Annotated in this window: 25 protein-coding genes; 16 read left to right on the top strand and 9 right to left on the bottom strand. The window is 61.9% G+C overall.

What is annotated here, in order from left to right:
- Positions 1-142 precede the first annotated feature (142 nt).
- Entirely contained in the window at positions 143-1,762 is a 1,620-nt protein-coding gene (locus ACIP8I_RS03150) for a PvdJ/PvdD/PvdP-like protein (protein WP_400758612.1), read from the bottom strand.
- 319 nt (positions 1,763-2,081) lie between these two features.
- Here ACIP8I_RS03150 and pvdM point away from each other — a divergent pair, with 319 nt between their 5' ends.
- The 5 genes from pvdM to ACIP8I_RS03125 all read left to right on the top strand — a co-directional run bounded on the left by pvdM (position 2,082) and on the right by ACIP8I_RS03125 (position 10,052).
- Positions 2,082-3,452, top strand: a complete 1,371-nt coding sequence (gene pvdM / locus ACIP8I_RS03145) for a pyoverdine-tailoring dipeptidase-like protein PvdM (RefSeq protein WP_400758610.1) — start codon at positions 2,082-2,084, stop codon at positions 3,450-3,452.
- Positions 3,449-4,729: an aminotransferase class V-fold PLP-dependent enzyme gene (locus ACIP8I_RS03140; RefSeq protein ID WP_400758609.1), complete on the top strand. Its 1,281-nt coding sequence runs from the start codon at positions 3,449-3,451 to the stop codon at positions 4,727-4,729. The genes pvdM and ACIP8I_RS03140 overlap by 4 nt, the downstream gene beginning before the upstream one ends.
- A gap of 38 nt (positions 4,730-4,767) precedes the next feature.
- A complete protein-coding gene (locus ACIP8I_RS03135) occupies positions 4,768-5,676 on the top strand; it encodes a formylglycine-generating enzyme family protein (protein WP_400758607.1) in 909 nt (302 codons plus the stop codon).
- A gap of 146 nt (positions 5,677-5,822) precedes the next feature.
- Complete coding sequence (locus tag ACIP8I_RS03130) at positions 5,823-7,472, top strand: cyclic peptide export ABC transporter (RefSeq protein ID WP_400758605.1); 1,650 nt, start codon at positions 5,823-5,825, stop codon at positions 7,470-7,472.
- Between the two features lie 117 nt (positions 7,473-7,589).
- A complete protein-coding gene (locus tag ACIP8I_RS03125; protein ID WP_367084001.1) occupies positions 7,590-10,052 on the top strand; it encodes a TonB-dependent siderophore receptor in 2,463 nt (820 codons plus the stop codon).
- Positions 10,053-11,011: 959 nt separating this feature from the next.
- Here the strand turns inward: ACIP8I_RS03125 and ACIP8I_RS03120 are convergent.
- From ACIP8I_RS03120 to ACIP8I_RS03105, 4 genes are all read right to left on the bottom strand, one after another.
- Positions 11,012-11,971, bottom strand: a complete 960-nt coding sequence (locus tag ACIP8I_RS03120; protein WP_400758603.1) for an alpha/beta hydrolase — start codon at positions 11,969-11,971, stop codon at positions 11,012-11,014.
- Positions 11,972-12,038: 67 nt separating this feature from the next.
- On the bottom strand, positions 12,039-27,035 hold the full coding sequence (locus tag ACIP8I_RS03115; protein ID WP_400758601.1) for a non-ribosomal peptide synthase/polyketide synthase: 14,997 nt from the start codon (positions 27,033-27,035) through the stop codon (positions 12,039-12,041).
- Positions 27,035-39,355, bottom strand: coding sequence for a non-ribosomal peptide synthase/polyketide synthase (locus tag ACIP8I_RS03110; RefSeq protein WP_400758599.1), 12,321 nt, complete (start codon positions 39,353-39,355; stop codon positions 27,035-27,037). The genes ACIP8I_RS03115 and ACIP8I_RS03110 overlap by 1 nt, the downstream gene beginning before the upstream one ends.
- A gap of 229 nt (positions 39,356-39,584) precedes the next feature.
- A complete protein-coding gene (locus ACIP8I_RS03105) occupies positions 39,585-40,319 on the bottom strand; it encodes a thioesterase II family protein (RefSeq protein WP_400758597.1) in 735 nt (244 codons plus the stop codon).
- Positions 40,320-40,451: 132 nt separating this feature from the next.
- Between ACIP8I_RS03105 and ACIP8I_RS03100 the strand changes: the two genes are divergently transcribed.
- Positions 40,452-41,585, top strand: a complete 1,134-nt coding sequence (locus tag ACIP8I_RS03100; RefSeq protein WP_400758595.1) for a cupin-like domain-containing protein — start codon at positions 40,452-40,454, stop codon at positions 41,583-41,585.
- 179 nt (positions 41,586-41,764) lie between these two features.
- On the opposite strand, the gene ACIP8I_RS03095 is transcribed toward ACIP8I_RS03100, so the two are convergent.
- On the bottom strand, positions 41,765-42,937 hold the full coding sequence (locus tag ACIP8I_RS03095) for an MFS transporter (RefSeq protein WP_367083996.1): 1,173 nt from the start codon (positions 42,935-42,937) through the stop codon (positions 41,765-41,767).
- Positions 42,938-43,179: 242 nt separating this feature from the next.
- On the opposite strand from ACIP8I_RS03095, the gene ACIP8I_RS03090 reads away from it, so the two are divergent.
- From ACIP8I_RS03090 to ACIP8I_RS03075, 4 genes are all read left to right on the top strand, one after another.
- Positions 43,180-43,980: a glucose 1-dehydrogenase gene (locus ACIP8I_RS03090; RefSeq protein WP_400758593.1), complete on the top strand. Its 801-nt coding sequence runs from the start codon at positions 43,180-43,182 to the stop codon at positions 43,978-43,980.
- Positions 43,973-45,799: a glycoside hydrolase family 15 protein gene (locus tag ACIP8I_RS03085; protein WP_400758591.1), complete on the top strand. Its 1,827-nt coding sequence runs from the start codon at positions 43,973-43,975 to the stop codon at positions 45,797-45,799. Before ACIP8I_RS03090 ends, ACIP8I_RS03085 begins: the two co-directional genes overlap by 8 nt.
- 390 nt (positions 45,800-46,189) lie before the next feature.
- A complete protein-coding gene (locus tag ACIP8I_RS03080) occupies positions 46,190-46,579 on the top strand; it encodes a hypothetical protein (protein WP_400758589.1) in 390 nt (129 codons plus the stop codon).
- 172 nt (positions 46,580-46,751) lie between these two features.
- Positions 46,752-47,645 carry an alpha/beta hydrolase gene (locus ACIP8I_RS03075; protein WP_367083992.1) on the top strand — a complete coding sequence of 298 codons (894 nt, stop codon included), beginning with the start codon at positions 46,752-46,754 and terminating at the stop codon, positions 47,643-47,645.
- Here the strand turns inward: ACIP8I_RS03075 and ACIP8I_RS03070 are convergent.
- Positions 47,614-48,597 (bottom strand): GlxA family transcriptional regulator, encoded by a 984-nt coding sequence (locus ACIP8I_RS03070; RefSeq protein ID WP_400758587.1) that lies wholly within the window; start codon positions 48,595-48,597, stop codon positions 47,614-47,616. The genes ACIP8I_RS03075 and ACIP8I_RS03070 overlap by 32 nt on opposite strands.
- Positions 48,598-48,685: 88 nt before the next feature.
- On the opposite strand from ACIP8I_RS03070, the gene inhA reads away from it, so the two are divergent.
- The 3 genes from inhA to ACIP8I_RS03055 all read left to right on the top strand — a co-directional run bounded on the left by inhA (position 48,686) and on the right by ACIP8I_RS03055 (position 52,038).
- Entirely contained in the window at positions 48,686-49,372 is a 687-nt protein-coding gene (gene inhA, locus ACIP8I_RS03065) for an isonitrile hydratase (RefSeq protein WP_400758585.1), read from the top strand.
- 206 nt (positions 49,373-49,578) lie between these two features.
- Positions 49,579-50,370 (top strand): lysostaphin resistance A-like protein, encoded by a 792-nt coding sequence (locus ACIP8I_RS03060; protein ID WP_400758583.1) that lies wholly within the window; start codon positions 49,579-49,581, stop codon positions 50,368-50,370.
- A gap of 102 nt (positions 50,371-50,472) precedes the next feature.
- The gene (locus ACIP8I_RS03055) at positions 50,473-52,038 is read left to right on the top strand and encodes a methyl-accepting chemotaxis protein (RefSeq protein WP_400758582.1); all 1,566 of its coding nucleotides are present in this window, start codon (positions 50,473-50,475) and stop codon (positions 52,036-52,038) included.
- 76 nt (positions 52,039-52,114) lie between these two features.
- Here the strand turns inward: ACIP8I_RS03055 and ACIP8I_RS03050 are convergent, their stop codons facing one another.
- A complete protein-coding gene (locus ACIP8I_RS03050) occupies positions 52,115-52,474 on the bottom strand; it encodes a DUF6124 family protein (protein ID WP_400758580.1) in 360 nt (119 codons plus the stop codon).
- A gap of 470 nt (positions 52,475-52,944) precedes the next feature.
- On the opposite strand from ACIP8I_RS03050, the gene ACIP8I_RS03045 reads away from it, so the two are divergent.
- Positions 52,945-53,145: a hypothetical protein gene (locus ACIP8I_RS03045; protein ID WP_400758578.1), complete on the top strand. Its 201-nt coding sequence runs from the start codon at positions 52,945-52,947 to the stop codon at positions 53,143-53,145.
- Positions 53,146-54,050: 905 nt separating this feature from the next.
- Entirely contained in the window at positions 54,051-55,595 is a 1,545-nt protein-coding gene (locus ACIP8I_RS03040) for an endonuclease NucS domain-containing protein (RefSeq protein ID WP_400758576.1), read from the top strand.
- A 579-nt stretch (positions 55,596-56,174) separates the two neighbouring features.
- Here the strand turns inward: ACIP8I_RS03040 and ACIP8I_RS03035 are convergent.
- Positions 56,175-56,852, bottom strand: coding sequence for an alpha/beta family hydrolase (locus ACIP8I_RS03035; RefSeq protein WP_400758574.1), 678 nt, complete (start codon positions 56,850-56,852; stop codon positions 56,175-56,177).
- Positions 56,853-56,947: 95 nt separating this feature from the next.
- Here ACIP8I_RS03035 and ACIP8I_RS03030 point away from each other — a divergent pair.
- Positions 56,948-57,671: cbb3-type cytochrome c oxidase subunit I (locus ACIP8I_RS03030; protein WP_400758572.1), on the top strand; the 724-nt coding region annotated here is incomplete at its 3' end.

The raw sequence follows: 57,671 nt of genomic DNA, 5'->3' as shown, positions 1-57,671 counted from the left end.
ACTCCCGACATCAACGTTGCCTGACCCAATGCTATCGCTGGCAAGCCAGCTCCCACATTGATTGACGGTGTTGCCGCTATCTCGGGCTGACACCTGAACCTGTGGGAGCGAGCCTGCTCGCGAATGATCGATGACGCAGCCCTCAAGCCGGGCTGGTTTTAGGCTTCAGATTGCGCGCATACCAAGGCCGTTGCGGCACGCGGCGGAACAGGCCGGCGAGTTTTTCCTCGTCGGTGATGAAGGTAATGCGCAGCGCCAGCTTCATGGTTTCCGGATCCATCTCCACCGTCTTGCCCATCTGCAATCCCGGCGTGGTGCTGCAGCCATGGGTGATCGGCCCGAGCCACGGGTCGTCGACTTCCACCCAGCGCCCCGGAGCAAACCATGGCACGCCATTGACCTGCAGCCGCGTGACTTCGCCCGGATGGAAACGCTCATGGGCGCGGAACCAGTCCTCGATGCGATCGTCGATCCAGCCATGGAAATGCCAGAACGTCGGGTTGACGTGTGAAGAAAACGGATCGCCAAGGAAGTCGTTTTCGGCGTTGTACCAGCGGGCAGCGAAGTCCGCCGGATCGCGGGCAAACGGTACCGGCTGACCATTGGACGGATCGCGCGGCACGGAGGCCCAGCGCATGTGCAGCCAGTCATGCAGGCCCAGTTCGACTTCGGAGCCGAACTGGCCGAGGGTGAGCCGGGCCAGATACGCCGGATCGCGATACTGCGACTCCCAGACCTGGAAGTTGCTTTCGTAGGTCTCGGCAGTCTTGATGTCGCTGACCCACTGGCTGAACTCGTCATCGCCCGCCGCCGTCCAGGTGGGCGGCAAGGCCGCGCCGTCGTGGTTGTCGAAATAGCGGGCGAAGCCGACGCGGTCGCGAATCAGCTCCGGCTGCGGCAGCGGGAAAAACGCCCACGACGGCAGATCCTGCATCGAGCGCGCCGTACCGAGCATGTGCCGGTGCATGAAGAAAAAGTCCACGCCCGAGCCATTGCGATCCTTGCGCGGGCCACGGGCATCGCGCTCCTTGTCGCGCGGGCCGGGCTGCCAGCCAATGCCGCGCAAGGCTTCGCGTTTGTCCTCGGGCAGTTTGTGCCACTTGTCCCGGGTCGCATGCCACAACTGGTGAAACAGGCGATGCTCGGGAGAGATCAACCACGCCAGCAACGTCGGGTTGAGCGGCGTGCGCTCGCGCGCTTCGGGAAACAGCCGTTTGACGGCGACGAAGCGGTTGTCCTGCGCCGGCAAGGCCAGCGCTCGATCCAGGCGCAAGGCCTTGCCGCTGAGCGTGCCACTGCCGGCATTGCCGAAGTCGGCCCAGACCTCATCGAGGATCATCTCCAGCTCATAGCTGATCTGGCCGTCGGCGCCGATCAGGCGCCAGCTCAGCTTCGCCGCATCGGCTTTCGCGAGGTCGCCCAGAATTCGATAACGCGGGGTTTCAGCGGAGCGCAGGCGCTCGGGCGTGTCGAGAAAACCGCACACGCCACGGCCCTTCTGGCCGATGTCGAGAAACACTTGCAGGCCCTTGGGCGGCAAGCCTTCGAGGCCGGCATCGGCACCTTCGAAACGGATATCCCACACCCCGCGCAACGCATTCGCCAGGCGCTGCCCGGCCATGTCCGCGACATCGAAAGACGCTTCGCCCGGGGTGATCGTCGGGTCCGGCTTCGTCCATTCACGATGCCCGAAATACGCCGCAGGCACGGCAGCGCCGGTCAGCGCCAGGCCCGCCATGAACCATCGTCGAGAAATCTTCATTGCCCTACCTGTGTCAGCCATGAAGCAGGCTTTATCCAAGCTAGAACGTTTGTTGCCCCGGCAAATTTAACGCGCCCGACGATGATGACCCGTGGCGAGGGGATTCATCCCCGATGAGTTGCGAAGCAACTCCCATCCGACGCTGGCGGCGACACCAGAAGGGACAGCGCTGGCAGGCTTTGCGAGCGCTTCGCACTCGATCGGGGATAAATCCCCTCGCCACAGCACCAGGCTTAAATTTTGTTGCCAACCACTCGTTCCTCCCAGATAGCGAAGGCCCCGCGCCTGCACCTCGATGGCGAACCTGACTGAGATGGCAATGACAAAACCACGTTCGAAAAAGGCTCTATTCATCGGCCTGCCGTTGGCTCTGGCGATCAGCGCCGGCGCAGGCTTTGCCGTGTGGCACCACTGGTTCAAGGACGACCTCGGCTACCCGGCCAAAGTCATGAAGCAGGCCGATGAGCTGCACGAACGCATGCTCTCTTTCGACAGCCATGTCAGCCTGACGCAAAATTTCGGCACCGATGGCCACGAAGCCGACAAGGACGGCGACGGCCAGTTCGACCTCGCCAAGGCCAACCGTGGGCGCCTGTCCGGCGCGGCCCTGACCATCTTCGGCTGGCCGGAAATGTGGAACGGCCCGAACGCCCCGCACAAGCCGACACCCGGCTTCGTCGACGAGGCGCGCAACCAGCAGGAAATCCGCTTCAAGATCATCTCCGGGATGGTTCGCGACTACCCCAATCAGGTCGCCATCGCCTACACCCCGGACGATTTCCGGCGCTTGCACGGCGAAGGCAAATTCGCGATTTTCATCAGCATGCTCAACGCCTATCCACTGGGCCACGACCTCAACCTGCTGGACTTGTGGACGGCGCGCGGCATGCGCATGTTCGGTTTCAGCTACATCGGCAACAACGACTGGGCGGATTCGTCGCGGCCGCTGCCATTCCTCAATGATTCGCCGGACGCCCTCGACGGCCTCTCGGATCTGGGCAAGCAAGCGGTCAAGCGCCTCAACGATCTGGGCGTGATCATCGACGTCTCGCAAATGTCGACCAAGGCCCTCGAGCAAGTCGCGCAACTGAGCCGCACGCCGCTGGTGGCCTCGCACTCGGCACCGCGCGCAATGGTCGACATTCCGCGCAACCTCAGCGACAAGGAAATGCAGCTGATCAAAAACAGCGGCGGCGTGGTGCAGATCGTCGCGTTCTCGCAGTACCTGCGTCCGCTCACCCAGCACACCCAGGACAAACTCAACGAGATGCGCAAGGACTTCGACCTGCCGCCGCTGCCGAACCTGGCGATGGCGTTGATGCCGGGCGACCCGATCATTGCGGCGTGGTCCGAGCAGAAGTTCGGCCAGTACGCCAGCCGCCTCTACGGCATCCTCGAAGAAGAACCGAAAGCCAGCCTCAAGGATCTGGGCGATGCCATCGATTACGCGGTGCGCAAGATCGGCATCGACCATGTCGGCATCAGCTCCGACTTCAACGAAGGTGGCGGCGTCAAAGGCTTCGAGAACGTCGGCGAAATCCGCAACGTCACCGCCGAGCTGATCTCACGCGGTTATTCCGAAGCGGACATCGCCAAGCTCTGGGGCGGCAACTTCCTGCGGGTCTGGGATCAGGTCGAGAAAGCCGCGAAACCGGCACTGGCCACTGCGCCGGGAACTGCCAAGCCATGAGCAATCGTCGTGAGTTCTTGAAGCAGGCGGGGATTCTCGCGGCGGCGTTGCCACTGGGCGCGAGCCTGCCGAATGTCGCCGGTGCCGCGAACGCCGCGCCCGTGACCGGCAACAAATGGACGCGGTTGCAGCAGTTGTTCGATCAGGATCCGGCGTATCTGCACTTCTCCAACTTCCTGATCACCTCGCACCCGAAACCGGTGCGCGAGGCGATTGAGCGGCACCGCGCCGCCCTCGACAACAATCCCGGACTGGCCATGGATTGGGACCTCGGCGTGATCGAACAACGCGAAGAGAACGTGCGGGTCTGGGCCGGTCGCTATCTGCAAGCCGACGCCAAACAGATCGCCCTGACTGGCAGCACCACCGAAGGTCTGACGACGATCTACGGCGGCGTGCACGTGCGCCCCGATCAGGAAATCCTCACCACCGAGCACGAGCACTACGCGACCCACACCATCCTTGCCTTGCGTAGCGAACGCGACGGCACCCGGGTGCGCAAGATTCGTCTGTTCAAGGATTCGTACAGCGCCAGCAAGGCAGAAATCCTTGCTGCCATCGACGGCGCCATCCGCCCCGAAACCCGGGTGCTGGGCATGTGCTGGGTGCATTCGGGCAGCGGCATGAAACTGCCCATCGGTGAAATCGGCGCCATCGTCGACCGGCACAACCGTGGTCGCAGCGACGCTGACCGCATCGTTTACGTGGTCGACGGGGTGCATGGCTTCGGCGTGGACAACCTGAACTTCGCGCAAATGAACTGCGACTTCTTCATCGCCGGCACCCACAAGTGGATGTTCGGTCCGCGTGGCACCGGCATCGTCTGCAGTCGCTTCGCTGAGGTCAGGTACGTCACCCCGATCATTCCGACGTTCTCTGAAGCCACGGCGTTTTCCACCACCATGACGCCCGGCGGCTATCACTCGTTCGAGCACCGCTGGGCGCTGGACGAAGCATTCAAATTGCATCTTGAGCTGGGCAAGGCCGAGGTCGAGGCGCGCATTCACGCGCTCAACAGCTACCTGAAACAACGCCTGCAGCAACGTCCGCAGATCGAACTGGTGACGCCACTGAGCCCCGAGCTGTCCGCCGGTTTCACCTTCTTCCGGGTCAAGGGCAAGGACAGCGACAAGATCGCCGCGCACTTGATGGCCAACCGTGTGGTGGCCGATGCCGTGCACCGTGACGTCGGCCCGGTGATCCGCACCGCACCGGGGCTGCTCAACGACGAAGAGCAAATCGACCGCTTGCTGGCCGTGCTCGACCAGGCCCTGTGAATCCGGGCGATCCCTTTTTCCTTTTAGCGAGACTCGCAATGAACAGTGAACCGCGTCGATTTTCCTTGAAGGCGCTGCCGGCGCTGATGCTCACCGCCCTCGCCGCCGGCCTGCTGCCGGGTGCCGCGCAGGCCGCCACCCCGCCTGCGCCGGGCAAGGTGTTCAAGGACTGCAAGGACTGCCCGGAAATGGTCGTGCTGCCCACCGGCACGTTCACCATGGGCACCCCGGAGGATGAGGTCGGCCGCGAGCCGGACGAAGGACCGCTGCACCCGGTGACGTTTGCCAAACCGCTGGCGATCAGCCGCTTCCAGATACTGCGCGGCGAGTGGGACGCCTACCTCAAGGACAGCGGCTACAAAATGCCCGACGGTGACGAACGCCCCGGTCGCGCGTGCAAGGCGGGCATCCCGGATTATCAGGGCAGCGACCCGCGCAAGCAGTACACCGACAAGCACCCGGCGGTGTGCATGGATTTCCCGGAGGTCGAAGCTTACGTGGCCTGGCTGTCGAAGAAGACCGGCCAGCAATACCGGCTGGTCAGCGAGTCGCTGCGTGAATACGCTGCCCGCGCCGGCAGCACCGGGCCGTTCCCCTTCCCGTTCGACGAAGGCAAGGAATACAGCATCGCCAAACACGCCAACACCTACGGCGCCGCCGATGGCTACAACTTCACCGCGCCGGCCGGCAGCTTTCCGGCCAACGCGTTCGGCGTCTACGACATGCACGGCAATATTTATGAGTGGACCGCCGATTGCTACAACGAGAATTACGTCGGCGCGCCAAGCGATGGCAGTGCCTGGCTGAGCGGCAAGTGCGAAGTGCGGCGCATCCGTGGCAACGACTGGGGCGAAGCGCCGGTGTTCTCGCGTTCGGGCAACCGCAACGCCACCTACACCGACACCCGTGGCGACTGGATCGGCTTCCGGGTCGCCCGTGATCTGTAACGCCATCGCCCGGCTAAATTAGCCGTCCTGCCAGTCGTTCTACAGGTGGGCGCGATCCTCCATGGCGCGCCCACCGCCCTCTACGTCATCCAGGCGAACCCACGCGCAGTGCCGGTGTTCGCCGCTCCTTCAAGCAGGGAACCTCCATGAGCAAACCAACACGCGGGGTGATCAATGAATTGTTCGCCCTGCTCAAACCCTTTCGACTGATCGTCAGCGTGTCGATCCTGCTTGGCATGGTCGGTGGCCTGAGCGTCACCGCGCTGCTGGCGACCATCAACAACGTGCTGCACGCCGAGGGCGCACTGACCAGCACGATGGTCGCGGTGTTCGCCGGCCTGTGCCTGCTGGCGCTGACCAGCTCGATCTTTTCCGATATCGGCACCAATTTCGTCGGCCAGCACATCATCGCCAGATTGCGCAAAGAGCTCGGCGAGAAAGTCCTCTCGGCGCCGATCGAGCAGATCGAGCGCTATCGCAGCCATCGGCTGATTCCGGTGCTGACCCACGACGTCGACACCATCAGCGACTTCGCTTTCGCCTTTGCGCCGCTGGCGATTTCCCTGACCGTGACCCTCGGTTGCATGGGCTACCTGGCGATGCTGTCGTGGCCGATGTTCCTGATGATGGCGGTGGCGATCCTGATCGGCACGGTCATTCAGTACATCGCGCGCGGGCGTGGCATGCAGGGATTCCTCAAGGCCCGCGACTACGAAGACGAGTTGCAAAAGCACTACCACGCGGTCGCCGAGGGCGCCAAGGAACTGCGCATCCACCGCCCGCGCCGGCATCGCATGTTCGTCTCGGGCATCGAAGGCACGGCCGACAAGATCTGCGACACGCAGGTGCGTTCGGTGAACATTTTCGTGGTCGCCAAGACTTTGGGGTCGATGCTGTTCTTCGTGGTCATCGGCCTGGCACTGGGCCTGCAATCGCTGTGGCCGAGCGCCGACAAAGCGGTGATGAGCGGCTTCGTGCTGGTGCTGCTGTACATGAAAGGGCCGCTGGAACACATCATCGGCACCCTGCCGATCGTCAGTCGCGCGCAGATCGCGTTCCGCCGGATCGCCGATCTGTCCGAGCAATTCTCCTCGCCCGAGCCGCACTTGCTGCTCAGCGATCAGGGCCACCAAAAGACCCCGGTGCACAGCCTGGAACTGACCGATGTCTCGTACAGCTTCCCGACGGTAGAAGGCGCCAAACCCTTCCGGCTGGGGCCGGTGAACCTGAAAATCGAACAGGGCGACATCATTTTCATCGTCGGCGAAAACGGCTGCGGCAAGACCACGCTGATCAAGTTGCTGCTGGGCCTGTACGCACCACAGCAAGGCGAAATCCGCCTCAACCAGCAGCTCGTCGATGCCGCTAACCGCGACGATTACCGCCAGTTGTTCACCACTATTTTCGCCGACTATTACCTGTTCGACGACGTGGTTCAGGGCGACACCCATATCCCGGAAGACGCCAACCAATACCTGGAGCGCCTGGAAATTGCGCACAAGGTCAGTGTGCGTGACGGCTCGTTCACCACCACCGACCTGTCCACCGGCCAACGCAAGCGTCTGGCCCTGATCAACGCCTGGCTGGAAGAGCGTCCGGTGCTGGTGTTCGATGAGTGGGCCGCCGATCAGGACCCGACCTTCCGGCGGATTTTCTACACCGAGCTGCTGCCGGACCTGAAGCGTCTGGGCAAGACCATCATCGTCATTTCCCACGACGATCGTTACTTCGATGTCGCCGACCAACTGGTGCGCATGAGCGCCGGCAAAGTGGTCACTGAGCTGCAACCCGCCTGACTGTGAAAAATTTGTAAAAAAAATGGCGTTGAGCTTTCCGGTTTTCGGAAGGCTCAACGTCTTACTAACAGTTAATAGAAATAGTTCTCAGTCAACACTTTGAAGAGTAGAAGAACAATGCCCGCACCGCACGGACTCCACCCGCTCGCCAAGGCTCTGCTGATCCGCCGCTCCTTCCGTTGCACCTTGCCCGCGTTCTGCGCCATGGCCCTGACTGTGCCGATGATCGGCCAGGCCCAGGCCGCCGCCGTGGCGATCAATATTCCTGCCCAGTCGCTGGGGAGCGCCTTGCAGGAATTCGGTCGCCAGACCAACCTCCAAGTGCTGTACAGCCCGGATGAAGTCAGCGGCCTGCGCAGCAGCGCGGTCAGTGGCAACCTGGAACCGACCGCCGCCATCGCGCAACTGCTGCAAGGCACCAACATCGCCTACAGCGTCGAAGGCAACAACGTCGCCTTGCGTTCGCGCAGCACCGGCGGTGCCAGCCTCGATCTGGCCCCGACCAGCATTTCCGCCACCGCCGAATCGGCCTGGGGCCCGGTCGACGGGATCGTCGCCAAGCGCAGCGCCACCGGTTCGAAGACCGATTCGTCGCTCAAGGAAATCCCGCAGACCATCAACGTCGTCACTCAAGACGAAATCAAGATGCGCGGCTCGAAGACCGTCACCGAAGCCCTGCAATACACCCCCGGCATGACCGGCGGCGGTTTCTCGGACCGGGTGAAGATCTTCGACGAACCGACGTCCCGTGGCTTCTCCCCTACTCCGCTGTACCTCGACGGCCTGCACATGCCTTACGGCGGCGGCAGCACCGGCGGTTCGCTGCAGATCGACCCGTACACCCTGGAGCGCGTCGAAGTGCTCAAAGGCCCGGCCTCGGTGCTGTACGGCCAGAACCAGCCTGGCGGTATCGTCAACATGGTCAGCAAGCGCCCGACCGCGACCCCGCTGCACGAAGTGAAGCTCGGTGGCGGCAGCTATGACCGCAAGTACGGTGCCTTCGACCTCGGCGGCCCGATCGATGATCAGGGCGAATTCCTCTACCGGCTGACCGGTGTGGTCAACGACAGCGGCTCGGCCATCGACTACGCCAGCCAGAACCGCATGCTGCTGGCGCCGAGCCTGACCTGGCTGCCCAACGACCAGACCACCATCACCGTGTTCGGGCAGTACCAGAAAGACCACGACGTACCGGAAGCCCAGGGCCTGCCGGCCAACGGCACGGTGCATCGTAGCCAGGCCGGGCGCATCAGCCGCAGCCTGTTCCTCGGCGAGCCGGACGTGAACAAGTACCACCGCGAGCAGTTCGTCGTCGGTTACGAGATCGCCCACGAACTCAACGACGTCTGGACCCTGAAACAGAATGCGCGTTACGCCGACGTCAACGACCAGTACGTGGCGCCGCTGCACGGTTATTCGTTCCCGACCAACCCGGTTACCGGCCTCAACGACGGCAGCTACCAGAGCCGTTATGCGGTGGACTGGTCGCAGCACAACAAAGTCTACGGCATCGATAACATCGCCCAGGCCAAGTTCCACACCGCCGACGTCGAGCACACCGTGCTGCTGGGTGTGGATTACTACCACTACAATTCGAAATTCCTCGGCCTGTACGACCGCACCGCTCCGGGTCTGGATCTGTACAACCCGGTGTATGGCAGCCAGATCAATTTCCGTCAGCCGTACAAATGGGACAACACCATCACCCAGACCGGCCTGTACGCTCAGGATCAACTGCGTTGGAACCAGTGGTTCCTGACCCTCGGCGGTCGGTATGACTTCGCCGAAACCGACAACAAGCAACCGCTGAGCGGCGGCCACAGCAACCAGAAAGACGAGAAGTTCACCGGTCGTGCCGGCCTCGGCTACGAGTTCGACAACGGCATCACGCCGTACGTCAGCTACGCCGAATCGTTCCTGCCGCAAACCGGTACCGACATGAGCGGCGGCGCTTTCGAACCGACCACCGGCAAGCAGTACGAAGTCGGCGTCAAGTACGAGCCGAAGGCCATCGATGGCTTCATCCAGCTGTCGGCGTACCAGATCGATCAGGACAACATGCTGACCAGCGACCTCGCCAACCCGGGCTTCAGCACCCAGAGCGGCTCCGTGCGTTCGCGCGGTATCGAGCTGGAAGGCAAGGTCAACGTCACCCGCAACCTGCGCGTGCTGGCGGCGGTGTCGCGTAACCAGACCAAGTGGGAAAAAGACAACGACGGTCGTGAAGGTCGCACCCTGGCCATGCGTCCACCGCTGACCGCTTCCGCGTGGGTCAACTACGACTTCGACATCTCCACCGCCCTCGCCGGCTTCGGCATGGGCCTGGGCGCCCGCTACGTGCGCAGCAGCTACGGTTCGGATTACGAGTCGGACTCGTTCCAGATTCCGTCCTACACCGTGTATGACGCCATGGTTTCCTACGATCTGGAGAAATCGCCGCTGCATGTTAAAGGCGTGAAACTGCAAGCCAACCTGCAGAACCTCACTGACGAGAAGTACGTTGCTGCGTGCAACGGCACCCTCGACTGCTATTACGGCGAAGGCCGGACCATGACTGCTGACGTGACCTACAACTGGTAATACGTTTAGCGCTCACTGAAACGCCGGCATTTGCTGGCGTTTTTTTTGGGGGGGCTGATTGGGGCTTGGCGGCCTTTGGGCCGACCAGGCTCTTGGGGTTTTGGGGGGATATCCGTTGCTGCGGTAACGGCCTCCTATGGTTCCGCCCTTACGGCGGGTCACTTTTTCCAAACACCGAAAAAGTAACCAAAAAGGCTTCCCCCGGCGTACGGCACTTCGCTGAGGCTCAGTGTTCCCTCGCTACGGTGTCCATCCGGGGGCATCGCCTACGGTTTGCTTCGCTGCACCTCCTCTCGATGTATGCGGCTTCGCCGCATGGCGCTGCGCGCCTAACCCCCGGATGGACACCTACGCTCGGCCTGCCGAAGGGGCAAAAGATCAAAAGCTAAAGCCACATCAAAAGCCAGATCAAGAGCCCCTCACCCTAGCCCTCTCCCGGAGGGAGAGGGAACTGATCGCGGTGTTTGGGAGAGGTACGCCGACGTGAAATACCGAGTCGAACACCAATTTTGAAAAGCCCAAAAATTGGCCCCCTCTCCCTCCGGGAGAGGGCTGGGCGGGCGGCGTTCCGATGAGGGGCAAGAGCACCACAAAACCAAAGCCGAATCCCGTGCTCTGCACCACTCAATAGGCCGAGTGTCAGCTCGCCTGCTTTTGATCTTGTTCTGTAAGGCGACGTCGGAAGGCTGAGTGGAGGGATTCATCCGGGGGTGGGAGCGCAGCGACCGTTTGGCGCAGCCAAACACAGCGAGAGGAGGTGCAGCGAAGCAAACCGTAGGCGCTGCGCCCGGATGGAGCCCGGAGCGAAGGGACCCCGAGCCCCAGCGAGCGGGCCGAACGTAGGAGCAAGCGTTTTTTTGCTTACTTTTTTTAGGCGTTTGTAAAAAAAGTGAGTCGCCGTAAGGGCGAAACCCTAAGTGGCCGTTACCGCAGCAACGGATATTCCCCCCCCCACCCCGTCAAGCCAAAGCAAACACCTCTACCAACCGCCCAGCAATCAACCCCAGCGCCTCTTCAGCCTCATCAACAATCGCCCCCATCCGCATAAAGTCATGGGTCATGCCGGCGTAAACCTGCAAATCCACCGCAACCCCCGCCGCCTGCAAATGCCGCGCATACGCCACGCCCTCATCATGCAACGGATCACACTCGGCCAACACCATCAACACCGGCGCGACATTGGCCGGGACTTCGCCGAGCAACGGCGAGAAACGCGGATCAAGACGATCGCTGGCATCACGCTGATAGTGCGCGTAGAACCACTGCAGCGAAGCCTTCTCCAGCAGATAACCTTCGGCAAAACGCTCGATCGAAGGCGTACTGCGACTGGCATCGGTGACCGGATAAATCAGCACCTGCAAACGCGGCTGCACAGCGGCATCCGTCAGTTGCGCAGCCAGCACCGTGGCCAGGCTGCCACCGACGCTGTCACCGGCAACCGCCAGCCGCGCCGCATCGATGCCCAGATCAGCTGCACTCGCCACCAGCCACTCCCAGGCATCGCGGGCGTCATCGGCTGCTGTGGGAAAGCGATGTTCCGGCGCCAGTCGATACGCCACCGACAGCACCACGCAATCCGCCAGCAAGGCCAGCGCGCGGCACAGCGAATCATGCGAGTCGAGGCTGCCGACCACATAGCCGCCGCCATGGAAATACAACAGTGCCGGACGACCCGCACCCGCCTGCAACGCATGGTTACTGTAGATCCGTGCGTTCAACAGTGCACCGTCACGCACCGGCAATTGCAGCTCATCGACTACGGCCAGTTCTTCACCGCCGGCGTCCATCAGCAACGATGACTGATCGAACTGTTCCCGCGCCTCGCTCGGGGTCAGCTCATGCATGCCGACGCGTTTGCCACTGGCCCGGCCGTTGCCGACCAATTGCAGAAATGCGGCGATATCAGGATTCAATGACATTCAAATCTCCAAAGCGATCGGGCGCCATCAGCGCCCGATCGCTTTTACTTGGCTTTCACAGCAGGTTTCAGGACATGACTACTGATTCAACGATCTGGCCGAGCATTTCTTCAGCCTCGGACAGGAAAGTTTCATCGCGCGGGATCTGGAAGTGCCCGCAATCCAGCCATTCGCCGCCCATGCCCGGCTGACCGAGTTGCGCCGCCAGCTCCAGTGCCTCGGCTTCGCGACCCAAGGTCCACCAGCACGTCGGGTTGACGGTCAGCGGCGCACAGCGCTCAAGCTTGAGCGACAACTGCTTGAGCCGGCGCGCCACGCTGAACACCTGCGCCAGTTCTTCGGCACCCAGCGCCACATAGGTCGACGCCCCGCGCTCGGCGCTCATGGCACGCTGGAACAGCGCACGCAGGTTGTGCGGCGTTTCTTCACCGTCGATGGACAGGCCCGGTGCGGCGTCCGGCAGCGTCACCTGCAGGAAATCGCGCAGGTCGGCTTGCCAGTCATCGACCGCCCCGGCGTCGACCGCCGCCGACGGCACGAAGCTGTCGACCAGCCCGACAAACTTGACCTGTTGCCCGGCCTGCTCCAGTTGCGCGGCAATCAACATCGCCAGCGTTCCGCCCAGCGACCAGCCCAGCAGGTGATACGGCCCCTGCGGCTGTTTCTGGCGAATCTGCGCCAGGTAATCACTGGCCATTTCCTGCAGCGAGGTGTCGTTGAACGTCGGATCCAGCAGCATCCGCGACTGAATCGCCAACAGCTGACGTTGACCACTCAAGCGCCGCGCCAGCGGCTCGTAGTCGAACACCGTGCCGAAGCCGGCGTGGAGGCAGAACAACGGCGCCACGCCCTTGACCTCGGCGTTCATCGCCAGCAACCCGGAGGCTTTTTCTGCCGTGCCCTGAACGCTCGCTACCAGTTCGCCGATGCTCGGTTTCTGCATCAGGTCGCGCAGTTTCAGGCTCAGTCCCTGAGCCTTGAGCACACGGCTGCGAGCCACCACTTGCAGGCTGAGGATCGAGTCGCCACCCAGTTCGAAGAAGTTGTCGGTGAGCCCGACCCGTTCGATTTTCAGCACCTCCTGCCAGATCTTCGCCAGGGCTTTTTCCAGCTCGGTGCGCGGCTCGACGTAGGCCAGCCGCTGTTCGGCGTCCGGATTCGGCAGGGCCTTGCGGTCGAGTTTGCCGTTCGGCGTCAGCGGCATGCGCTCAAGCACCATCAGGTGTGCCGGCACCATGTAATCCGGCAGGCTGGCCTTGAGCTGCTCGCGCAGACGTTCGCCCAAACCGTCGGCCGGCGTCTCGGCAGTGGCCAGTACATAGCCGAGCAGCTGTTTGCCGCTAACGCCCTCGCGGGCCACTACGGCAGCGTCACGCACACCCGGCTGCTGCTTGAGGCGCGCTTCGATTTCACCCAGCTCGATGCGGAAACCACGGATTTTCACCTGATGGTCGATCCGCCCGAGGTAGTCGACGGTGCCATCGGCACGCTGGCGCACCAGGTCGCCGGTGCGGTACAGGCGACTGCCGTCGGCACTGAACGGGTTGGCAACGAAACGTTCGGCGGTGCCACCGGCACGCCCCAGATAACCGCGCGCCAACGCACCGCCCAGGTACAACTCACCGGCAATCCCGGCCGGCAGCGGGTTGAGGTCGCTGTCGAGCACATAACCGCTGCGCTCGCCGACCACGCTGCCGATCGGCGCATAGGCCGCGCCGCATTGATCGTCGACCGCGGCCTTCCAGATCAGCGGCGTGACCACCGTTTCAGTCGGGCCATAGCCGTTGATGATGTACTGCGGTTGCAGCGCGCGTTTGGCCAATTCAAAACTCGCCACCGGCACCGCATCCCCGCCGAAGCAGTAGATTCGTACCGGCGGCGGATTGCCGTGCTGCTCAGCGTGTTCGGCCAGTTGTTGCAGGTACACCGGCGGGAACGCGGCCACGGTCACGCCATGCTGATGCAGGGCGTCACAGGTCTGTTCGGCCGTCCACAGGCTGTCGTCGCGAATCAGCAAACGCGCGCCGTGCGTCAAGGTGGTCAGCCAGCGCTCATGCGCGCCGTCGAAGGCGAACGACATGAAGTGCAACTCGCAATCGGCCGCGCTCATTTCGTAACGCTGACCGATCGCCTGGCAGTGCATCGCCAGTGGCCCGTGCGCCACGCCGACACCTTTCGGCTGACCGGTGGAACCGGAGGTGTAGATCACGTAGGCCAGGTTGCCCGGCTGCACCGCCACTTGCGGCGCCGAATCCGGCTGAGTGCGCAGATCCAACTGATCGAGTTCCAGCACATGCAGATTGGCTTGGGTCGGCAGCACCTGACGCAGACTCGAATCGCTGAGCAACAAGGCGATGCCCGAATCGTGCATCAGATAACTCAAGCGCTCGCGGGGATAGGTCGCGTCCAGCGGCACGTAGGCACCACCGGCCTTGAGCACCGCCAACAGCGCGACGATCATGTTTTCGCTGCGTGGCAGGGCCACACCGACCCGCACTTCCGGACCGACACCTTCGGCGATCAGCGCATGCGCCAGACGATTGGCCCGCGCTTCGATCTGGCCGTAGCTGAAGGCTTGCTCATTGAAGATCACTGCGGTTTGTTCGGCACGCTGCGCGGCCCATCCGGCAATGCGCTGGTGCACCAGCGTGGTCTGCGCTGGCGCGACAACTTCCGGCGCGGGCGCGACTTGCCCGGTCGGCAGACCGATGCGTCCCAGTGCCTGCCCGGCGTCCTGAACCAATGCGGTGAGCAGGCCTTCCATGTTGCTGCGGATGCCTTCCACGGTCGCCAGATCGAAGTGTTCGCGCAGGAACATGTACTCGATCACCAGCCCGTCTTCGAGCGTGACCATCAGGTCCATCGGGAAGTTGGTCAGGCCCGAGTTATTGATCTCGCCAAACTTCAGCGAATCATCGCGCCACTCGCGCAGCGCCTGATCGATCGGGTGGTTTTCGAACACGATGATGCTGTCGAACAGCGACTGCCCGGCACGCCCGCCCCAACGCTGGACGTCGGTCAACGGGGTGTACTCGCGCTCGCGCATCTCCAGGTTGAAATCCTGCAACTCGCGCAACCAGGCGCCCACGGCCTGCTCGGCCGGTACGTCCTTGATCACCGGCAAGGTGTTGATGAACAGGCCGAGGATCGATTCCGAGGCCGGCAGGCTCGCCGGACGCCCCGCCACCGTGGCGCCAAACGCCACGCAGCGCTGGCCGCTGTAACGGCTGAGCAGCACCAGCCACGCGCCTTGCACCAAGGTGTTGAGGGTGATCTGCTGCGCCTGGGCAAAGGCTTTCAACTGTTCGGTGCGGGTTGCGCCCAGACGGCTGTACAGCGCCTGGTGACCGCGACCGCTGCCGGTGCGCGTCACTGCGTCCGCCAGATAGGTCGGCTCGTCGAGCAAGCTCAGGTGCTGACGCCAGAAACCTTCGCTGGCGTTCGCGTCCTGCTGTTGCAGCCAGTTGATGTAACCACGGTACGGCACCGCGTCGGCCAGTGGTCGTCCGGAATACTGGCTCAGCACCTCACCGATCAACTGCGAACTGCTCCAGCCGTCGATCAGAATGTGATGGTAGGTCCAGATCAGTTGATAGCTGTGCTCGCCGACTTGCACCAGCGTCAGCCGTTGCAGCGGTGGCTGGTCAAGGTCGAAGCCCTTGGCCCGCTCGGCATCCGCCAGACCTTGCAAGGCTTCGGCCGAATGATCCTGCTCACGCCAGTCGAGCAGACTGAACGGCAACTGCGGATCGGCGAGGACGAATTGCAGCGGCTCGGCCATGTCCTGCCAAAGGAAACCGGTGCGCAGAATGTCGTGGCGACGGCTGACGGTTTCCCACGCGGCTTGCAGGCGCAGCGGCTCAAGGCCCTGCACCGGAACGCTCAACTGGTTGACGTACAGGTCCGATTCCGGCGAATTCAGGCCGAGGAACAGCATGCCCTGCTGCATCGGCGACAAGCGATAGAGCCCGTCGAGTTGCCCGGCTGGCAGTGGCAGTTGCGCGACTTGCGCCTCGCTCAAGCCGTGCAGCGGCAGGTCGATCAGCGCCGGCTCCGGCGCCACACGCCCTTCGGCAGCCTGCACGCACAGGGCCAGTTGCTGAATGGTCGGTTGCTGGAACAGGTCTTTCGGGCTCAGCTCCAGCCCTTGCTGGCGGGCGCGACTGACCACCTGAATCGAGATGATCGAATCGCCGCCCAAGGCAAAGAAACTGTCGTTAGTGCTGACCTGCTCAAGGCCCAGCACCTCCTTCCAGATCTCCACCAACGCCTGCTCGGTGGCATTCGCCGGTTCGACATGCAACTGCGCGGCGCTGAGCTCCAGTGCTGGCAGGCGCTTGCGATCGATCTTGCCGTTGGGAGTCAGCGGCAGCTGCGCCAGCCACAGGCGATGGCTCGGCACCATGTAATCCGGCAGGGTCGCACCTAGCCAGTTGCCGAGGGTTTGCTGCAGTTCGGCCTGTTGCTCGGCGCTGGCGTCGATGATCGCCGGGTCGCTCGGCACCAGATAAGCAATCAGTTGCTGACTGCCCGACACTTCGCTGGCCACGACCACCGCTTCACGCACGGCGGCATGCGCCAGCAGACGCGCTTCGATTTCGCCCAGTTCGATACGCAAGCCGCGAATTTTCACCTGATGGTCGATCCGGCCCATGTACTCCAGCTCGCCCTCCTCGCGCTGACGAATCAGGTCGCCGGTGCGGTACATGCGCTCGCCGTTGCCGACGAAAGGATTCGGCACGAAGCGCTCGGCGGTCATCGCCGCACGCCCCAGATAACCGCGCGTGATGCCGGCGCCGGACAGGTACAACTCGGCCGAAACGCCTTGTGGCACCGCTTGCAGATCGGCATCCAGCAGATGGCTGGCGCTGTGATCGAGCGCACGCCCAATCCGCGCCTGACCGCCAGCGCTGCGGCGGGTCCAGGTCGAATAGGTGGTGTCTTCCGACGGGCCATACAGGTCGTAAACGTGTTCGACCGTCGATTGCTGATACAGCGCCTCCACCAGCGCTTGCTTCAGCGGTTCACCCGCCAGATTGATGATGCGCACGCTCGGCGGAATCTGCCCGGCACGCTGCAGTGCGGCAATCGCCGACGGCACGGTGTTGATCAGGCGTACCTGATCGCGGGCCGGCAGTTGCGCCAGCTCCAGCGCATTACGGGCGATGATCAGCGAACCACCGTTGGCCAATGTGACGAATAGCTCCCACACCGACAGGTCGAAGCACACCGACGTCGAGGCCAGTACGCCTTGAATGTCGTCGCGGCTGTAGACCCTGGCGGACCAGTCGATCAGCGCCATGACGTTGCGATGGGCAATCGCTACGCCTTTCGGTTTGCCGGTGGAGCCGGAGGTGTAGATCACGTAGGCGAGGTTGTCCGGAGCGACCGATGTTTGCGGCGCGCTGCTCGGATAGCCGCTCAGCGATAGCTGATCCAACAGCAGCACTTGCGTATCGCCCGGCACGTTCAGGGTTTTCGCAACCGCCTGTTCGGTGAGCAACACCCGCGCCCGGCTGTCTTCCAGCATGTAAGCGACGCGATCGGCCGGGTAATCCGGGTCCAGCGGCACATAGGCGCCACCGGCCTTGAGCACCGCGAGTAAGGCAATCAGCAACTGCTCGGAACGTGGCATGGCCACGCCCACGCGCACTTCCGGGCCAACACCCAGCTCGATCAGTTTGTGCGCCAGACGATTGGCCTGCGCGTCCAGCTCGGCGTAAGTCAGTTGCGTATGGGCGAAGGTCACCGCCAAGGCATCCGGAGTCGCCGCCACTTGACGGGCGATGGCTTGATGGATGCACAGATCGGTGGAGAAGTCGGTATTCACCTGCGGGCTGTGCTCGATCAGGTTCAGTTCACTGAGCGAACGCTCCCCCGACTCGCTCATCTGCCCGAGCAAACGCTGCAGATACCCGGCCAGTTGCACCACGCTGTGCGCGGCAAAGCTTTCGCACTGGTAGCTGAAGTGCATCGACAACTCGTCGCTCAGGTGCACCAACAGCGTCAGCGGGTAGTTGGTCTGTTCATGATTGTGGATTTCACCGAAGCGCAGTTCTTGCGGTGCGCCCTGCGCCAGCGCCTCGGACACCGGGTAGTTCTCGAACACCAGAATGTTGTCGAACAGCGCCTCACCATTGCGTGCCGCCCAGCGCTGAATATCGAACAGCGGGGTGTGCTCATGCTCGCGCAAGGCCAGGTTCTGCGCCTGCACGCTCTGCAACCATTCGCCAACGCTCGATGGCGACTGCGGGCTGGCGATGACCGGCAAGGTGTTGATGAACAGGCCGATCTGCTGCTCGACGCCTTTGAGCTCGGCCGGACGTCCCGCGACCGTGGCGCCGAATGCCACGCACGGCTGGCCGGTCAGGCGCTGCAACAGCAGCAACCATGCCGCCTGAATCAGCGTGTTGAGGGTGACTTTCTGCTGGCGCGCGAACTCGCCCAGACGCCGCGTCTGCTCAGCGTCGAGTACGCAGAAATGTTCACCATGGCCATCGCGCGGTGCATCGCCGCGCTGCGCCTGCAACGCTTGCGCGAGCAAGGTCGGCGCTTGCAGGTCAGCCAGTTGCGCGGTCCAGTAACGCTCGCTGGCCTGCACGTCCTGGCGCTGCAGCCATTCGATGTAATCGCGATAACGTCCGGCCAGTGGCGGCTGGGCAACCCCGCTGTAGCGCTGCAGGACTTCGCCGAGCAACTGCGAGTTGCTCCAGCCGTCCATCAGGATGTGGTGGTTGGTGTAGATCAAGTGGCAACGCTGCTCGTCCAGACGCACCACGAGCATGCGCAACAGCGGCCCCTGGCTCAGGTCGAAACCTTGCGCCTGTTCGGCGGCGGCCAGTGCATTCAGGTCGTTCTGGCAATCGTCGCGATCACGCCAGTCGAGCACGCGGAACGGCATGTCCAGTTGCTTGTGCACCACCTGCACCGGTCGCACCAGTTCACCCTGCCAGACAAAGCTGCTGCGCAGGATGTCGTGGTTGTCCACCGCCGCTTGCCAGGCTTGCTGGAAGCGTTGCGGATCGAGGCCTTCGACATCGAGCCGGACCTGGTTGATGTAATCGCCGGTGGCCTGCTCGTAGAGGCTGTGGAACAACATGCCCTGCTGCATCGCCGACAGCGGATACACATCGGCGACCTGGCGTGGCGCCAGCGGGAACTGATCAAGCTGCGCCTGCGTCAGGCCGGCCAACGGGAAGTCCGACGGGGTCAGGCCTTCGACGCCCGGGGTCAGGCAATGGCCGATCAACGCTGCGAGTTCTGCGGCGTAAACTGCGGCCAGGGCTTCAATCACCGCGCTGTCGAAACGCTCGCGGCTGAACGTCCAGCCCACCCGCAGCTCGCCGCCATACACTTGACCGTTGAGAGTCAACCAGTTGCCCAGCGGCGCCTCCGGGCTCTGATCGAGGCCGGCGTTGTCCGGCGACGGCACGAACAGCGCAGCCTCGTCGCCGGCGAAACTGCCGTCGAACTGCCCAAGATAGTTGAAGGTGATGCGCGGGCTCGGCAAGGCCTGCAGGCTCTGCTGCGCCTGCGCATCACCGAGGTAACGCAAGGCGCCGAAACCGATGCCCTTGTTGGGGATCGAGCGCAGTTGTTCCTTGATCTGCTTGATCGACTCGCCAAGCGAGTCTGCTGGCGTCAGGCGCACCGGGAACAGGCTGGTGAACCAGCCCACCGTGCGGGTCAGATCGACGCCGTCGAACAGTTCTTCGCGACCATGGCCTTCGAGCTGGATCAGCGTCGACGCCTGCCCGCTCCAGCGACCAATGACCCGCGCCAATGCCGTCAATAACAGATCGTTGACCTGGGTGCGGTACGCCGCCGGGGCCTCTTGCAGCAGTTGGCGGGTCAGCTCGGCACCGAGCCGGGTTTGTACGGTCTGGGCCAGACGATTGTCCTGGCTGGCGTCAACGCGTTTGCACGGCAGATCGGTACTCACATCGCTCAGGCAGGCCTGCCACCAAGCCAGTTCGGCCTGCAACGCCGGGCTGTTAGCGTAACGCTGCAAGTGCTCACCCCAGTCCTTGAAGGCACTGGTCCGGGACGGCAGGCTCAACGGCTGATCATCAAGCAGTTGCTGATAAGCGTTTTGCAGGTCTTCCAGCAGAATCCGCCACGAGACGCCGTCCACCGCCAGGTGATGAATCACCAACTGCAGACGCTGTGTGCCATCGGCCAGAGTTGCCAGCACCGCACGCAGCAACGGCCCGTGTTGCAGATCGAGGCTGCGCTGGGCGCGGTTACCCAAGGCTTCAAGGGCGGCGGCATCGGCCACGTCCTCCTGCCAGAGCAGGTTCTGCGGCAGCGCTTCGACCGCGCGGTGCTCGGCCTGCCACACGCCATCGTGCTGAGTGAAGCTCAGGCGCAAGGCATCGTGATGAGCCACCAGTGCGCGCAACACTTGCTCGACTTTTTCCGCGTCCAGCGCCTGCCGCGGTTGCAGCAGCACAGACTGGTTCCAGTGATGACGCTGCGGAATTTCGTCGGCGAAGAACTGCTGCTGGATCGGCAGCAGCAACGCTGCACCGCTCGCGGCTTGCTGATCAATCGTCGATTCGTCACCACCCCACTGCGCGACCAGTGCCAGACGCTGTACGGTCTGGTGCTGGAACAGGTCTTTGGGATTGAGGCGGATGCCGGCCTGACGGGCGCGGCTGACCACTTGGATCGAGATGATCGAGTCGCCGCCCAATTCGAAGAAGTTGTCGTTGATGCCGACTTGCGGCAGCTTCAACACGTCCTGCCAGATCGCGGCCAGACCCTGCTCCATCGCGCTTTGCGGCGCCTGATAGGTCTGCTGCGCCTGGCTGGCGTCGGGTGACGGCAAGGCGTTGCGATTGAGTTTGCCGTTGGCGGTCAACGGCAATTGCGCCAGCAGCAACAGGTGCGCCGGAACCATGTGATCCGGCAGATTGGCCTTGAGTTCGGCGCGCACGCTGTCGCGCCACAGCGCCTGTTCGGCCGGGCTTGCGTCGAGCAGCGCGGCGTCGCCTGGCACCAGATACGCCACCAGTTGCTGACCGCTGAGGCCCGGCTGCGCCAGCACCACGGCCTGGCGCACCGCAGCCTGTTCCAGCAGTTGCGCTTCGATCTCGCCGAGTTCGATACGGAAACCGCGAATCTTCACCTGATGGTCGATCCGGCCGATGTATTCGATCACGCCGTCGGCGCGGTAGCGCGCCAGGTCACCGGTACGGTACAGACGCCCGCCATCAGCGGCGAACGGGTCGGGAATAAAGCGCAGGCTGGTCAGATCCGCGCGGTTCAAATAACCACGAGCCAGGCCGGCACGACCGACGTACAACTCACCGATGCAGCCTTTGGCGACCGGGTTCAGATCTCCGTCGAGCAAGTACCAGGACAGGTCCGGGATCGGTTCGCCGATCGGGCTGCTGGCGTCACGCTGCAAGTCGGCAAGCGAAATCGGCCGGTAGGTCACGTGCACGGTGGTTTCGGTGATGCCGTACATGTTGATCAGTTGCGGTGCCTGATCGCCGAAACGCTCGAACCACGGACGCAGACTCTTGACCTCCAGCGCCTCGCCGCCGAACACCACGTAACGCAGCGCCAGTGCTTGCGCCGCATGCTGCGGGGCGCAGGCCACTTGCATCAATTGCTTGAACGCCGACGGCGTCTGGTTGAGCACGGTGACGCCTTCGCGGCAAAGCAAGGCGAAGAAATCTTCCGGCGAGCGGCTGACCTCGTAAGGCACCACCAGCAGTTTGCCGCCGTACAGCAGCGCGCCGAAAATCTCCCACACCGAGAAGTCGAACGCGTAGGAATGGAACAGGCTCCAGACATCCGTGGCGCCGAAATCGAACCACGCATCAGTGGCCTCGAACAGGCGCAGCACGTTGCGATGGGCCAGCAACGTGCCCTTCGGCTGCCCGGTAGAACCGGAGGTGTAGATCACGTAAGCCAGGTTGTCCGGGCTCATGCGCACCTGCGGATTGCTGTCGCTGTAGCCTTCCAGACCGTCACGTTCCTGATCGAGCATCAGGCTGCGCAGCGAATCCGGCATCGGCAGACGCCCCAGCAGATGACTCTGGGTCAGCAGCAAGGCAATGCCGCTGTCGCCGATCATGTAGCTCAGGCGTTCTTCCGGATACGTCGGGTCCAGCGGCACATAGGCGCCGCCGGCCTTGAGAATCGCCAGCAGGCCGACCAGCATGTCGAGGCTGCGCTCCACCGCCAGACCGACGCGCACGTCCGGGCCGACACCGCTGGCAATCAGCTTGTGGGCCAACTGGTTGGCGCGACTGTTCAGCTCGCCGTAGCTCAGGGACTGCCCGGCACAGCTCACGGCAATCGCTTGCGGGGCGCGGGCGGCTTGTTGTTCGATCCGTTGATGCAGGCACTGCTCGCTCGGGAAATCGCGGATGGCCGGGTTCCACTGCTGCAAGGTCGCCGCGCGTTCGGCGGCGTCATGCAGCGGCAGTTCGGCGATGCGCTGAGCGCTGTCGGCGACGATGCCTTGCAGCAGATGGGTCCAGTGTTGCGCCAGGCGTTCGATGGTTTCGAGGTCGAACAGGTCGGTGGCATAGGTCAGCTCGGCCCAGACGTTGTCGCTCGATTCAAAGGTGTTCAGGGTCAGGTCGAACTGCGCGGTACTGGACGCCCACGGCAAGCCTTCAATCGCCAGTTTTGGCAGACGCGTGGCGCCCTGCGCCTGACGCACCTGGCTCTGGTGGTTGTGCATGACCTGGAACAGCGGGCTGTGGCTGAGGCTGCGTTCCGGTTGCAGCGCGTCGACCAGTTGCTCGAACGGCAGATCCTGATGCGCTTGCGCACCCAGCACGGTGTTTTTCACTTGCTGCAGCAGGCTGCGGAACGTCTGCTGACTGTCGAACTCGGCCTTGAGTACCTGGGTGTTGACGAAGAAACCGATCAGGCCTTCGGTCTCGACCCGGTTGCGGTTGGCCACCGGCACGCCGACGCGGATATCGGCCTGACCGCTGTAGCGATGCAGCAAGGTCTGGAACGATGCCAGCAACAGCGCAAACAGCGTGACGTTCTCGCGCTGCGCCAGGTGCTTGAGCGCGGTGGCCAGTTCGAGGCTCAGCGGGATCTCGCGACGGGCGCCACGATAGCTCTGCTCGGCTGGACGCGGACGATCGCTCGGCAACTCCAGCAGCGGTTGATCGCCAGCGCCGAGTTGTGCGGTCCAGTAGGCCAATTGACGCTCGCGTTCACCGGCGTCCATCCACTGTTTCTGCCACACGGCGTAGTCGGCGTATTGCACCGGCAGCGCCGGCAATTGCACGCTCTTGCCCTGGCTGTAGGCGGCATACAACGCCACCAGTTCATCGACCATGACATTCATCGACCAGCCGTCGGCGACGATGTGATGCAGGGTGATGACCAGCGCGTGGTCATCGGCGGCCAGACGCAGCAGTTTGACCCGCAGCAACGGACCTTGCTGCAGATTGAACAGGTGCAGGGTTTCGGCGGCGACCAACGCTTGCAGCGCCGCCTCGTCGAGCTCCGCCGCCACGTCCTGCACCTGCAGATCGAGCGTGCCGTGAACCTGGATCACTTGCAGGGTCTGACCCTGCTGTTCGACGAAGCAGGTGCGCAGCGATTCGTGGCGCTCGATCAGCGCATCGAAGCTGCGCTGCAACGCCGGCAGATCCAGCTCACCGCGCAGACGCAACGCCGCCGGCACGTGATAAGCGGTGCTGGTCGGTTCCAGCTGCCAGAGGAACCATTGACGCTCTTGGGCATAGGACAGCGCCAGCGGTTGCTGGCGTGGCAAGGCAACAATCGGCGGCTCCCGATGCGCCTGATCGACACCCAGCGCGGCGACAAAGTCTTCCAGCGTGCTGTGTTCGAACAGCGTGCGCAGCGGCACCTGCACGTTCAGTGCCTGACGCACCCGCGAGACCACTTGCGTGACCAGCAACGAGTGGCCGCCCAGTTCGAAGAAGTTGTCGCTCAGGCCCACGCGATCAAGCTTGAGCACCGCTTGCCAGATCTCGGCAACGCTGTGTTGCGTGGCGGTTTGCGGGGCGATGTAAGTCGATTGCAGTTGGCTGGCGTCGGATGCCGGCAAGGCTTTGCGGTCGACTTTGCCGTTCGGCGTCAGCGGCAGTTGCGCGAGGAACAACAGGTGCGCCGGCACCATGTATTCCGGCAGCTCGGCCTTGAGGCTGGCTTTCAATGCGGCGCGCAGTTCAACTTCATCAAAAGCGCTGGCGGCTGGCACCACGTAGCCGACCAGTTGCGGCCCGGTCGGGCCGTCCTGAGCGACTACGACGGTTTCGCGCACGCTGTCGAGGGCGAGCAAACGCGCTTCGATCTCGCCGAGTTCAATCCGGAAACCACGGATTTTCACCTGATGGTCGATTCGCCCGATGTACTCGATCACGCCTTCGGCGCGGTAACGGGTCAGGTCGCCGGTGCGGTACAGACGCGCGCCGGTTGTCGAAAAGGGATCCGGCACAAAGCGTTCGGCAGTCAGGCTCGGGCGCTGGAAGTAACCACGAGCCAGGCCGTCGCCGCCGATCAGCAATTCCCCCGGAGCGCCGAGCGGATTGAGCTCCAGGTCGCTGCCGAGGATGTACAACGCGGTGTTGTCGAGCGGTGTGCCGAGGAATGGACGGCTGTTGTCCGCACTCAAGGCGTGCTGCGCCGACCAGATGGTGGTTTCGGTCGGGCCGTAGAGGTTCCACACGCTCGGCGTCAGCGCGAGCATGCGTTGCGCCAGTTCCTGCGACAGCGCTTCACCGCCACAGAGGAACGTGCGGCCCGCCAGGATGGGCGCCTGTTCATTGTCCAGCAGCATGCGCCAGGTCGAGGGCGTGGCTTGCAGCGCCGTCACGGCGTGACGCTCGATCAGTTCGAGCACCGCTTGCGGGTCTTGATGCACATCCTTGCCGGTCAGCACCACACAGGCGCCGGCCAGCAATGGGCCGTAGATTTCCAGGCCGAAAATATCGAACGAAAAGGTGGTCAGCGACAGCATGCGATCGGCGGCACAGATGCCCGGCTGCTCGATCATGCTCGCGACGAAGTTGCTCAGCGCCGCGTGGCGCACCATCACGCCTTTCGGTTTGCCGGTGGAACCGGAGGTGTAGATCGTATAGGCCAGATTCTCGCCATTGACTGCCACGTCCGGCGCGGTCTGTGGATAAGCCGCCAGCCAGTCGTTTGGCTGATCCAGCAACAGGCTTTGCACGCCCGGCGGGATCGGCAGCTGTGCCTGCAAATGGCTTTGGGTCAGCAGCAACTGCAGGCCGCTGTCCTCGATCATGTAGGCCAGACGATCCTGCGGATACGCCGGATCCAGCGGCACATAAGCACCGCCGGCCTTGAGGATCGCCAGCAGGCCGACGATCATTTCCACACTGCGCTCGACGGCGATGCCGACCAGCTGCTCCGGGCCGACACCGGCCTCGATCAGCTTGTGCGCCAGTTGACTGGAGCGGGCATCCAGCTCGGCGTAGCTCAGCACGTGCTCGCCGATGATCAATGCAGTGGCCTGCGGTGTTTGCTGGGCACGCCGGGAGAAATCCTGCTGCACGCATTCGGCTTGCGCGCTGCGGTCGGCGCTGCGCAACCAGTCCTGCAACAGCACGCCGTGCTCGGTGCTTTCCAGCAACGGCAATTCGCCGACGCGCTGGCTCGGCGCGGCGACGATGCCACGCAGCAGGTTCTGCCAATGACGTGCCAGACGTTCGACGGTTTCAGCTTTGAACAGATCGGTGGCGTAGGTCAGCTCGGCGGCAAAGCCGTCGCTGGACTCGTAGGTATTCAGCGTCAGGTCGAACTGCGCGGTGCGCCCTTCCCACTGCACGTCCTCGACACTCAGCTGCGGCAACTGCGCCGCGTTGCGCCCCTGATCACGGCTGGTCTGGTGGTTGAACATCACCTGGAACACCGGGCTGTGGCTCAGGCTGCGCTCCGGTTGCAGGGCTTCGATCAGTTGCTCGAACGGCAGATCCTGATGCGCCTGCGCAGCCATCGCCGCCTGCTTGACCTGAGCCAGCAACTGGTTGAACGGCAGCTGCCCGCTGACCTCGGCACTCAGCACCTGAGTGTTGACGAAGAAGCCGATCAGGCCTTCAGTCTCGACGCGGTTGCGGTTGGCGGTCGGCACCCCGACGCGAATCTGCGCCTGACCGCTGTAGCGATGCAGCAACGCCTGGAACGACGCCAGCAACAGCATGAACAGGCTTGCGCCTTCGCGCTGCGCCAGTTGTTTGAGGGCGTCGCCGAGGTCTGCCGGCAGGTTCAGCTCCAGCCGCGCACCGCGCAGGCTTTGCACGGCCGGACGCGGGAAATCGATCGGCAGTTCCAGCACCGGCTGCTCGCCGCCCAGGGTCTTGACCCAGTAGGCCAGCTGGCGCTCACGCTCGCCCGCTTCCAGCCAGTGGCGCTGCCAGATCGCGTAGTCGGCGTATTGCACTTCCAGTTCCGGCAGGCTCAGCGGCTGCCCGGCGGTGTCGGCGGCGTAATGCTCGATCAGCTCGTTGACCAGGACTTTGATCGACCAGCCATCGGCGATGATGTGGTGCTGGATCAGCACCAGCACATGATCGTCTTCCGCCACTTCGAGCAGCGCCACCCGCAACAGCGGGCCCTGCTGCAAATTGAACGGGCGCGCGGTTTCGTTCTCGACGAAGGCCTTGATCGCGGCGTCTTCCCCGGCGGCGTCGATGCCCTCCGGCAATGGCGTCAGGCTGATGCTCAGCGGCAGTTGCGGATGAATCACCTGGCAAAAGCTTTCACCCTGTTCGGCGAAAGTCGTGCGCAGGCTTTCGTGGCGTGCCGCCACCGCGTTGAAGCTGCGTTGCAGCGCCGCCACATCCAGCCGGCCCTTGAGGCGCAGGGCGCTGGGGATGTGATACGCGGTGCTGTGCGGATCCATTTGCCAGAGGAACAGTTGCCGTTCCTGAGCGTACGACAGAGGAATCGCCGCAAACCCGGAACGTGTTTCCGGGATCGGCAGGTTGGCCGGAGAGACGCCCTCTTCGAGCATCTTTTCCAGGTACAGCTTACGTTTGTCCAGCGGCAGAGTGATAAAGCGCTTGGCTACCCTCAAAGCAACACTCTTGTCCATCAGACTTCCTCCATATCGTCAAGCAGGGCTTCCAGCTTGCTCAGTTTCTGTTCGTTGATTGCCCCGCCTCCTGTATCGAGTCGAGCGACAAAATCGCTCAGGACGGGGTGCTGGAATAACAGTTGCGGGGTCAGCGTCAGGCCCAGTTCAAGGGCCATGCGCGACACCACGTTGACCGCCAGCAGCGAGTGCCCGCCGAGTTCGAAGAAGTGATCGTTCAAGCCGATGCGTTGCACTTCGAGCACTTGCTGCCAGATCGCCGCGACCTGCTGCTCAAGCTCACTGTGCGGCGCGACATACGCGGCCTGCATCTGGCTGGCATCGACCGCCGGCAGGGCCTTGCGGTCGAGTTTGCCGTTGGGGGTCAGTGGCAACTGCTCAAGGAACAGCAGGTGCGCGGGAATCATGTAGTCAGGTAACGAAGACTTGAGGCCAGTCTTTAGTCCCTCGCGCAGTTGCCGCTGCGCGTCCCCGTCGTGCATCTCCAGTTGCGGAGCGACCACATACGCCACCAGTTGCGCCCCGCTGTCGCTTTCGACGGCCAGCACCGCCGCTTCGCTGACTGCCGGTTGCGCGAGCAATCGCGCCTCGATCTCCCCCAGTTCGATGCGGAATCCACGAATTTTCACCTGATGGTCGATCCGGCCCATGTACTCCAGCTCGCCCTCCTCGCGCTGACGAATCAGGTCGCCGGTGCGGTACATGCGCTGGCCGTTGCCGACGAAAGGATTCGGCACGAAGCGCTCGGCGGTCATCGCCGCACGCCCCAGATAACCGCGCGTGATGCCGGCGCCGGACAGGTACAACTCGGCCGAAACGCCTTGCGGCACCGCGTGCAGATCGGCGTCGAGCAGATGGCTGGCGCTGTGCTCGAGCGCGCGCCCGATCCGCGCCTGACCACCGGCACTGCGGCGGGTCCAGGTCGAATAGGTGGTGTCTTCCGATGGGCCGTACAGGTCGTAAACATGCTCGACCGTCGACTGCTGATACAGCGTATCCACCAGCGCTTGCTTAAGCGGCTCGCCAGCGAGGTTGATGATGCGCACGCTCGACGGAATCTGCCCGGCACGCTGTAGCGCAGCAATCGCCGACGGCACAGTGTTGATCAGACGCACCTGATCGCGGGCCGGCAGTTGCGCCAGCTCCAAGGCATTACGCGCGATGATCAGCGAGCCGCCGTTGGCCAACGTGACAAACAGCTCCCACACCGACAGGTCGAAGCACACCGACGTCGAGGCCAGCACGCCTTGAATGTCGTCGCGGAGGTAGACCTTGGCCGACCAGTCGATCAGCGCCATGACGTTGCGATGGGCAATCGCCACGCCTTTCGGTTTGCCGGTGGAACCGGAGGTGTAGATCACGTAGGCGAGGTTGTCGGGTTGCACCGCTGTCTGTGGTGCAACAGTCGAATAGCCGCTTAGCGAAACCTGATCCATCAGCAGCACTTGGGTATTGCCCGGCACGCTCAGGGTCGCGGCAACGGCCTGCTCGGTGAGCAACACCCGCGCCCGGCTGTCTTCCAGCATGTAGGCCACGCGATCGGCCGGGTAATCCGGGTCCAGCGGCACATACGCTCCACCGGCCTTGAGCACCGCAAGCAAAGCAATCAGCAATTGCTCGGAACGCGGCATCGCTACGCCCACGCGCACTTCCGGGCCGACACCCAGCTCGATCAGTTTGTGCGCCAGACGATTGGCCTGCGCGTCCAGTTCGGCGTAAGTCAGCTGCGTATGGGCGAAGGTCACCGCCAAGGCATCCGGGGTCGCCGCCACTTGATGGGCGATGGCTTGATGGATGCACAACTCGGTGGCGAAATCGCTGTTCACCTGCGGGCTGTGTTCGATCAGGTTCAGTTCGCTGAGCGAACGCTCACCGGCATCCGCCATCTGGCTCAGCAGACGCTGCAGATGCGCGCCCAACTGCGCCACGCTGGCCGCCGCGAAGCTGTCGCGCTGATAGCTGAAATGCACCGACAGTTGCGCGCCCATGCTCACCAACAGGGTCAGCGGATAGTTGGTTTGCTCCTGATTGGCCACCGCGCCGAAGTGCAGACCTTGCGGCGCGCCACGCTCCAGTGCTTCGCCAATCGGGTAGTTCTCGAACACCATCAGGCTGTCGAACAAGGCGTCACCGCCCTGCCCGGCCCAGCGCTGAATGTCCGCCAGCGGCGTGTGTTCGAATTCGCGCGAGGCGAGGTTCTGCGCCTGCACCGCTTGCAGCCAGGCGATCACGCTCTGCTGCGCGGGCGGTGCGGCGATCACCGGCAGCGTGTTGATGAACAGACCGATCTGCGCTTCGGCACCCGGCAGATCCGCCGGACGCCCGGCGACGGTGGCGCCGAACGCCACGCAATCCTTACCGGTGTAGCGCTGCAACAGCAGCAGCCACGCCGCTTGCACCACGGTGTTGACGGTGACTTTCGCGGCCCGGGCAAACTCGCCCAGGCGCTGGCTCAGCTCAGCGTCCAGCACCTGGTAATGATCGCCGTAACCCACGCTCGGCAAACCGGCCTGCGGCCGCGCGATGGCATTGGCCAGGCGCGTCGGTTCCTGCAGATCGCCCAGCGTCGCCAACCAGTAGGCTTCAGCCGCCGCGCCATCCTGACGTTGCAGCCAGGCGATGTAATCGCGGTAGCGACCCGCGCCACGGGCGACCGCTTCGCCGCTGTAGTGCTGCAACACTTCGCCGAGCAACTGCGCGCTGCTCCAGCCGTCCATCAGGATGTGATGGTTGGTGTAGATCAGGTGATAACGCTCGGCTGCGGTGCGCACCAGCACCAGACGCATCAGCGGTGCACAGCCCAGGTCCAGGCCCAGTGCGCGCTCCTCATCGGCGAGGGTTTGCAGCGCCGCCTCCAGATCAGTTCTGCCGTGCCAGTCGAGCACGCTGAACGGCACCTCGACCTGACGCTGTACCACTTGCACCGGTTGCGGCAGGTCGCCTTGCCAGAAGAAACCGCTGCGCAGGATGTCGTGGGCATCCACCGCCGCCTGCCACGCTGCGCGGAAGCGTTGCGGATTGACACCGTCGACGTCCAGGCGCATCTGGTTGATGTAGTCGCCATTGCCGTGTTCGAGCAAGGTGTGGAACAGCATGCCCTGCTGCATCGGCGACAGCGGATAGATGTCGTCGATGCCTTGCGGCTCCAGCACCAGTGCGTCGAGTTGCGCTTGCGACAGTTGCGCCAGCGGGAAGTCCGACGGCGTCACACCACGGTTGGCACTGTCGCAGCAGTGGCCGATCAGCGCGGTCAGTTCCTGCACATAGTCGTCGGCCAGACGCTGAATGGTGGCTGTGTCGAACATCGCGCCGCTGTAGGTCCAGCTCAGGTCCAGCTCACCGCCGAACACCTTGCTGTTAAGCGCCAGCGGATTGCCCAGTGGCCCTTGCAGATTGACCTCTGCGCCGCCGGACTCGCTGGTCGGCACGAACAGAGCATCGCTGGCGGCATCGAAGCTGCCATCGAACTGGCCAAGATAGTTGAAGGTCAGGCGCGGCGCCGGCAAGGCTTGCAGGGTGGCACGCGCCGACTCATCACCGAGGTGCGCGAGTGCGCCGAAGCCGATGCCTTTGTGGGGGATCGCCCGCAGCTGTTCCTTGATCTGCTTGAGCGAGGTGCCGAGTTCGGCGGCCGGTGCCAGGCGTGCCGGGAATACGCTGGTGAACCAGCCCACTGTACGGGTCAGATCGATGTGTTCGAACAGGTCTTCGCGACCATGGCCCTCAAGCAACACCAACGCATTGTCGTCACCGGTCCAGCGCACCAGCACCCGCGCCAGCGCGGTCAGCAACAGGTCGTTGACTTGGGTGCGATAGGCCGCCGGGGCTTCCTGCAACAACTGACGGGTCAGGGTCTGATCGAGTTTGCTGCGCAGGGTCAGCGCCTGATCGTGTTGCTGCCCACCGTTCGGATGGTCGTAAGGCAAAGCCGCCGAAGCGCCCTGCAACTGCTGCTGCCAGAAGCCCAGTTCGGCCTGTAACGCCGGGGTTTTGGCGTAGTCCTGCAACGCCGCCGCCCAGGCTTTGAGCGCACTGGTTTTCGCCGGCAATTGCACGGGCTTACCTGCGCGGAGCTGGCGATAGGCGTTTTGCAGATCTTCGAACAGAATCCGCCACGACACGCCATCGACCACCAGGTGATGAACGATCAGCAGCAGGCGCTGACTGCCATCAGCCAGGTTCGCCAGCACCGCGCGGATCAGCGAACCGCCGCTCAGTTGCAGGCTGCGCTGGGCCTTGTTGCCCAGCGCCTCAAGGGCGGCGAGATCAGCAACCTCGACTTGCCAGAGAATGGTTTCCCCCGCTTGCGTGGCGACGTCGCGGTAATGCGCCGACCAACCCGCAGCCTGCTCGACAAAGTCCAGACGCAAACTGTCGTGCTGAACCACCAACGCATCCAGCGCTTGCTCCAGTACCTGAGGGTCCAGCGCCTGTGTCGGCTTGAGCATCACCGACTGGTTCCAGTGGTGACGGTCGGGAATCGCTTCGGCAAAGAATGCCTGATGAATCGGCAGCAGCGCGGTTTCGCCGGTTTGCGCGTGCTGATCGATGGGTTGCACCGCCTCGCCGGTCTGCGCGACTGTAGCGAGGGCCTGAATGGTCTGGTGCTGGAACAGGTCTTTGGGGCTGAAGCGAATCCCGGCCTGCCGCGCCCGGCTGACCACTTGAATCGAGATGATCGAATCGCCGCCCAGTTCGAAGAAGTTGTCGCTGACACCCACTTGCTCAAGCTTGAGCACGTCTTGCCAGATCGCCGCCAGTTGCTGCTCCAGCGCGCTCTGTGGGGCGACATAGGTTTGCTGCAGTTGGCTGACATCCGGCTTCGGCAGGTTCTTGCGATCGAGCTTGCCGTTCGGCGTCAGCGGCATGCGCTCAAGACGCAGGACATACGCCGGCACCATGTGCGCCGGCAGGCTGGCCTTGAGCTGCGCGCGCAGGTGGTCGGTGAACTCGGCACTCGCTGAATCACCGACCACGTAGGCCACCAGACGCTTGCCACTGCCGGCGCTGCCTTCCTGCGCCACGACCACCGCTTCGCGCACGCCGTCGAGGGCTTGCAGCGCCGCTTCGACTTCGCCCAGTTCGATACGGAACCCGCGAATCTTCACCTGATTGTCGATGCGATCCAGATAGTCAAAGGTACCGTCGACACGCTGGCGCACCAGGTCGCCAGTGCGATAGAGCAAGCCGCCATTTGCGCTGAACGGGTCGGCGACAAAACGCTCGGCGGTCAGCCCCGGACGGTTCAGATAACCCCGCGCCAACCCGGTGCCACCGAGGTACAACTCACCGGCCATGCCTTGCGGCAACAGGTTCAGATCGGCGTCGAGCACATAGGCGCTGCGGTCGCCGATCCGGCTGCCGATCGGCGCGTAAGCAGCGCCGCACGGCTCTTCACGGCCAGCCTTCCAGATCAACGGCGTGACCACGGTTTCGGTCGGGCCGTAGCCGTTGATGATGTAGTCCGGATCGAGCGCGCGTTTGACCCGTTCGAAACTGGCGTTCGGCACCGCATCGCCGCCGAAGCAATAGATCCGCACCTTCGGCGGGTTGCCGACACGCTCGGCGTGTTCGGCCAGTTGTTGCAGGTACACCGGCGGGAACGCGACCACGCTCACGCCGTGTTCGATCATCGCGTTGTAGGTCTGCTCCGGCGTCCACAGCGTGTCGTCGCGAATCAGCAGCGAAGCACCGTGGGTCAGGCTGGTCAGCCAGCGTTCGTGGGCGCCGTCGAAGGCGAACGACATGAAGTGGAATTCGCAGTCGCTGTCGCGCATTTCATAGCGCTGACCGATGGCCTGGCAATGCATCGCCAGTGGCCCATGGGCAACGCTGACGCCTTTCGGATTGCCGGTGGAACCGGAGGTGTAGATCACGTACGCGAGGTTGTGCGGATCGACTGGCACCTGTGGCGCCGTGCTCGGCAATTCGCGCAGGTCGAGACGATCCAGTTCCAGCAACGGCACCGACTCGTCGACCGGCAATTGCGCCGACACCGACGAATCACTGATCAGCAGCGCCAGACCTGAATCCTCGATCAGATAAGCCAGGCGCTCACGCGGGTAACTGGTGTCCAGCGGCACATAGGCACCGCCGGCCTTGAGCACCGCCAGCAGCGCGACGATCACCGCCTCGCTGCGCGGCAGGGCGACGCCGACCCGAGTCTCGGCGCCGACACCACGGGCGATCAGCGCGTGGGCCAGTTGATTGGCACGCTGCTCGATTTCGCCATAACTGAAGTGCTGACCGTTGAAGATCACTGCGGTGCGCTGCGGACGCTCGGCCGCCAGCGCGGCAATGCGCTGATGCACCGCGATGTCCAGCGGGTACGGCTGCGGCTGGTTTTCGGCTTGCTGGCGGGCATGCTCGTCAGCGCTGGCCAGAGCGATTTCGCCAAGGTTGCGCTCGGCCGACAGCGCAAACTGCTCGAGCAATTGCAGCAGGTGAGCACTGATGCCTTCGATCACCTCACCGGCAAACTGGCTGCGGTCGAAACTGTAGTGCAGCGCCAGTTGCTGACCGAGGGTGACCGCCACGCTCAGGGCGTAGTGGGTCTGTTCGAGGTTGCCGACATCACCGAACTGCAGGCCCTGCCCGGCCTGGCTCAGCGCCTGGGCGACCGGGTAGTTTTCGAACACCAGAATGTTGTCGAACAGCGCTTCACCGCCCTGCCCGGCCCAGCGCTGGATGTCCGCCAGCGGCGTGTGTTCGAAGTCGCGCAGGCTGAGGTTTTGCGCCTGCACCGCTTGCAGCCACTGGCCAACGCTTTGATCCGGACGCGGCGCGCCGATCACCGGCAAGGTGTTGATGAACAGGCCGACCTGCTGCTCGATGCCCGGCAAATCCGCCGGCCGCCCGGCCACGGTCGCACCGAACGCCACCGCTTCGTGACCGGTGTAGCGCTGCAGCAACAGCAGCCACGCGGCTTGCACGAGGGTGTTGACGGTGACTTTCTGCTGGCGGGCAAACGCTTCCAGCGCCTGAGTGCGCGGCACGTCCAGCGTCAGGTAATGGTCGCCGTGGCCACTGTCGCGCTCGCCGCCGGTGGCGGCGCGGGCCAGTCGGGTCGGCTCTTGCAGCGTGGCCAACTGAGCGTTCCAGAAGTCCTGACTGAGTTGCGCGTCCTGACGCTGCAGCCAAGCGATGTAATCGCGATACCGCCCGCCGCCATGGGCCGGGGTGCGACCGCTGTAGCGCTGCAACACTTCGCCGAGCAACTGCGAGTTGCTCCAGCCGTCCATGAGGATGTGGTGATGGGTGTAGATCAGGTGCCATTGCTCGGCAGCGGTCTGCACCAGCACCAGACGCAGCAACGGTGCATGGCTCAGATCGAATCCTTGCTGACGCTCGGCATCGGCCAGCGCCGCGAGCGCTGCCGGCTGATCGTCGCGCTGACGCCAGTCGAGAATGCTGAACGGCAACTGCACCTGCTTATGGACGATCTGCAGCGGTTGCGCCAGTTCGCCCTGCCAGACGAAACCGCTGCGCAGAATGTCCTGCGCATCGACGGTGGCCTGCCACGCGGCGCGGAACCGCTCAGGGTCAAGACCTTGCACATCCACGCGCAACTGGTTGATGTACTCACCCGCCGCTTGCTCGTAGAGGGTATGGAACAGCAAACCCTGCTGCATCGGCGACAGCGGATAGACATCGTCGAGCTGACCGGTCGGCACCGGCAGCGCATCCAGTTGCGCCTGGGTCACCCGAGCCAGCGGGAAGTCCGACGGCGTCGCTTGCGCAATGGGTAGTGTGCAGCAATGTTCGATCAGCGCCTGCAACTCGATGGCATATTGATCGACCAGGTGCTGCACCGTGGCGCTGTCGAACATCTCGCGGCTGAAGCCCCAGCTCATCGACAGTTCGCCGCCATACACCTGACCTTCCACGGTCAGCCAGTTGCCCAGAGGCGCCGACGGATCCTGCGCCACGCCGCTGGTTTCAACCGACGGCACGAACAGCGCCGCCTCGTCGAACTGACGGTCGAACTGGCCCAGGTAGTTGAAGGTGATGCGCGGTTGCGGCAACGCGGCCAGTTCGGCGCGCACCGACGGCGCGGCCAGATGGCGCAGCACGCCGTAACCCAGACCTTTGTCCGGCACCGCGCGCAGTTGCTCCTTGATCGCCTTGATCGAGCCGTCGAGATCAGCGCTGGCGGTCAGGTTGACCGCGAACAGGCTGGTGAACCAGCCCACGGTGCGGGTCAGGTCGACGCCATCGAACAGGTCTTCGCGGCCGTGGCCTTCCAGTTCGATCAACGTCCCCGGCTGCTGGCTCCAGCGGCTGATGGTGCGCGCCAGGGCGGTGAGCAACAGATCGTTGACCTGGGTGCTATAGGCGGCGGGCGCCTGTTGCAGCAACTGGCGGGTGCGCTCGGCGTCGAGGCGCCATTCGATTTTCTCGCCATGCAGGTTGTGCAGGCTGCCATCCGGGCGGTCGCACGGCAGATCCTCGGCGCCCTGATGCTGGGCTTTCCAATAGCTCAATTGCTCATCGAAGCGCGACGCTTCCTGCGCCAGACGCGCCGTCCAGCTCTGGAACGCGCTGGTCTTGGCCGGCAACTGAATGCCGCCACCCGCCGCGAGCTGCTCGTAAGCCTGCTGCAGATCTTCCAGCAGCACCCGCCAGGAAACGCCATCGACCGCCAGGTGATGGATGATCAGTGCCAGTCGTTGCGAGCCATCGGCCATGGTCACCAGCAACGCGCGCAACAGCGGGCCGTTTTGCAGGTCGAGGCTGCGCTGCGCTTCGTTGCACAGCGCCTGCAACTGTTCGGCAGATTCGGCATCGCGTTGCCACAGCTCAGCGCCGGCCAGCAGCGGGCCGTGGCTTTGTTGCCAGCCTTCGCTACCTTCGACAAAACGCAGGCGCAAGGCGTCGTGGTGATTGGTCAGGTGGGTCAGCGCCGCATCGAGCCATTGCGCGTTCAATGCCTCACGCGGGGTCAACAGCAACGACTGGTTCCAGTGCTCGCGCACCGGCATCGCCCGGCTGAAGAAATCCTGCTGGATCGGCCCGAGCACGGCGTCACCGGTCACCGGTCCCTGATCCACCGAGGACAGATGATCGTGGCTCGCGACCAGCGCCAGACTGCGCACGGTCTGGTACTGGAACAGGTCACGCGGACTGATACGGATCCCGGCCTGCCGCGCACGGCTGACCACTTGAATCGAGATGATCGAATCGCCGCCCAGCTCGAAGAAGTTGTCTTCGAGGCCGACGCGGTCGAGGCCGAGCACAGCTTCCCAGATCGCCGCGAGGGCTTTCTGCATGGCGTCCTGTGGCGCCACGAATGCCTGTTGTGGCGCGGCATCCGGTTGTGGCAAGGCCTTGCGGTCGAGCTTGCCGTTGGCGGTGACCGGCAATTTGTCGAGGGTGATCAGGTAGGTCGGCACCATGAACTCCGGCAGACTGCCGAGCAGCCACGCCTTGACCTCTTGCTGCCACTGCTCGTCTGCCTGCGGGTTCTCCAGGACCAGATAAGCCACCAGATGCTTGCCGCCCTGCACCAGCACCACCGCCTCACGCACCAGCGAGTGCTGCATCAGGCGGGTTTCGATTTCGCCCAGTTCGATGCGCAAACCGCGCAACTTAACCTGGTGGTCGAGACGGCCGAGGTATTCGATCACGCCGTCGGCACGCTGCCGCACACGGTCGCCGGTGCGGTACAGGCGCACGCCGTCATGGAACGGGCACGGCACAAAACGTTCGGCCGTCAGCGCTGGCCGCTGGTGATAACTGCGCGCCAGCCCGGCGCCGCCCAGATACAGTTCACCGGCGACACCGCTCGGCACCGGCAGCAATTCGGCATCGAGGACATGGGTGCGCAGGTTGGCGATCGGCCGGCCGATCGGCACGCTGTCCGCGCCTTCATCGACACAGGTCCAGTGGGTGACGTCGATGGCCGCTTCGGTCGGGCCGTACAAGTTGTAGAGGCTGGCGTTCGGCAGTTTAGCGAAGACTTGCAGCTGCGCATCCAGCGGCAACGCTTCACCGCTGCAGACAATCCGCTTGAGACCGCTGCAGCTTTCCACGCCGGTCTCGTGGATGAACGCCTGCAACATCGACGGCACAAAGTGCAGCGTGCTGATGCGGTGGCGGTTGATGCTATCGATCAGTTGCAGCGGATCACGGTGCGCGCCCGGCGCGGCCACCACCAGCCGCGCGCCGGTCAGCAGCGGCCAGAAGAACTCCCACACCGACACGTCGAAACTGAACGGGGTTTTCTGCAGCACCGAATCACTGGCGTCCAGCGCATAGGCTTCCTGCATCCAGCACAAACGGTTGACCAGCGCCGCGTGGCTGTTGCCGGCGCCCTTCGGTTTGCCGGTGGAGCCCGAGGTGTAAATCACGTAGGCCAGGTTCAGCGGATCGACGCTGACCTCCGGACGGCTATCGCTGTAACGGTCGAGCAGCCCCGGCTGATCCAGGGTGATGAGTTTCACGCCATCAGTCGGCAGCGCTGCCAGCAGCGCCTGTTGCGTCAACAGCAAGGTGATGCCGCTGTCCTCGATCATGTAGGCCAGACGCTCCTGCGGATACTCCGGATCCAGCGGCACGTAGGCGCCGCCGGCCTTGAGAATCGCCAGCAGCGCGACGACCATTTCCACCGAACGCAGGGCGCAAACGCCAACCAGACTGTCCGCCTGCACCCCCTGTTCGCGCAGCAGATGCGCCAGGCGATTGGCCCGCGCATCCAGCTCGGCGTAGCTCAGCGTCTGTTCGCCGAACACCAGTGCCGGTGCCTGCGGCGTACGCGCGACCTGCGCTTCGATCAACTGGTGAATCGGCGTGTCGCTCGGGTACTGAGCGTGGACGTTGTTCCAGTCGTGCACCAGGGTGCGCTGCTCGTCAGCCTCCAGCAGCGGCAACTCACCGATGCGCTGCGACGGATCGGCGACCATCGCCGTCAACAAGCGCAGCCAGTGCCGCGCCATGCGTTCGATGGTCGGTGCATCGAACAGGTCGCTGGCGTAGGTCAGTGCGGCGTGGAGCTTGCCGCCCTTCTCCCAGGTGTCCAGCGTCAGGTCGAACTGGGTGGTGCGGCTCTGCCAGTCGAGGCTGTCGAGTTGCAGGCCGGATGCGGTGCTAATGGTGGCGATATCGGCGACGTGCGGCTGATGGTTGTACATCACCTGGAACAGTGGCGTGTGGCTGAGGCTGCGTTCCAGCTTCAGCGCTTCGACCAGTTGCTCGAACGGCAGATCCTGATGCGCCTGGGCACCCAGCGCGGTTTCCTTGACCGCCCGCAACAGTTCGTCGACCCGGGTCTGACCGTGCAGTTGCGTGCGCAGCACCTGAGTGTTGACGAAGAAGCCGATCAGGCCTTCGATCTCGCCGCGATTGCGGTTGGCGATCGGCACACCGACGCGCAGGTCGGTCTGCCCGGTATAACGGTGCAGCAGCGCATTGAAGGCGCCGAGCAAGAACATGAACACAGTGACCTGATGCTGTTGCGCAGTGCTGCGCAGTTGTTCGGCGAGTTGGCCGTCGACTGCGAATTCATAGCGGGTGCCGCGATAGCTCGGCATTGCCGGGCGCGAATGGTCCAGTGGCAGCTCCAGCACCGGGTGTTCGTCGCCCAGTTGCGCCTGCCAATAGTCGAGTTGGCGCGCCTGCTCACCGGCCTCCAGCCAGCGGCGCTGCCACAGCGCATAGTCGCTGTACTGGATCGGCAATGGCGGCAATTGCGGCGTCTGACCGGCGTCGAACGCGTCGTAGCAACGGATGAATTCGTCGATCAACACGTTCATCGACCAGCCATCGGACACGATGTGGTGCAGGGTCAGCAGCAGCACGTGTTCCTGCTCGGCAAGCTTGAGCAAGGTCACCCGCAGCAACGGGCCGACCGCCAGATCGAATGGCAACACCGACTGCTGTTCGGCGGCGCGGATCACCGCCTGCTCGCGCTCACTGGCCGGCAGTGCGCTAAAGTCTTCCCGGGTAATCAGCAGCGGCGCGGTGGCCGGCACTTGCAGGAGGCTGTCATCGGCCTGGCGCTGGAACACCGTACGCAGGGTTTCGTGGCGCTCCACGAGGCTGGCGAAAGCTTGCTCCAGCGCCGCCAGGTTCAGTCGACCGTTGAGCCGCACCGCACCGGGCAGGTTGTAGGCGCCGCTCTGCGGGTCGAGTTGCCACAGGAACCACATGCGGCGCTGCGCGTAAGACAGCGCCTGACGATCCTCGGCTGCGATGCCGGCCGGTATCGGGAACCGCGCGAAATCCACGCCCTCCTTGTGCAGGGCCGCGAGGAACATCTGGCGCTTTTCCAGGGGCAACCCGATAAACCGGCGAGCAAGTTTCAAGGAGTCTTCAGCATTCATTTCTCAGCATCCGGATCAGTAGGCAGGAAGCACAAAGGCACGTCGTCCCTATAAAACGAATGCAGACCGGAAAAATTAGCGAATGAGAACAACTGTCAGGCGGGAGGTAGAGCGGGGAATTTCTGTCGTATTGCACAATCCTGTAGGAGCTGCGGCACGCTGCGATCTTTTGATTTTAAAGATCAGGATCAAAAGATCGCAGCGTGCCGCAGCTCCTACAGGGAGCGGATCAAGCGGTGATGGCCAGGTTGTGCCGACGATGATGCCCTTCCAGTTGATCCTTGATCACCTTGAGCACTTTGGCCTCATGCTCATGAATAAAGAAATGTCCGCCGGCGAGCATGTCCACCGAAAAACTGCCACGGGTTTCCTTGCTCCAGCCGATCAGCTGTTCGGTGGTCGCACGATCCGCCTTGCCGCCCAGCACGTGCACCGGGCAGTTGAGCAGCGGCCGCTGCAACGGCTCGAATTTGCCGCAAAGCAGAAAATCCGCGCGCAGGATCGGTAGGGTCAGGCTCATCAGCTCGGCGTTGGCCAGCACTTCTTCGCTGGTGCCGTTGAGCGTGCGCAACTGATCGATCAGCTCGGCGTCGGTTTTCGGCTCGGCAAAACCGCGATCGTAATCGGCGCGCATCGTCGGCGCCGCCGTGCCCGAGGCAAACAGCGCCACCGGTTCCGCGCAGCCCAAGATACGCAGGGCGTGAGCGATTTCGCAGGCCAGCAGCGCGCCCAGGCTATGGCCGAACAACGCATACGGCGCCTTGAGATTGGGCCGCAATTCCTTGGCCAGTTGCATCGCCAACGCACGCATATCTGTGTGCAGCGGCTCGTCGAAACGCGCGCCGCGCCCCGGCAACTCCACCGGTTGCAGTTGCAGCCATTGCGGCAGTTTTGGCCGCCAGCGGCTGTAGACCATGGCGCTGGCGCCGGAGTACGGCAGGCACAGCAGGGTCAGCTTGTTCACCCGGCTTTCCTCGAAAAATTTGTCTGTAGAGAGAAACGGATTACGCCCCCGGCAAATTAGTCGCGCGCCGGTAAATTGCGCCAACAGGCGCTCGTTAACTGTTCAGGCCAAAACCAATAATGAGGATTCACCGTGGACCTGCAGAGCATCCTGGGCAAGTTGTTCGCCAATGCCGGTGCCGTCGGCATCGAAGGCGTTTTCCAATTCGTGTTTGGTCCGCAGCAGGCCTACTGGTCGGAGGTCAAGGCCAGCAGTCGCACCGCGCCCGGACGCCATCCCAGCCCCGACGTGACCATTGAAGTCGCCGAGAGTGATTTTCTCGGGATCATGGGCGGCCGAGTCAATGTCGAAGAACTGTTCGCCAGCGGGCGCCTGAAAATCGGCGGCAACATGGGCCTGGCGACGCTGCTGCCGCAGATCATCGAGCATGCGATGCACGGTGGCGCCGTGGCGCAAAAGGTCGACATGAACAAGCGCTACCCGACCCCGCCACGCTTCAGTGAACAACTCACCGCCGGCCTGCCGGTGCAGACCCGCATCGAGCGCCATGCGCGCAATGATTTGTCGGTCAGCGAATTCAAAAGCAAGTATTTACCCAACGGCATCCCGGTGGTGATCAGCAATGCCCTGCACGACTGGCCGCTGTTCAATCTCAGTCGTGAAGAGTCACTGGTGCATTTCGCCGAACTGCAGGGCATCAGCCGCCACGGCGATTACGTGAAGAAGACCTTTTCCACCGAACGTGATTTCCGCTCGACGTCGATGGCCGAGTTCATTGCCTCGCTGGACCAACCGGCAGTCAAACGGGCTGACGGCGAACCGCCGGCCTACATGGGCAACAACATCCTGCCGGCGCAATTGCTGCAGCAGATCAAGTACCCGCCCTACTTCGATGCCTCGCTGTTCATCCCGCCACGCATCTGGATCGGCCCCAAAGGCACGCTGACGCCGCTGCACCGCGACGACACCGACAACTTGTTCGCGCAGGTCTGGGGCCAGAAGCAGTTCACCCTCGCCGCCCCGCATCACCGCGAAGCACTGGGCACCTGGTCGACAGCGCCAAAGGGTGGCCTGGACGGCTGCGACTTCAACCCCGACGCGCCGGACTACGAGCGCTTTCCTGCAGCACGCGATGTGACGTTCCTGCGCGTGACCCTGGAGGCCGGGGATCTGTTGTTTCTGCCGGAGGGCTGGTTCCATCAGGTGGAATCAGTGTCGACGTCACTGTCGGTGAATTTCTGGGTGAATTCGGGTCGGGGTTGGTAACCCATTCGCTGCCTGTGTGGATAACTCTGTGGCGAGGGGATTTATCCCCGATCGACTGCGCAGCAGTCGCAAACTGACCCGGCACGCTACTTCTGAAGGTAAGGGCTGGCTGGATTTGGGGCTGCTTCGCGGCCCATCGGGGATAAATCCCCTCACCACAACAGCTCGCCAATGCCGGGCTATTTCAGGTGCCGATAACTCTGAAACGCCGACGCCAACACCACCGCCCCCGCCGCAATCGCCAGCCAGAATCCGCTGCGTGCGCCAAACGCATCCACCAGGGCGCCCGAGCCGGCCGCGCCGATCGCCACGCCGATGCTCAAGCCCGTCACCAGCCAGGTCAGGCCTTCGGTGAGTTTGGCCGGCGGCACGATGCGCTCGATCAGCGCCATCGCCACGATCAGCGTCGGCGAGAAAAACAGCCCGGCGACAAACACCGCCAGCGACAAACCGAAAATATTGCTCGCCAGCAACAACGGCAGCGTGGTCACCGCCGTCGCCACCCCACCGTAGAGAAACAGGCGCGGCAACGGCAGTTTCGAACGCATCGCGCCAAACGCAATCCCGGCCAGACACGAGCCGATCGCATACACCGACAAGACGATGCTCGCCGCCGCCGGCTGGCCCTGCTGCTGGGCGAAGGCGACGCTGACCACATCGACCACACCGACGATGACGCCCATGGCAAGCATCAACGCCAGCAGCCATTGCACGTCGGTCGAGCGAATGATCGAACCCTGATGCTGCGACTCCTGCGGGTGCACCGCCGGCTCGGTGCTGCGCTGGGCGACAAACGCCGTCACGCCAATCGCCAACGCCAGCAGCGCGGCCAACGGCCCGGCCTCGGGAAACGCCACCACGCACAATCCCACCGACAGCGGCGGGCCAACGATGAAACAGACTTCATCGAGCACCGATTCCAGCGCGTAGGCCGTCTGCAATTGCGGCTGGCCGCGATAGATCTCGGTCCAGCGCGCGCGCACCATCGCCGACATGCTCGGCATGCACCCGGCCAGCGCGGCGAAGATGAACAGCGTCCAGGTCGGCGCCTGCAGACGCGTGCACAGCAGCAACATCAACAGCGCCCCGCCACCGATCAATGCCGATAGCGGCAGCACTTTGCCCTGGCCGAAACGATCCACCAGCCGTGAGACCTGCGGCGCACAAAACGCCGTCGCCAAGGCAAACGTCGCCGCCACCGCACCGGCCAGCGCGTACCCGCCCTTGAGCTGCGAGAGCATGGTGATCACACCAATGCCGGTCATGGAAATCGGCATGCGCGCGATCATCCCGGCCAAAACAAAATTTCGCGCACCGGGGGCGGTGAACAATTCGCGGTAAGGGTTTGCCATGGGTACAGCCTCATCAGGGGCCGCCAAGTTGCCACAAAGATTGATCAGCGTGGAAGCGTGGAATTGTTGGTGGAATGTGAAGGTGTTGAAGAGCAAAAGATCGCAGCCTGCGGCAGCTCCTACAGGTGAACGCATTCCATGTAGGAGCTGCCGAAGGCTGCGATCTTTTGATCTTTGCTCTTGAACTCTCCCGGCCCGCGACCAGTCAGCTAAATAGGCCCTCACTCAAGGCACGACTTCGCATGCAAATATCCCTCGCCCGCCAAGTGGCACTGGTCACCGGTGCCAGCTCCGGCATCGGCCACGCCGCCGCCAGAGCGCTGGCCGCTGCCGGCGCAGCCGTCGTCATCAATTACAACCGTCAGGCCGAACCCGCCGAGGCACTGGCGCAGCAAATCATCGCCGACGGCGGTCAGGCACTGGCCATCGGCGCCGATGTGTCGAAGGAAGACGAGGTCGAACGGTTGTTCGCCGAGACTCTGGACGCCTTTGGTTCACTGGACATTCTGGTGGCCAATTCCGGTCTGCAAAAGGATGCCGCGGCGGTGGACATGACTCTGGAAGACTGGAACACGGTGATTGGCGTCAACCTCACCGGCCAGTTCCTCTGCGCCCGCGCCGCACTGCGGATTTTCAACCGCCAGGGCGTGCGTGAAGGCGTGTCCCGCGCGGCCGGGAAGATCATTCACATGAGTTCGGTGCATCAACGCATTCCGTGGGCCGGGCACGTCAACTATGCGGCGTCCAAGGGCGGCGTCGATCAATTGATGCAGACCCTCGCCCAGGAAGTCAGCCAGCAGCGCATCCGCATCAACGGCATCGCGCCGGGAGCGATTCGTACGGCGATCAACACAGAAGCCACCGAAGGCGCCGCCGGTGAAAAACTGCTGGAGCTGATCCCCTACGGTCGCATCGGCGACGTTGAGGACATCGCCAACGCGGTGGTGTTTCTCGCTTCCGACGCCGCCGACTACATCGTCGGCACCACCCTGTTCATCGACGGCGGCATGAGTCTTTATCCGGAGTTTCGTGGCAATGGCTGAGCATCACCTTGAACGACAAAGTCCGATCGACGCCCACGGCATCATCGGCGACCTGCGCAGCGCCGCACTGGTCAACGACAAGGGCAGCGTGGATTTTTTTTGCTGGCCGGAATTCGACAGCCCGTCGATTTTCTGTTCGCTGCTCGACACGCCCGAGGCAGGGATTTTCCAGCTCGCCCCGGACTTGCCCGATGCCCGTCGCGAACAGATCTACCTGCCGGACACCAATGTTTTGCAGACGCGCTGGCTCAGCGAACAGGCCGTGGTGGAAATCACCGACCTGCTGCCGATCGGCGACAGTGTCGATGACCTGCCGCTGCTGATGCGCCGGGTGCGAGTGGTCAGCGGGGAAGCGACGTTTCACCTGCGCTGCGCGGTGCGGCATGACTACGCGCGCGCCAACACTCGGGCGCAGATGGATCAACAATCGGTGATATTTAGCGCCGAGGGTCAGCCATCGTTGCGGCTGGTGGCGGATCAGGCTTTGCACATCGATGGCGAGTCGGCCGTTGCCTCCTTCAGTTTGAAACAGGATCAGCACGCCGAATTCGTCCTCGGTGGCGCCGACGATCCGCGCTTCAAGGATGACGGCGCGAAAATGTGCCTGGAGCGCACGCTGAAGTTCTGGCGCGACTGGATCGGCCAGTCCAACTACCGCGGGCGCTGGCGCGAGATGGTCAATCGTTCGGCCCTCGCGCTCAAGCTGCTGACCTCGCGCAAGCACGGCGCGATCCTCGCCGCCGCCACCTTCGGCCTGCCGGAAACCCCCGGCGGCGAGCGCAACTGGGATTATCGCTACACCTGGATCCGCGACGCTTCGTTCACCGTCTACGCGTTCATGCGCCTGGGTTTTGTCGATGAGGCCAACGCTTACATGGGCTGGCTGCGTGGGCGGGTCAGCGATTGTCAGGGTCATTCGACCAAACTCAACATCCTCTATGCGATCGACGGTCGTCAGCAACTGCCGGAGACCGAACTCACGCACCTCTCAGGCCATGGTGGCGCGCAACCGGTGCGCATCGGCAATGGCGCGTACGATCAGATTCAGCTCGATATCTTTGGCGAACTGATGGACGCGGTGTACCTGGTCAACAAGTACGGCGACGCGATTTCCCACGAAGGCTGGAAACACGTGCGTGAAGTGGTCGACCAAGTGTGTGAGACCTGGCAAACCACCGACGTAGGCATTTGGGAAATGCGCGGTGAGCAGCATCACTTTCTGCATTCGCGATTGATGTGCTGGGTGGCGCTGGATCGGGCCATTCGCCTGGCCTCGAAACGCTCGCTGCCGGCGCCGTTCGTCCAGTGGGATCAGACTCGGCAGGCGATCTACGCCGACATCTGGGACAACTTCTGGGACGAGGAGCGCGGGCATTTCGTCCAGTACAAGGGCGGCACCGCGCTCGACGGCTCGATGCTGCTGATGCCGCTGGTGCGCTTCGTCAGCGCCAAGGACCCGCGCTGGCTGTCGACCCTTGAAGCGATCGAGAAACACTTGGTACGCGACGGCATGGTTTACCGCTACCGCAACGATGACGCCAACATCGACGGTTTGGCCGGCACCGAAGGCGCGTTTGCCGCGTGCTCGTTCTGGTACGTCGAATGCCTGGCCCGGGCCGGTCAGGTGGAAAAGGCCCATCTGGAGTTCGAACAACTGCTGCGGTATGCAAACCCCTTGGGGCTGTACGCCGAAGAGTTCGACAGCCACGGCCGGCATCTGGGCAACTCGCCGCAGGCGCTGACGCATCTGGCGCTGATCAGTGCGGCGAGTTTTCTTGATCGGCGTTTGAGCGGGGAGAAGAGTGTTTGGCAGCCGTAATTTCGCCGCACTCTGTCGGAAATATCCCTTCAACTCGGGTTCTGCAGAACAAATTCCCACACAAAAATAAACGTTGGTGAACTTCTGTGGCGAGGGAGCTTGCTCCCGCCGGGGCGCGAAGCGGCCCCAATCCGTGCGCCACCATTTCTCCAGAAGAACCGCATTGTCTGGCTTTGCGCCTGCTTCGCAGCCGAGCGGGAGCAAGCTCCCTCGCCACACGCCAGGTCATTCAGCCCCTACTTCGTCTAAACAATCCCCGCCCAATCCCTCCCCCGCAACCTGCACTTACACCCTGAAATACCCTGTTGCCAGCTGTTACATCCCCCCCTACCATCCACCGCAACGGGCACAGCGGAGCTGTCCAATAAAACCCGAATTCAAGGAACCAGAATGACCCAGCACGTCCACCGCCCCATCGCCACGCCCCTGCGCAGCGGACTGACACGCACCCAACTGTGGGAAGCCGCCGACAAAGGCCTGATCAAGTGCTGGGAAATCGGCCGCCAGCGCGCCACCCGCTTCCCCGACCTCGCCCAACAATGCCTCGCCGGCGAACTGCCGGTGCTCGGCTGGAAAGGAGGCGTGAGCCGCAGCCTGAAGAAAACCGAGAAATACGGCTCGCTGAAATACCTGGCGCAGTGGCAAGGTTTGCGTGGTGAGGATCTGGATATTGATCTGGCTGAAGAGCGCTCGCTGACCTGCTCGCGGACGAAAATGCGGGTGACGTTTACCCCGGATCGGACGAAGTATTTCAATCAAGTGGCGGAAGCCGAGGCTTAAGAAACAACGCCGGCAAGTGACGCTTCCCCTGTGGCGAGGGAGCTTGCTCCCGCCGGGTTGCGAAGCGACCCCATACTTCAATGGACCCGCTGCGCAGGCCTGCGGGAGCAAGCTCCCTCGCCACCAAGGAATGGTCTAGTGTTGCCTCACGCCCATTGCCGTGGAGTCTGCCGTGTCTGACATTCAATGCGTATTGACACCGAACCTGACCGTTGCCTTTGAACAGCACGGCCCGTCCAACGGCGACGCAGTCATATTGCTGCATGGCTTCCCCTACTCGCCCCGGGCGTACGACGAAATCGCCCCGGTGCTTGCCGCCGAGGGTTATCGGGTGATCGTGCCGTATCTGCGCGGTTACGGCCCGACCCGTTTCAATAGCCCGGACACGCTGCGTTCTGGCCAGCAAGCAGCCCTCGCCCAGGATTTGCTGGAGTTGATGGATGCACTGGGTATCGAACAAGCCACGCTTTGCGGTTACGACTGGGGCGGTCGGGCAGCTTGCATCGTTGCGGCGTTGTTTCCCGAGCGGGTGCGCGGGCTGGTGACGGGGGATGGCTATAACGTGCAGGACATCGCCAATTCGACCCGACCACTGGATCCCGAGACCGAGCACCGTTATTGGTACCAGTACTATTTCCACACGCCACGCGGCGTCGCGGGCCTGACGCAAAACCGGCAGGCGTTCTGTGAACTGCTGTGGAAATTGTGGTCACCGACCTGGGCACGTAACGCCGAACGTTATCCGCTGAGCGCTCCGGCCTTCGACAACCCGGACTTCGTTGACGTGGTGATTCATTCTTACCGCCATCGCTTCATGTACGCCGCAGGCGATCCGGCGCTGCAATGGATGGAAGACGCGTTGATCAAACAACCGCCGATCAGCGTGCCGACGATCTCCCTGTGCGGTGCCGATGACGGGGTTGGCCCGGCGCCGGAATCAGATGAAGACATTGCACATTTCACCGGCCCCTACGAAAGGCGCGTGCTGCCCGATGTCGGTCACAACATTCCCGAAGAAGCACCGCAGCAAACCCTCAAGGCATTACTGGATCTGCTCCAGCACTGACCGAAAACCGCTCCCGATACGCCTGCGGCGTCACCCCGATCGCGCGCAAAAAACTGCGGCGCAACGTCTCTTCACTGCCAAACCCGCAGTTGGCCGCAATCCGTTTCACCGGCAACCCGGTATCACTGAGCAGGCGGCGGGCGGTTTCGACGCGGATCAGTTCGATGGCGCGGGCCGGGGTCTGGCCGGTGTCGGCGCGGTAGTGGCGGATGAAGCTGCGTTCGCTCATGCCGGCCTGTTCGGCCAAGGTCGGGACGCCGAGGTCGCAGGTGAGGTTTTCGGCGATCCAGGCGTGCAGTTCATCAAAGCGATTGCCCTGATTCTGCAGGGCCAGGGTCACGCTGAATTGCGATTGCCCGCCGGGGCGTTTGAGGAACACCACCAGATGCCGGGCGACGTCCAGCGCGATGTCGCGGCCCAGATCTTCCTCGACCATCGCCAACGCCAGATCGATGCCGGCGGTCACGCCCGCCGAGGTCCAGATCGGGCCGTCGTTGATAAAGATCGGATTGGCTTCGACCTGCAGTTTCGGATGCTGCTGGGCCAGTTGTTCGCAGCGGGTCCAGTGGGTGACCACGCGGCGACCGTCGAGCCAGCCACTGGCGGCCAACAAGAAGGCGCCGGTGCAGACCGAGGCCACGCGTCGACATTTCGCCGCATGCTCGCGCACCCAATCCACCAGCGGCACATCTTCCGCCGCCAGGTAAATGCCCCAGCCACCGGCGATGATCAAGGTATCGCTGGCCTGTTGTGGCAACGGTTCGGCCAGTACCGCCAGCCCGGCGGACGACATCACCGCCCCGCCCTCGCGGGTAATCACCGAAGGCGCATAAGGCACGGGCAAGCCGCGCTGACGGGCGATGTCGTTGGCCGAGGCAAACACTTGCAGCGGCCCGGTGACGTCGAGGATTTGTACGTTGGCAAACGCGAGTACGTGAATGGTTTTCGGCATTTGGCGTAATTCGTGGGCTGATTGGCGTATGCGCCAAAACCTACGCGCCTACAGTGAAGCCGTCCACCCCTCAAATGGAGAAAGAATCATGACGTTGCAGATCGGTTTTCTGTTGTTTCCGCAGGTGCAGCAACTCGACCTCACCGGTCCCTATGACGTGCTGGCCTCGCTGCCCGACGTGCAGGTGCATCTGATCTGGAAAGATCTGGTACCGGTCACAGCCAGCACCGGCCTGCTGTTGAAACCGACCACCACGTTCGATGACTGCCCGGATCTGGATGTGATCTGCGTGCCCGGCGGCGCCGGGGTCGGGCCGCTGATGGAAGATGAGCAGACGCTGGGGTTCATCAAGCGTCAGGCGGCGCAGGCCAAATACGTGACGTCGGTTTGTACCGGCTCGCTGGTGCTCGGTGCAGCCGGACTGCTTCGCGGCAAACGCGCCACCACCCACTGGGCCTATCACGAACTGCTGCCAAAACTCGGCGCAATTGCGGTGCAGGATCGGGTGGTGCGCGACGGCAATCTGTTTACCGGTGGCGGGATCACCGCCGGGATCGATTTTGCACTGGTGCTGGCCGCCGAACTGGTGGGGGCCGAGGCGGCGCAGTTGATTCAGTTGCAACTGGAATATGCGCCGGCACCACCGTTCAATTCGGGCAGCCCTGATACGGCACCGAGCGCGATTGTCGACGAGGCCCGCCTGCGTGCTGCGCCGTCGCTGAAACTGCGCTCGGAGATCACCGAACGCGCCGCCGCGAAACTCAACCTGCACTGATCCTCAGCCACACATAAAACCCTGTAGGAGCTGCCGCAGGCTGCGATCTTTTGACTTTGGCGTTTCAAGATCAAAAGATCGCAGCCTGCGGCAGCTCCTACACAGAGGATTGCGGCGTGTCACCGTTTCCCGCCACAGCTTTACTTGTCCCAACGCCCTCACCCGTGTAGAAAGCCCTTCCACAAAATTCTGCACAAGGACATTCGATGAAGGCGTTGCCATGGCTCTATCTGGCACTTCTCAGCCTCGGTTATGGATTGGCGTTGAGTTTCGGCCAACTCGGCTGGCTCGCGCTGATCTCCTTCGGATTGTTGCTGGTGACCGGTTTCGCCGTGCGCCAACAGCAGGTGCCGGTGGCGCGCCTGCTGGGGCATGCCGTGTTCATCTTCCTCGCGCTGTCGCTGGCACTGCACTGGTTGCCGGGATTCGCCAACGGCCGGGCCATCGCCCCGCTGCGTTTCACCGACGACGCTGTGCCGTTCGCGATGTACCTGAATCTGGACAAACCCTTGATCGGCTTCTGGCTGTTGCTCGCCTGCCCGTGGATTGTCGCGACCCGCTCGCTGCGTCTGACAGTGTTCGCCAGCGTCCTAGGGCTGACCTTGAGCGCCGTAATGGCGCTGGGCGGAGCGCTTCTGTTCGGCATGATCGCCTGGGCGCCAAAGTGGCCCGATCAGGCGTGGCTGTGGCTGCTGAACAATCTGCTGCTGGTGACGCTGGTCGAGGAGGCGCTGTTTCGCGGCTATATACAGGGCGGTTTGAGCCGTCTGTTCAAGCACCTGCGCCACGGCGGCGACCTCGCTCTGCTGCTGGCATCGCTGATCTTTGCCCTGGCGCATCTGGGCGCAGGCTGGCACTGGGTGTTGCTGGCGGGTCTGGCAGGTGTCGGCTATGGTCTGGCCTACCGTTTTGGTGGCCTTGCTGCGGCGATCGCCACACATTTCGGGCTGAACCTGCTGCATTTTGCGCTGTTCACCTATCCGATGCTGGCCGGTTGAAGCAAGAGCGGTTTTGCGACGCCGTACTTATATCTGAAAAAAAACTTCAATAATTTCCTGACAGCGCCGACAACCTTTCAAAGCCTTGCGGATTGAAAAACCATGCGTAATAACCAGCCCATTACACAACGCGAACGGACTTTCCCGGCTCAGCAGCGGTTGATTTCCACAACCGACGCCAAAGGCGTGATCACCTACTGCAACGACGCTTTCGTCGAAATCAGCGGGTTTTCGCGTGAAGAGCTGATCCGTGCGCCGCACAACCTGGTTCGTCACCCTGACGTCCCGGCTGCGGTGTTTTCGCACATGTGGGGCACACTGAAACAAGGCTTGCCATGGATGGGCATTGTCAAGAATCGCTGCAAATCCGGTGACCACTACTGGGTGAACGCCTACGTGACACCGGTGTTCGACGGCAATCAGGTGATCGGTTACGAGTCGGTGCGGATCAAACCCACCGCCGAACAGATCCGCCGTGCCGAAGCGCTCTACCAACGCATCAACCAAGGCAAGTCGGCAATTCCTTCCAGCGACAAATGGCTGCCGGTGCTGCAGGACTGGCTGCCGTTCATTCTGGTCAGCCAGTTGAGCTTCGTGATCGGCGCGACCCTGAACTCGCACTGGGGCTTTGCCCTCGCTGCCGGCCTGTCGGTACCGCTGGGCCTGATGGGCCTGCAATGGCAGCAACGTGGGCTCAAACGCCTGCTGCGTCTGGCCGAGCAGACCACTTCCGACCCGCTGATCGCGCAGATGTACACCGACAGCCGTGGCGCGCAGGCGCGTCTGGAAATGTCGATCCTCAGCCAGGAAGCGCGTCTGAAAACCTGCCTGACCCGCCTGCAGGACACCGCCGAACACCTGACCGATCAGGCCAAACAGTCCGACGCCCTGGCGCACAACAGCTCCAGCGGTCTGGAACGTCAGCGCGTGGAAACCGAACAGGTCGCCACCGCCGTCAACCAGATGGCCGCCACCACCCAGGAAGTCGCCAGCCACGTCCAACGCACCGCTGACGCCACCCAGGAAGCCAATCGCCTGACCGGTCGCGGCCGCGACATCGCCGGGGAAACCCGCGAAGCCATCCAGCGCCTGTCCGTTGTGGTCGGTGAAACCGGCCTGACCGTCACCCAACTGGCCAAGGACAGCGACGAAATCGGCGGCGTGGTCGACGTGATCAAAGGCATCGCTGACCAAACCAACCTGCTCGCCCTCAACGCCGCCATCGAAGCGGCACGTGCCGGCGAGATGGGTCGTGGTTTTGCCGTGGTCGCCGACGAAGTCCGTCAACTGGCGCAACGCACCAGCGAGTCTACCGGCCAGATCCACGCTCTGATCGCCAAGCTGCAGCAGACCGCGTCCAGCGCCGTGCAAACCATGGAAGCCGGCCATCGCCAGGCGGAAGAAGGTGTGGCGCGGGTATTGGAAGCGGATCAGGCACTGGTCGGCATCAGCGAAGCGGTCGCCAACATCACCGACATGACCACGCAGATCGCCGCCGCCACCGAAGAGCAAAGTGCGGTGGCTGAGGAGATCAGCCGCAACATCAGCAACATTTCGGAACTGGCGGACCAGACCTCGGAACAGGCGCATAACTCGGCGCTGCTGAGTGAAGAGCTGACCAAGACGGCGAATACGCAGTATTCGTTGGTAGAGCGCTTTAACCGCTAATTGTTCTGGCAATAAAGAAACCCCGGACAGCGAAAGCTTCCGGGGTTTTTTGTTTGTTATTTACGGCAATTGACGACTACTGCGGCAAACGAAGCCTGTCCAGCAACCGATTCACCAGCAGCTCGTTCAACATGATCAGCTGTTGCAGCGCCAGCAGCGGTTTGCGTTCCGGGCCTTTCACCGAGTTGGCGATATTGCCGGCCATGGCGTTGGCTGACGACAGCGATTCGCAGGCTTCGACGAGCAGTGTTTCGTCATCGAGCGTGGGATCGACCATGTAGATGGGGCGGGCCTTGGGTGGGAAGTACTTCGGGATTTCGGGGCCGAGATAAAAGTCGAGTGCGCGGTCGGCGGCTTCTTTTGTCTTTTGGGACTCTAGCGCTGGGTCGTTGGAGGTTGGATCGGTTTCTGGCGGATTGGGTGTGGCTTTGAACATGAATAAAACTCCAATTCGAAAAAATAGGAGCCATCACCCTCGCTACCAAACGGCGGGTGGCGGCCATGCGCGGGTTGGTAGACCGGTCGAATTGGGAAACCCGGCGCTCACGAATGAGCCCCACGCATGCCCACCATAAAATGCTGAACCTCAAAAAAGAGACAGCATTGAAGGTGTCGCAATAACCACAACTCGAATCGGGCTACCAAACCCAGTCACTTCTCAGTGACAGGGAAACGATATAGCCCTCTCCAAGCTGCGTAAGCCGGCGGATTCTGGCGTACGCGTAGGCAACGACGCAAGGTGTTGTAGCCCTTATGGCGTAACGGTTCGTGTACTTTAAACGCGCTCGCAAAATTGCGTTTATGCCCTCCCCGACCTACAGCAAAACCGGAATCGACTGACTTGTGCACCAAAGGAGCAGGCCCCATCGTTCGCACTCATTAAGAATTCAAAATCGGGAAACACCAATGACCACCACCAGAAAGAACGACAGAAAACCTGTTCGCGATGAACTGAGTTTTCTTGATGTCCGGCAAGCCGTGGTTGATGGACAGAAAGCGTTCGATGAATTTGTGATCTCTGGCGAGTTGCCTGTTGCGGAGCTGCACAATTCGGCATTGCTGAGTTCCCCAGGCTCATTTCTCGCTGGCGGGCGGGTTAACCGTTGATTGGATGGGTGGTAACAAAAAACCGGATGGTGAGAGCTATCCGGTTTTTTTGATTTGGCGTTATTCGCAGCTCTCAACGAATACTGCTGTAAATGGAGCCTGTCCAGCAATCGATTCACCAGCAGCTCGTTCGACACAATCAGCCAAGTAAAATCGGCCGCAATTAACCTAAAACCATCCATGCAAATCGTCACCACCGAACTCGCCAGCCAAACCGAAGAAGACGTAGAACACAATAGTCGCCCCGAATGGCCAGAACTCTCCGATATCACCAGTGAGTACCACACCAACCACGGTCACTGGCCAGGACAGATTTGACAGTTCAGCGAAGCCGGCCCTGCAGCCTCACTACGGCGACGGAGACCGACAATTCGCCATCGTCGGCAGTAACTAACCGTATGCGGCGACGATGCAATTTAGTGGGGGGCAGGTAGATTTTCCGCAACTGAGGGACGATATTCCGGTAGAGCCATATCTACCGATGCAGGCAAAAGGAACATTGCAACCTGAGCCAGAACGATTCCTGCTGAAGCTAAAGCTTGTGTATGCAATACGGACCGTAGCCATCTAATATGAAAAAAGCGGTAGTCGAAGTTCGCGGAAAGGGAGTCATTTTTGATCATCGATCTGTTTTTTTCCGATGAAGCAGAGTGAATCAGGTTCTGCCTTTCGTATAAAAATTAGTTTAAAATTCGTTTGTTTCAAACAGAAAAATAAATGATCTATCTTAGATATCTAGAGTGGACGAACTTTAACCAACCTGAAATATTGCGAACTTTTCACACCCCATGAACATCCGCACTCACCAGAGGAGTTTTTATGCATCGGCCACCAACAGCTTCTGAAAACCATCTACATCTCAACAAACCCAAGGCATTATCAATATTAAACAGAGGCAGCAAAAAATGAATAGACTTGAGGAGAGAATCAGGGATTATCTAGCACTAAATCTCAACATCATTGAACCGAACCTAACTATTATCCGCAAGGAGTATAGATTGACAAATGACTTCGGCTCAAACGGAAGCATCGACATACTAGCAAAGGATAACTTTGGCCACTACGTAATAATAGAGATCAAAAGAAGCGATCAAGCTGCTAGAGCAGCTTTGCACGAACTTACAAAATACGTGGCCTTACTTCGATCGTCCTTGGGAATTCCATCTGAAAAAATACGAGCCCTGCTAGTATCAACAGAATGGAACGAGTTATCCATTCCGTTTTCCGAGTACCAGAAAATATGCGAAGTCCCTACGACGGGATATACAATATCAGCAACTGACTCTGGCGAGGTTGTTAGCTGCACTATATTCACCCCAATTCATGTAGAACAGGGACTCTCTATCAGCAGACAACAAAGCCTTATACTTTATGAAAATATCGAAAAAAGAAATGATGGAATCAAAATTGTTGCAAAAGCTGCGAGTCATTCACAATTATCAGACTTTGTAATATTGACAGCAGACCACAAAGAAAAAAATAATAAAGTCATCTATCCGTATGGTCTATATTTTGGTTTTTCCTCACCAATTTCAAATCTTGAAAGTGAAGAAGCAAAACGTATCATGCAGACTCTGAACTGGGATGAATACTTAGATGACCCTGATGAAAATTTTCTCTGTGCAATGATGGAGGAAATTCGAGGACATGACACTGTGGAAATAGGCCACCCTGAAAAGCTCAAGCTAATGGAGGAATCTGGATGGTCAATTTCAGTAGCATTTCGCAGTGGTCGCTATCAAAAAAATATTGAGCTTTTATCTGATTACCAGCTTATATCCGAGTTCGCAAAAACTGAAGGAGGAGCTAATTATTACTTACAAAGCACATCCTCACCCAAATACCTACCTAGCTGGAGCAAATTCAAAAATGATGTATTACTGGTACTCATGGGAAGTAAAAAATGGGTATCCTTTTTCAATGCATTAGCGAGTGAGATCGAGGCTGATCCTTCTTACCCCACAGTATCAATCAATATCTACAATCCAGGAAATATATTATTTGGCCTTTGCAAGGCATTTGGAGAAAGAGACTTCAGATACCTACCAAGTTTTCAACTGATCATTTCCGGAGAAAAGCAAACAACCATGTATCTGGGGCAGCTATCTTGGAATGGCGAGATAGTAAACACCAGTGCTCATGAATGGGTGGAGAACTCATACGGCTCACTAGAAGATTTTTTCCTCATGAATGCGTTTGGTGAACAGTTCACGAAGGAAGATTTAGCTTGTAAAAATCTTGGCCTTCAGCACGCCATTTATAAAATAATAAATCCAGGAAGCACCGACGAGAGCGTATATTCAATCATATTAAAAGGCGGCCTGACTATTTCTAAAGCTCTTCCAAAGGAAGGGCCTCTCACGACAAATGACTTTTACAATTCAAATATGATATTCGGAACGAGATTGGTCACCCTTGTTAAAGGATGTTCCTCGGGGCTCATTGATTAATTCATGTTAGCCCTCACAAATAGAGCACGCACTTTGCCTGCTCTATTAAAACCAGCTTGACGGCAATTAGCTGCAACCCCAGCCTGCTATTTGCCCTTGCCGGACCTCGACTTAGATCGAAACACCCCTTTAAGCTTATCCAGTGAAACGTGAATTGAATTCATCGACTCAAGCATATAGTTAAAATCATTCCCGATATTTTCTTTATGCCCGGGCCACATCACATCTTCCTTGATTGTTTCAAGTACATGATTGAGTTTTTCCGACACACGCTTTTGATCTTGATCCACGGGCGACATCGGAAGGCTGAGTGGAGGGATTCATCCGGGGGTGGGAGCGTAGCGACCGTTTGGCGCAGCCAAACACAGCGAGAGGAGGTGCAGCGAAGCAAACCGGAGGCGCTGCGCCCGGATGGAGCCCGGAGCGAAGGGACCCCGAGCCCCAGCGAGCGGGCCGAACGCAGGAGCAAGCGTTTTTTTGCTTACTTTTTTTAGGCGTTTGTAAAAAAAGTGAGTCGCCGTAAGGGCGAAACCCTAAGTGGCCGTGACCGCAGCAACGGATATGCCTCCAAACAAAGCCTCACCGAAGAAACCCGGCAACCTTCTCCGCAGCCGACGCCAAATGCTGCTCATGCGTAAACCCGGAAACCTTCAGCGGCTTCAAATCATGATCCCCAGAGGCCAACCAAAACACCTCAATACTCGGCGATAGATCGTAAGCCTCCACAGCCTCCCGATTGCCAAGCGCATCCCGCTCCCCCTGAACAATCAGCGTCCGAGTCCGCAAAGAAGCCAGATGCTCAACCCGCGGTTTCTCAGGTTTGCCCACCGCATAAAACGGATACCCCAGACAAACCAACGCATCGGCGCCAAGCTCATCGGCAAGCAGACTGGCCATCCGCCCGCCCATGGACTTACCACCAATGGCCAAACTCCCAGTGACATGACGTCGCACTTCAGCGAACACTTCGCGCCAGCACTCAAGCAGTTTCGGCGCCGGATTCGGCGGGCGTTTACTGCCATCCACTCGCCGCTGCGCCATATAAGGAAACTCAAACCGCAACACGTTCACGCCCAATGCAGCAAGGCGCCCAGCCATATCGTTCATCCAGTCGCTGTCCATCGGCGCCCCCGCACCATGCGCCAGGATCAGGGTCGCCGAAGCCTCGCCCGACGCGGCGTCCCAAAGCCACCCACGATCCCGCACGCACTGCGCCCATTGATCCCCGTCAATACTGGCCTTGTGCTGTTTGTCCATGCTTGCCTCGCTTTTAGTCTGCCTATAACTCCAGGCGAAGGATTCGCGGCGTTTTCTGCGCGCGCTCACTTCGGCTGAACCGTGGATGGGGAACCATGAACACTTCTATCAGTACCGCCTACAACTACAAGGTGGTCCGCCAATTCGCCATTATGACGGTGGTGTGGGGCATCGTCGGCATGGGGCTCGGGGTTTTTCTCGCGGCCCAATTGGTCTGGCCGGAACTCAACTTCAATTTGCCCTGGACCAGTTTCGGCCGTTTGCGCCCGCTGCACACCAACGCGGTGATCTTCGCCTTCGGTGGCTGCGCGCTGTTCGCCAGTTCGTTCTACTCCGTACAACGCACCTGCCAGACGCAATTGTTTGCGCCGAAAATCGCCGCGTTCTGCTTCTGGGGCTGGCAACTGGTGATCCTGCTGGCAGCGATCAGCCTGCCGCTGGGTTACACCAGTTCCAAGGAATACGCCGAACTGGAATGGCCGATCGACATCCTGATCACCATCGTCTGGGTCGCGTACGCCATCGTGTTCTTCGGCACGATCATGCAGCGCAAGACCAAGCACATCTACGTCGGCAACTGGTTCTTCGGCGCGTTCATCATCACCGTGGCGATCCTGCACATCGTCAACAACCTTGAGTTGCCGGTGAGCCTGACCAAGTCCTACTCGGTGTACGCCGGTGCGACCGACGCGATGGTGCAATGGTGGTACGGCCACAACGCCGTAGGCTTTTTCCTTACCGCCGGTTTCCTCGGGATGATGTACTACTTCGTGCCGAAACAGGCCGAACGTCCGGTGGATTCGTATCGCTGGTCGATCG

Source organism: Pseudomonas sp. NPDC088414 (assembly GCF_044753325.1).
Classification (GTDB): Bacteria; Pseudomonadota; Gammaproteobacteria; order Pseudomonadales; family Pseudomonadaceae; genus Aquipseudomonas.
The sequence above is the reverse complement of the archived record's forward strand: the minus strand, read 5'-3'. Positions and strand labels throughout refer to the sequence as shown.

Coding starts and splice junctions, on each gene's coding strand:
- pvdM (WP_400758610.1), top strand. CDS start 2,082: ATGACAAAACCACGTTCGAAAAAGGCTCTATTCATCGGCCTGCCGTTG.
- ACIP8I_RS03040 (WP_400758576.1), top strand. CDS start 54,051: ATGAATAGACTTGAGGAGAGAATCAGGGATTATCTAGCACTAAATCTC.
- ACIP8I_RS03090 (WP_400758593.1), top strand. CDS start 43,180: ATGCAAATATCCCTCGCCCGCCAAGTGGCACTGGTCACCGGTGCCAGC.
- ACIP8I_RS03035 (WP_400758574.1), bottom strand. CDS start 56,852: ATGGACAAACAGCACAAGGCCAGTATTGACGGGGATCAATGGGCGCAG.
- ACIP8I_RS03070 (WP_400758587.1), bottom strand. CDS start 48,597: ATGCCGAAAACCATTCACGTACTCGCGTTTGCCAACGTACAAATCCTC.
- ACIP8I_RS03055 (WP_400758582.1), top strand. CDS start 50,473: ATGCGTAATAACCAGCCCATTACACAACGCGAACGGACTTTCCCGGCT.
- ACIP8I_RS03045 (WP_400758578.1), top strand. CDS start 52,945: ATGACCACCACCAGAAAGAACGACAGAAAACCTGTTCGCGATGAACTG.
- ACIP8I_RS03135 (WP_400758607.1), top strand. CDS start 4,768: ATGAACAGTGAACCGCGTCGATTTTCCTTGAAGGCGCTGCCGGCGCTG.
- ACIP8I_RS03060 (WP_400758583.1), top strand. CDS start 49,579: ATGAAGGCGTTGCCATGGCTCTATCTGGCACTTCTCAGCCTCGGTTAT.
- ACIP8I_RS03085 (WP_400758591.1), top strand. CDS start 43,973: ATGGCTGAGCATCACCTTGAACGACAAAGTCCGATCGACGCCCACGGC.
- inhA (WP_400758585.1), top strand. CDS start 48,686: ATGACGTTGCAGATCGGTTTTCTGTTGTTTCCGCAGGTGCAGCAACTC.
- ACIP8I_RS03050 (WP_400758580.1), bottom strand. CDS start 52,474: ATGTTCAAAGCCACACCCAATCCGCCAGAAACCGATCCAACCTCCAAC.
- ACIP8I_RS03140 (WP_400758609.1), top strand. CDS start 3,449: ATGAGCAATCGTCGTGAGTTCTTGAAGCAGGCGGGGATTCTCGCGGCG.
- ACIP8I_RS03110 (WP_400758599.1), bottom strand. CDS start 39,355: ATGAATGCTGAAGACTCCTTGAAACTTGCTCGCCGGTTTATCGGGTTG.
- ACIP8I_RS03150 (WP_400758612.1), bottom strand. CDS start 1,762: ATGAAGATTTCTCGACGATGGTTCATGGCGGGCCTGGCGCTGACCGGC.
- ACIP8I_RS03130 (WP_400758605.1), top strand. CDS start 5,823: ATGAGCAAACCAACACGCGGGGTGATCAATGAATTGTTCGCCCTGCTC.
- ACIP8I_RS03095 (WP_367083996.1), bottom strand. CDS start 42,937: ATGGCAAACCCTTACCGCGAATTGTTCACCGCCCCCGGTGCGCGAAAT.
- ACIP8I_RS03115 (WP_400758601.1), bottom strand. CDS start 27,035: ATGGACAAGAGTGTTGCTTTGAGGGTAGCCAAGCGCTTTATCACTCTG.
- ACIP8I_RS03080 (WP_400758589.1), top strand. CDS start 46,190: ATGACCCAGCACGTCCACCGCCCCATCGCCACGCCCCTGCGCAGCGGA.
- ACIP8I_RS03125 (WP_367084001.1), top strand. CDS start 7,590: ATGCCCGCACCGCACGGACTCCACCCGCTCGCCAAGGCTCTGCTGATC.
- ACIP8I_RS03120 (WP_400758603.1), bottom strand. CDS start 11,971: ATGTCATTGAATCCTGATATCGCCGCATTTCTGCAATTGGTCGGCAAC.